General features: G+C 35.9%; 45 protein-coding genes (1 of these 45 cut by a window edge). 7 read left to right on the top strand and 38 right to left on the bottom strand.

What is annotated here, in order from left to right; all coding sequences use genetic code 11:
- Positions 1-164: 164 nt before the first annotated feature.
- The 5 genes from EKM60_RS04380 to EKM60_RS04360 form a co-directional block, all read right to left on the bottom strand.
- On the bottom strand, positions 165-611 hold the full coding sequence (locus EKM60_RS04380) for a hypothetical protein (protein ID WP_125712823.1): 447 nt from the start codon (positions 609-611) through the stop codon (positions 165-167).
- A gap of 97 nt (positions 612-708) precedes the next feature.
- On the bottom strand, positions 709-1416 hold the full coding sequence (locus tag EKM60_RS04375; RefSeq protein ID WP_125712821.1) for an MgtC/SapB family protein: 708 nt from the start codon (positions 1414-1416) through the stop codon (positions 709-711).
- A 43-nt stretch (positions 1417-1459) separates the two neighbouring features.
- A complete protein-coding gene (locus tag EKM60_RS04370; protein WP_125712819.1) occupies positions 1460-1915 on the bottom strand; it encodes a low molecular weight protein-tyrosine-phosphatase in 456 nt (151 codons plus the stop codon).
- A 14-nt stretch (positions 1916-1929) separates the two neighbouring features.
- Positions 1930-2202 (bottom strand): helix-turn-helix domain-containing protein, encoded by a 273-nt coding sequence (locus tag EKM60_RS04365; protein ID WP_125712817.1) that lies wholly within the window; start codon positions 2200-2202, stop codon positions 1930-1932.
- 605 nt (positions 2203-2807) lie between these two features.
- The gene (locus EKM60_RS04360) at positions 2808-3689 is read right to left on the bottom strand and encodes a LysR family transcriptional regulator (RefSeq protein WP_125712815.1); all 882 of its coding nucleotides are present in this window, start codon (positions 3687-3689) and stop codon (positions 2808-2810) included.
- Positions 3690-3791: 102 nt separating this feature from the next.
- On the opposite strand from EKM60_RS04360, the gene EKM60_RS04355 reads away from it, so the two are divergent.
- The 4 genes from EKM60_RS04355 to EKM60_RS04340 all read left to right on the top strand — a co-directional run bounded on the left by EKM60_RS04355 (position 3792) and on the right by EKM60_RS04340 (position 8139).
- Complete coding sequence (locus EKM60_RS04355; protein WP_125712813.1) at positions 3792-5414, top strand: malolactic enzyme; 1623 nt, start codon at positions 3792-3794, stop codon at positions 5412-5414.
- A 38-nt stretch (positions 5415-5452) separates the two neighbouring features.
- Positions 5453-6415, top strand: a complete 963-nt coding sequence (locus EKM60_RS04350) for an AEC family transporter (RefSeq protein WP_125712811.1) — start codon at positions 5453-5455, stop codon at positions 6413-6415.
- 183 nt (positions 6416-6598) lie between these two features.
- Positions 6599-7330 carry an alpha/beta hydrolase gene (locus EKM60_RS04345; RefSeq protein WP_125712809.1) on the top strand — a complete coding sequence of 244 codons (732 nt, stop codon included), beginning with the start codon at positions 6599-6601 and terminating at the stop codon, positions 7328-7330.
- 80 nt (positions 7331-7410) lie between these two features.
- Positions 7411-8139 (top strand): alpha/beta hydrolase, encoded by a 729-nt coding sequence (locus EKM60_RS04340; RefSeq protein ID WP_125712807.1) that lies wholly within the window; start codon positions 7411-7413, stop codon positions 8137-8139.
- Positions 8140-8177: 38 nt separating this feature from the next.
- On the opposite strand, the gene EKM60_RS04335 is transcribed toward EKM60_RS04340, so the two are convergent.
- From EKM60_RS04335 to EKM60_RS04325, 3 genes are all read right to left on the bottom strand, one after another.
- A complete protein-coding gene (locus EKM60_RS04335) occupies positions 8178-8678 on the bottom strand; it encodes a DoxX family protein (protein ID WP_125712805.1) in 501 nt (166 codons plus the stop codon).
- A gap of 154 nt (positions 8679-8832) precedes the next feature.
- Entirely contained in the window at positions 8833-10110 is a 1278-nt protein-coding gene (locus tag EKM60_RS04330) for an NCS2 family permease (protein ID WP_449720065.1), read from the bottom strand.
- Positions 10111-10217: 107 nt separating this feature from the next.
- On the bottom strand, positions 10218-11423 hold the full coding sequence (locus tag EKM60_RS04325; RefSeq protein ID WP_125712833.1) for a NupC/NupG family nucleoside CNT transporter: 1206 nt from the start codon (positions 11421-11423) through the stop codon (positions 10218-10220).
- A 695-nt stretch (positions 11424-12118) separates the two neighbouring features.
- Between EKM60_RS04325 and EKM60_RS04320 the strand changes: the two genes are divergently transcribed.
- A complete protein-coding gene (locus EKM60_RS04320) occupies positions 12119-13465 on the top strand; it encodes a uracil-xanthine permease family protein (RefSeq protein ID WP_125712803.1) in 1347 nt (448 codons plus the stop codon).
- Between the two features lie 152 nt (positions 13466-13617).
- Here EKM60_RS04320 and EKM60_RS04315 read toward each other — a convergent pair whose 3' ends face one another.
- The 15 genes from EKM60_RS04315 to tyrS all read right to left on the bottom strand — a co-directional run bounded on the left by EKM60_RS04315 (position 13618) and on the right by tyrS (position 30999).
- Positions 13618-14442 (bottom strand): Cof-type HAD-IIB family hydrolase, encoded by an 825-nt coding sequence (locus tag EKM60_RS04315; protein ID WP_125712801.1) that lies wholly within the window; start codon positions 14440-14442, stop codon positions 13618-13620.
- Between the two features lie 72 nt (positions 14443-14514).
- Positions 14515-15813 (bottom strand): 3-phosphoshikimate 1-carboxyvinyltransferase, encoded by a 1299-nt coding sequence (aroA, locus tag EKM60_RS04310; protein WP_125712799.1) that lies wholly within the window; start codon positions 15811-15813, stop codon positions 14515-14517.
- 165 nt (positions 15814-15978) lie between these two features.
- The gene (locus tag EKM60_RS04305; RefSeq protein ID WP_125712797.1) at positions 15979-17490 is read right to left on the bottom strand and encodes a YfcC family protein; all 1512 of its coding nucleotides are present in this window, start codon (positions 17488-17490) and stop codon (positions 15979-15981) included.
- A gap of 163 nt (positions 17491-17653) precedes the next feature.
- A complete protein-coding gene (locus EKM60_RS04300) occupies positions 17654-19036 on the bottom strand; it encodes a DUF4097 family beta strand repeat-containing protein (protein WP_125712795.1) in 1383 nt (460 codons plus the stop codon).
- A gap of 1 nt (position 19037) precedes the next feature.
- Entirely contained in the window at positions 19038-19379 is a 342-nt protein-coding gene (locus EKM60_RS04295) for a PadR family transcriptional regulator (RefSeq protein WP_125712794.1), read from the bottom strand.
- A 337-nt stretch (positions 19380-19716) separates the two neighbouring features.
- Positions 19717-21084: an NAD-dependent succinate-semialdehyde dehydrogenase gene (locus tag EKM60_RS04290; RefSeq protein ID WP_125712793.1), complete on the bottom strand. Its 1368-nt coding sequence runs from the start codon at positions 21082-21084 to the stop codon at positions 19717-19719.
- An 84-nt stretch (positions 21085-21168) separates the two neighbouring features.
- A complete protein-coding gene (locus EKM60_RS04285; protein WP_125712792.1) occupies positions 21169-21519 on the bottom strand; it encodes a metal-sulfur cluster assembly factor in 351 nt (116 codons plus the stop codon).
- 28 nt (positions 21520-21547) lie between these two features.
- Positions 21548-23254: a dihydroxy-acid dehydratase gene (ilvD, locus tag EKM60_RS04280; RefSeq protein WP_125712791.1), complete on the bottom strand. Its 1707-nt coding sequence runs from the start codon at positions 23252-23254 to the stop codon at positions 21548-21550.
- A 194-nt stretch (positions 23255-23448) separates the two neighbouring features.
- A complete protein-coding gene (locus EKM60_RS04275; RefSeq protein ID WP_125712790.1) occupies positions 23449-24465 on the bottom strand; it encodes a quinone-dependent dihydroorotate dehydrogenase in 1017 nt (338 codons plus the stop codon).
- Complete coding sequence (gene pyrE / locus EKM60_RS04270; protein WP_125712789.1) at positions 24465-25100, bottom strand: orotate phosphoribosyltransferase; 636 nt, start codon at positions 25098-25100, stop codon at positions 24465-24467. Before pyrE ends, EKM60_RS04275 begins: the two co-directional genes overlap by 1 nt.
- A complete protein-coding gene (gene pyrF / locus EKM60_RS04265) occupies positions 25100-25792 on the bottom strand; it encodes an orotidine-5'-phosphate decarboxylase (RefSeq protein ID WP_125712788.1) in 693 nt (230 codons plus the stop codon). The genes pyrE and pyrF overlap by 1 nt, the downstream gene beginning before the upstream one ends.
- Positions 25793-25801: 9 nt before the next feature.
- A complete protein-coding gene (locus EKM60_RS04260; RefSeq protein ID WP_125712786.1) occupies positions 25802-27070 on the bottom strand; it encodes a dihydroorotase in 1269 nt (422 codons plus the stop codon).
- A complete protein-coding gene (locus EKM60_RS04255; RefSeq protein ID WP_125712784.1) occupies positions 27027-27968 on the bottom strand; it encodes an aspartate carbamoyltransferase catalytic subunit in 942 nt (313 codons plus the stop codon). The genes EKM60_RS04260 and EKM60_RS04255 overlap by 44 nt, the downstream gene beginning before the upstream one ends.
- A 338-nt stretch (positions 27969-28306) precedes the next feature.
- Complete coding sequence (locus EKM60_RS04250; RefSeq protein ID WP_125712782.1) at positions 28307-29731, bottom strand: Na+/H+ antiporter NhaC family protein; 1425 nt, start codon at positions 29729-29731, stop codon at positions 28307-28309.
- Positions 29732-29754: 23 nt separating this feature from the next.
- Entirely contained in the window at positions 29755-30999 is a 1245-nt protein-coding gene (tyrS, locus tag EKM60_RS04245) for a tyrosine--tRNA ligase (RefSeq protein WP_125712780.1), read from the bottom strand.
- A gap of 405 nt (positions 31000-31404) precedes the next feature.
- Here tyrS and EKM60_RS04240 point away from each other — a divergent pair, with 405 nt between their 5' ends.
- Positions 31405-31992, top strand: a complete 588-nt coding sequence (locus tag EKM60_RS04240) for a histidine phosphatase family protein (protein ID WP_125712778.1) — start codon at positions 31405-31407, stop codon at positions 31990-31992.
- Between the two features lie 3 nt (positions 31993-31995).
- On the opposite strand, the gene EKM60_RS04235 is transcribed toward EKM60_RS04240, so the two are convergent.
- The 14 genes from EKM60_RS04235 to rpsO all read right to left on the bottom strand — a co-directional run bounded on the left by EKM60_RS04235 (position 31996) and on the right by rpsO (position 47769).
- Positions 31996-32901 (bottom strand): DNA-processing protein DprA, encoded by a 906-nt coding sequence (locus EKM60_RS04235; protein ID WP_164508312.1) that lies wholly within the window; start codon positions 32899-32901, stop codon positions 31996-31998.
- Between the two features lie 65 nt (positions 32902-32966).
- Complete coding sequence (locus tag EKM60_RS04230) at positions 32967-34208, bottom strand: DUF3883 domain-containing protein (protein WP_125712774.1); 1242 nt, start codon at positions 34206-34208, stop codon at positions 32967-32969.
- Between the two features lie 150 nt (positions 34209-34358).
- Positions 34359-35801 (bottom strand): Fe-S cluster assembly protein SufB, encoded by a 1443-nt coding sequence (sufB, locus tag EKM60_RS04225; protein WP_125712772.1) that lies wholly within the window; start codon positions 35799-35801, stop codon positions 34359-34361.
- A gap of 12 nt (positions 35802-35813) precedes the next feature.
- Entirely contained in the window at positions 35814-36248 is a 435-nt protein-coding gene (gene sufU, locus EKM60_RS04220) for a Fe-S cluster assembly sulfur transfer protein SufU (protein WP_125712770.1), read from the bottom strand.
- On the bottom strand, positions 36235-37470 hold the full coding sequence (locus EKM60_RS04215; protein WP_125712768.1) for a cysteine desulfurase: 1236 nt from the start codon (positions 37468-37470) through the stop codon (positions 36235-36237). Before EKM60_RS04215 ends, sufU begins: the two co-directional genes overlap by 14 nt.
- On the bottom strand, positions 37457-38740 hold the full coding sequence (gene sufD / locus EKM60_RS04210) for a Fe-S cluster assembly protein SufD (protein ID WP_125712766.1): 1284 nt from the start codon (positions 38738-38740) through the stop codon (positions 37457-37459). The genes EKM60_RS04215 and sufD overlap by 14 nt, the downstream gene beginning before the upstream one ends.
- Before the next feature lie 12 nt (positions 38741-38752).
- Positions 38753-39547, bottom strand: coding sequence for a Fe-S cluster assembly ATPase SufC (gene sufC, locus EKM60_RS04205; RefSeq protein ID WP_125712764.1), 795 nt, complete (start codon positions 39545-39547; stop codon positions 38753-38755).
- 143 nt (positions 39548-39690) lie between these two features.
- Complete coding sequence (gene yihA, locus EKM60_RS04200; protein WP_125712762.1) at positions 39691-40278, bottom strand: ribosome biogenesis GTP-binding protein YihA/YsxC; 588 nt, start codon at positions 40276-40278, stop codon at positions 39691-39693.
- A 66-nt stretch (positions 40279-40344) separates the two neighbouring features.
- Complete coding sequence (clpX, locus tag EKM60_RS04195; RefSeq protein ID WP_125712760.1) at positions 40345-41592, bottom strand: ATP-dependent Clp protease ATP-binding subunit ClpX; 1248 nt, start codon at positions 41590-41592, stop codon at positions 40345-40347.
- A 165-nt stretch (positions 41593-41757) separates the two neighbouring features.
- Positions 41758-43044: a trigger factor gene (gene tig, locus EKM60_RS04190; protein WP_125712758.1), complete on the bottom strand. Its 1287-nt coding sequence runs from the start codon at positions 43042-43044 to the stop codon at positions 41758-41760.
- Positions 43045-43247: 203 nt separating this feature from the next.
- Complete coding sequence (gene tuf, locus EKM60_RS04185; RefSeq protein WP_125712756.1) at positions 43248-44438, bottom strand: elongation factor Tu; 1191 nt, start codon at positions 44436-44438, stop codon at positions 43248-43250.
- Positions 44439-44643: 205 nt separating this feature from the next.
- Positions 44644-45594: a tetratricopeptide repeat protein gene (locus EKM60_RS04180; RefSeq protein ID WP_125712754.1), complete on the bottom strand. Its 951-nt coding sequence runs from the start codon at positions 45592-45594 to the stop codon at positions 44644-44646.
- A 31-nt stretch (positions 45595-45625) separates the two neighbouring features.
- A complete protein-coding gene (locus tag EKM60_RS04175) occupies positions 45626-47323 on the bottom strand; it encodes a ribonuclease J (RefSeq protein WP_125712752.1) in 1698 nt (565 codons plus the stop codon).
- A 176-nt stretch (positions 47324-47499) separates the two neighbouring features.
- Entirely contained in the window at positions 47500-47769 is a 270-nt protein-coding gene (rpsO, locus tag EKM60_RS04170; RefSeq protein WP_125712750.1) for a 30S ribosomal protein S15, read from the bottom strand.
- Between the two features lie 251 nt (positions 47770-48020).
- Here rpsO and rpsT point away from each other — a divergent pair, with 251 nt between their 5' ends.
- The gene (gene rpsT, locus EKM60_RS04165; RefSeq protein ID WP_125712748.1) at positions 48021-48269 is read left to right on the top strand and encodes a 30S ribosomal protein S20; all 249 of its coding nucleotides are present in this window, start codon (positions 48021-48023) and stop codon (positions 48267-48269) included.
- A 156-nt stretch (positions 48270-48425) separates the two neighbouring features.
- Here the strand turns inward: rpsT and holA are convergent, their stop codons facing one another.
- Positions 48426-48626, bottom strand: the end of a protein-coding gene (gene holA / locus EKM60_RS04160; RefSeq protein WP_125712746.1) for a DNA polymerase III subunit delta. The gene runs 813 nt beyond the window's last position; only the last 201 of its 1014 coding nucleotides appear in the window; its start codon lies beyond the right edge, outside the window; it ends in the stop codon at positions 48426-48428.

Genomic DNA, 48626 nt, shown 5'->3' with positions numbered 1-48626 from the left:
GTTGCGGTACCTTTTATCCCATATTTATCCATTACTTGTTTAACTTTAATTCCGGCATTAAGATCATTAATAGCTTTTAGTTTTACATCTTTTGAAAACATAGAAAAACCCTCCTGGTTGGATTACTCCAACTAGGAGGGTGCGGTTCAGTTTGGTGGGTTCTGTTATTTTTTTAGATCAACATATGCGGCTTCGATAACGGGACGAGATGTTTCTCGACCACGTCCGGTCTCATACTGTTCTGGCTTTGAAACTTTTCCATAAAATCTGACTTCTGTACCAACAGAGAATCTGTTTGCGTTGTCGGTCTTGCTGTAATCAAATTTGAGCTTGATGATATTTGATTGATCATTCCCGTTCAAAACCACCAGCATATAACTACTGTTACTATTAAAAACAACTTTATCGACTGTACCGTATTGATATACCTTAGTTCCTGTATATAATTGCGGATTTTCGTATAAATTTTGAAACGAAACATAATTATAATCCTTACGTTTAACTACACGATTAAAATTTACAGCATCAGTTGTATTGTATTTCATTGAAATAATAGAACCGCCACTAATAAGCGTTATGAGTGAAATGCCCAATACCACTCGCTTAAACATTTAATTCCCCCTGACCTGAAAACTTTATCAGATGTCGTTTTTTATTACAACCAAGAAAAAATTATCAAAATTACAAATCACTACATTGAATTTATAATTATCCCGCGGCAATTGCTCTAACTTTGATAACATTCTCATGATTGGATAAATCCTCTATAACTGTTACGTAATTAGACTTCCTAGGTAACTTGACCTCGTAAACATTAGTATATAGATATTCACCGTCAATTCTGCTTGCCCTAAAAACCACATTACTTATAGCAATATTTTTCTTTTGGAAATAATCTAGAATAAATTTCTTTGTTTCTACTTTATTTCGATATTCGATTTCAATACTTTTTACTGCACTAACTCGTACTATTTGTTTTAAGAAAGCTACAACACCGAATACTACAACAAAACTGGTAATGGCAATCACGTAGTCACCCATACCAACGGCGATACCCATACAAGCAACCACCCACAGACTGGCAGCTGTCGTTAGTCCTTTGATATAATGATGTTCAACAATGATCGTACCAGCACCAAGAAAGCCAATCCCACTGACTACTTGTGCAATAAGTCTAGCTTCATCAGCCCTTATCACTCCCCTATATTGAGGATATTGTGCGGCTACTCTTAAAGCGTTAAAACCAATTTCTTTTTGAATCAAGGCTACAATACAAGCACCTAAACAGACCAGAATATGGGTTCTAATACCCGCTGGTCTATTTTTGTGTTCACGATCCCAACCAATAACTCCTGATATGGCAGTGGCAATAATCAATCTAACTATTATAGTAATTGCACTTAACTGCACACTAATGCCCCCTCATAAAAAAAGAGCTTGAAACAATAGTTTCTGACTCTTATTTAGTACTATTCAAAAGAAAAGCTGCCCAATATGGAACTGCCTGACTTAACTGTGAATATGTTCGATCAAATTTATGATCGTACCACGGATCTTGAATCACTTGATTGCCCTTAAATTCTAAGGCCAAGTGAATCTTGTCTTGATGGCCGCTCGACATATCATTTAAATCAACTATATTCTGATGGTCCATCCCAATTATTAAATCAGCCTCGAAAAAGTCAGTTTTAGAAATTTTCTGTGAATGATGTTCAACAATTTTTACTTGATGTTTCTTCAATTCAGCGATAGCACCAGGATGAATTGGATTCCCAGCCTCATAGTCTTCAGTTGCTCTCGACGAAACTGTTAATTTATCTTCTAAACCATGTTCAGAAATGTACTCACGCATCATCATTTCTGCCATCGGCGAACGGCAAATATTTCCTAAACAAACAAAAACAATACTTTTCATTTATTCTTCCCCAATTAGTTTATCAAACCTAGACGACGTTTGACGTCTTCTAATTGTCGTTCCAAGACAGGATCACGACGACTCAAGATGTCTAACGTACTTGTTTTAGTAGGTTCATTTGAAGTCTTTTTTGGTTTATTAATAGAAGCCTTAGCTTCATATTTTCTGACCCAAGCTGCTACTTGTTGATAAGAGATATCATATTTAGCACCGGTTTCTTTATAACCATAATTGTTTTTGATCGCATACTTCGCAATTTCAATTTGTTGTTCTTTATTATATTTCATCGTATAACTGAATACTCCTAGTAACTTAGTAACAAAATTATACCATATTACAACCTATTTCCTGAAGTGGAGCCGCACATGGCGTCAAAACCAAAAAAAATGCATAAAAAAATGGCAGCTCAGGGAGGAACTACCATTCAGGGTAATAACAGATTATCAGACTGTTATAAACATGAAATTATCAAGGAAGAGGAAACAGGGATTTCCTCTCCAACGAGTAATATATCATAACGTATCTATATATATAAGTATAGATTCTATATATCGGTAAATAATCGCATTATTATATCCTCTAACACCGCGTCAGACTAGCGATTATGAACCTTTTCCAATATTTTGCTATATTTTATTATTTTCAATATTTTGTTGTAAAAAAAAAGCCGAATTGCTTCGACTTCCCCAGAAACAGCTGCTCTTAAGAACTATCCCAATAGATTGTCTGTTTCTGTAAAGATAATTTGTTGGATCAAAGTCGACTATTTGACACTAAATTATCTGTCACCGAATAGCCGGATTAATCCTTACTTACTATTGGCATCTATAATTATATATCACTCTCAATAGACACGTATACCACAAAAAATTCATAGCATTTTATTGAAATATTAATTTTTAGTTGAAGTAGCCTCGAAAATACTAATTAATTTTTCAAAAACTGAACCTTTAATCGTCCCACGACGATAAACCAACATTATATAAAAAGGCGGCAGTTCCAATTTATCGATTTTCAATTCTTGAATACCAGTTAAAGGTCTAATCGCAGTTTCAGTTATAAAACTGATTCCTTTATTTTCCTTAACTAAATCCAAAAGTAGTTTATAGTCGCTAGTCTGAAAGATTATTTTAGGTGAAACATTGTATTTATCAATGAAGTTATTAAAGACCTGTTGATGAACGGACTTTTCATCCAAAATAATAAAATCCTCATCTATCAGATCCGTTAATTTCAAATTTGCCTTAAACTTACGGTCTTCACTAGCGATTATTTTAAAATGATGTGTGTCCAACAATTTATAATCTAAATCTGGATCATCAGGTAAAGTTGTCGAGCCTAAGAGAGATAAATCAATATCTCCGTTTTTTAATTTAGCTAGTAATTCCTTAGAGCCATCTATCACAGGAACAATTCGATTCAAATAATCAAATCGCTTTAACTCATTAAAAATTTTGGGTACCAAATAATTGGTAATTATCGGGGGCAGACCCATTTTAATTTGTTTTTGCTTGATTCTTGAAAGATCTGTCTTAACTAAATGATCTTCACGCAATATCTTATTGATATGTTGTAATAATTGTTCACCGGCAAAAGTTAGAGACAACGAATTAGCATAACTTTTTCTTTCTACCAATTTGGTATCGTATTCTGTTTCCAATCTTTTCAAAGCATAAGTTATCGTTGGCTGACTGACTTTGAAATAATGAGCAGTCTCCGAAAAGCTCTTCATATTGCTTAATTTTTGAAAATATCTGAAATCATTTAAATTCATGATTATCACCTATAAATATTTTTTATCAATTGTAACATATTTGACTATATTTTTTATAAGGAATTATAGTACGTCACGAAAGTTATTTCAGGAGGCAAAGTTATGACATACACAGGTTTAGATTTACTAAATAATCCCTTTTTAAATAAGGGAACTGCTTTTACAAAAGAAGAAAGAAAGGCAAATAAAATCGAAGGTTTACTACCTCCATTCGTTCAGACTCTTGATCAGCAAGTCGCTCAAGCATACGAACAATATGGTGCAAAACCTACTCCATTGGCAAAGCGCATGTACTTGATGGATCTTTTCAATGAGAATCGTACATTGTTCTACAAACTATTCAGTGAACATGTTTATGATTTCATGCCCGTTGTTTACGATCCAACTATTGCTGATACAATCGAAAATTATAGCCACTTTTTCTTAGATCCACAAAACGCTGCGTTCTTATCAATTGATGATCAAGATGATATGGAAGCTACATTAAAGAACGCTGCCGGTGATCGTGATATTAAATTGATTGTTGTTACTGATGGCGAGGGAATCCTTGGTATTGGTGATTGGGGTCTACAAGGTGTAGATATTTCAGTTGGTAAACTTATGGTTTATACAGCTGCTGCCGGAGTTGATCCTAAGTCTGTTCTACCAGTTGTTCTTGATGCTGGTACAAACAACAAAGAATTATTAAATGATGATTTATATCTTGGTAATCATCATGAACGTGTTACAGGTGATAATTATTATGCATTCGTCGACAAATTTGTTGCTCTTGCAGAGGATTTATTCCCCGACATGTATCTTCATTTTGAAGACTTTGGTCGTGACAATGCTGCCAATATCTTGAATAAATATAAAGATCAAATTTTGACATTTAACGATGATATCCAAGGAACTGGTATTATCACTCTTGCTGGTATCTTGGGTGCTTTGAATATTTCTAAAGAAAAATTCACTGATCAAGTTTATATGTCATTTGGTGCTGGTACTGCCGGTGCTGGTATTGCCAAACGTATCTTTGATGCAATGGTCGAAGAAGGTTTATCTGAAGAAGAAGCTAAGAAACACTTCTATCTAGTTGATAAGCAAGGTCTATTGTTTGATGATACTGAAGGTCTAACACCTGAACAAAAGCCATTTACAAGAAGTCGCAGTGAATTTGCTAACGCAGATGAACTAATAACTCTTGAAGCTGCTGTTAAAGCCGTTCACCCTACTATTCTTGTTGGTACGTCAACACAACCTGGTACCTTTACAGAATCCATCATCAAAGAAATGGCTGCACATACAGCACGTCCCATCATCTTCCCACTATCAAATCCTACAAAACTTGCTGAAGCAAAAGCTGAAGATCTTTTGAAGTGGACTGATGGTAAAGCTCTAGTTGCAACTGGTATTCCAGTCGAACCAGTTGAAATGAATGGCGTTACATACGTTATTGGTCAAGCTAACAACGCTCTTGTATATCCTGGACTTGGTCTTGGTGCAATGGCCGTCAATGCTAAATTACTTAGTGACGGCATGATCAATAAAGCTGCTCATTCACTTGGTGGAATCGTTGATCCAACAGAAGCTGGTGCTGCTGTATTGCCTCCAGTTTCAAAGCTAGATGAATTTAGTATGACAGTTGCTATGGGCGTTGCTCAACAAGCAATTGAAGAGAAATTAACTGATGCCACGGATGCTAAAAAAGCTATCAATGACATCAAATGGGAACCAAAATATTAATTTTAGGAATTAAGTTATAAGAGAAGGGGAATTATCTCATGGAAGCATTCATTACCTCACTAGAAAGTGTTGCTGAAATCGTAATCGTTATCGCCCTTGGCTACTGGTTAAGAAGTTCAGGTCGTCTAGGTGACGAGTTTAAAGGAAATATCTCATTTATTATTATGAAGATCGCCCTACCAGCATCTATTTTCGTTTCAGTATTAAAATATTTAACACGTGACAAATTAGCTAGTCTTTCAGGTGGTTTAGTCTTTGCCTTTGCCAGTTTTGCCTGCAGTTATTTACTAGCCTGGATCCTTACTAAAGTGTTCCGTATTAGAAAAGGTCGTCGCGGTACATTCATCAACATGTTTGCCAATGCTAATACGATCTTCATTGGTCTACCACTAAACATGGCATTGTTTGGAACAAAGAGTTTGCCTTACTTCCTTGTTTACTATGTTATGAATACTATTTCAACTTGGGCCATCGGCGTCTTCTTTATCTCAAGTGATGATCCAACTGTTGAAAAAGGTGCTAAGAAAGACTTTAACTGGAAGAAACTATTACCTGCTCCACTTGTTGGCTTCTTAGTTTCACTAGTATTCTTACTACTGGCTATTCCTGTTCCACTATGGATCGATAAAACTTTAGACATGGTTGGTGGTATTGTTACACCAATGTCTCTTATCTACATTGGTATTATCTTGGCTGATGCCGGTCTTAAATCAATCGGCTTTGACCGTGATACAGTACTCGCCCTACTGGGAAGATTCGTCTTTGCTCCCGCAATTATGATCGGTTTCGTAATGCTCGGTAGCTCAATGGGTCATCCAATGCCTAGTTTGGAAAGCAGCACATTGATCATTCAAGCAGCTGCTCCTGGACTTGCTGTTCTACCTATCTTGGTTGGACAATCACATGGTGATGTTGAATACGCAACTAACGTAGTTACAACTTCAACTGTTTTATTCGTAGTCGTTGTTCCTATCTTGATGCAGATTGTTAATTTTATCTAATTAACCATTCAAAAGAATCCTCTCCGATTCATTCATATAAAAAAAGCTCATACAAAAATGTATGAGCTTTTTTGTTACTTCCATAAACATATCTTATGTAACTATAAATTTAGCTTGGCTTGACAACTTTTGATATAAGAACCAAACTTCTTAATGAAGTGACAACTATTTGGAGGTAAATTTATGACATTATTAAATACAAGTTTTAAAACAAATTATCTGCACACATATTTCAAAACGACTATCGTGATACCAGATTCTGGAAAGGCCAATTATAAAGCTGTCTGGTTATTACATGGCTATACTGCCGACGACACTACTTGGATACGAAACGTCAATATTGAGAAGCTTGCGGACAAATATGACCTAGCTATCGTCATGCCCGAAGGTAGAAATGCGTTTTATACCGACTCTAACTTTATTCCTTATTACAGTTTCTTCATTAAAGAACTGATTCCCAAAGTTCAAGACCTCCTACCCATCTCTTCAAAAGCTGAAGACAATTACGTTGCTGGTGTAAGCATGGGTGGCTACGGAGCTCTAAAATTTGGCTTAGAGAATCCCGGAAAATTCAGTCGTATTGCGGCTATGTCGCCAGTTGCTGATATTGAACACTTTAGAAATAATTCCAAGAGTCCGATGCCGATCAATACCTTTGATACCATCTTTGACTCACCTAAAAAGCTACATGACAATCAATTAGCAAATATTCTAAAAGATGTTGACACCACTGATCAAAAGATACTTCAATTATGTGGCGACGCTGACTTTATGCACGAAGATAATATCGTTCTAAAAGGCCAGTTAACTGATAAATTTAAGACCAACTACACTTGGATGCCAGTCTCAGGAGATCATTCTTGGACGACTTGGAGTGCAAACATCGATCAAGTTCTAAATTGGTTTACTAAATAATTTTTAAAAGTTGTGCGATTGGACTTTAAAATATAGATTTATTATCATTAATACTAGTTAAAATAATCGAGGTATAACGTATGACATTAATAAATCTCAGCTATCGCACAAATTATCTACATACTTATTTCAAGACGACTGCCGTTGTTCCAGATACTGGCAAGTCGACGTATAAAGCAGTTTGGTTATTACATGGATATACTGGTGATGATTCCGCTTGGATAAGACATGCAAATATTGAGGAAATTGCTCGTAAACACGATTGGGCCATAATTATGCCGGAAGCTAGAAATGCCTTTTACAGCGATTCTGACTTCATCCCCTACTACAGTTTCTTCATTAATGAATACATGCCTAAGATCCAATCTCTACTACCTATATCAACAGATGTTTCTGACAACTATATTGCTGGATCAAGCATGGGTGGTTACGGAGCTTTAAAGATTGCTTTTAAGAATCCTGATAAATTCAGCAAGGTAGCCGGTTTATCTCCAATAGTCGATATCGAAAAGTTCAGAAATAATCCCAAATCGCCAATGGAAAAGAAGACATTCGATACGATTTTCGATAGTCCGAAAAAGATTGCCGATAATCAGTTAGTCAATATCTTCAATCGCGAACACCCACAACTAAAAGTTCTAACTATTTGTGGGGATGACGACTATATGCACGAAGATAACGTCATGTTCAAAAACTTCTTGGGTGTTCATCTAAAAGATAGTTTTACTTATATGGCTGTTGATGGAGATCACTCATGGAATACCTGGGTTGGCAACATTAATAACGTAATGAATTGGTTTGAAAAATAAAAAATCAGCTCTGCATATTATGCAAGGCTGATTTTTTTTTACGATTTATTTACTTTTGACTGTTTAAAGATGTGTGTTCTGATCCAAGGAATTACCCAAAAATCCAAACCAATTTTACCAGCATTGAAGCCAGCAAAGATAATAAACATTTCTAAGAAAATATATTCAGGGTTAACTGAGATTGCTCCAGCTAACATGTATGAGAAGTTCATCAACATAGCGAAGAATGTAGCTGCTGTTGTTAAACAACCAAAGATAAGACCTAGACCAACTAGTAATTCACCCCAAGCAACCATAAAACTGATTGCACCAGAATTTGGAAGTACGATGTGTTGGATCATGCCATTAAACCATGGATACAATACATTTCCTTCTGGTCCCTTAACTGGATTCTTAATAACTCCCATCAACATCCCTGAAGCTGAAAAGCCGCTAGTAATCTTACCAAAACCAGCAATTGCCCACTCGAAACCTAAATAAATTCTGATAATGGCTAAGATAATAGAAGCATACTTATTATTACGTAAAAATTTTACCATTTGTTTCATCTCCCAATTTGATAACAAACTGTATAGTACTCCTTTGAATGTTTATTCACAAGCAATTTGTTTTAAATATGGAATATTTTTTATAACATGCTGACATATTACAATAGAACATAAAAAGTCAGTTGGAGAATATCCAAGCGACTTTTTAAATTACTGCTGATAATACTAAATTGATCAAAAATAAGGTTGAAACGGTCAAAATAACTGGATTAATATCTTCTCTCTTTTTAGCAAAAATTTTTACTAAGGGGTATGAAATAAACCCAAACTGTAATCCCGTTGAAATGCTTCCTGTTAAGGGAATCAAAGTGATAATTAAAAATGGCGGTATCCAGTCATCTAATTCCCGCATATCGATACTAGACAGATCCTTCATCATGAGGGCTCCAGTGATGATGATAACTGGTGAAATGGCGGCTTGTGGGATCATTGCTATAAATGGCGCAACCACTACCGAAACTCCAAATAAAATTCCTGTTACCAATGCTGTGATACCTGAGCGACCCCCGCTTTGAATACCTGAGGCACTCTCTGCTGCAGCAACAGTCGGACTTGTTGATAATCCTGCTGATAAAACAGCCGTGACTGAACTGGCCTGAAAGGCCTTCTTAAATTTCTTAGAATCTTCTAGTAAACCTTGTAATAATCCCATCGATTCAAAGATCAAAATCATCGACATTGAGAATATTGCGATGATAAATTTAGCACTGAAAAGGCTCGAAAAATCAAATTGGAATAATGATTGTGAAAACTTTCCGATATCATTTAACGAAACAGACGAGGTTGAAGAACCATGGACACCCAATAATTTAGCGATAATAGTGGTAATAATGATCCCAATCAGAAAATCACCAGGGATTTTTTTCATCATTAAAAATAAACAGATCAAAATACCCAAAAAAGCTACCAAAGTTGTCATATTAGCAATGGAACCAAAAGACAATAATGAACGATCACCGCCAGATTTGATAATTTCGGCCTTTTCCATCCCTAGTTCAACTAAAAATAATCCTATTCCGACAGTTATTCCTCGTTTCAAATTATCAGGGATATCATTTGATAAAATCTCACTCAAAGGTGTAAAAGCAACGATAACATAAACTATCCCACTAAACAAAGAGACAGTTAAAGCTTGTTGCCACGTCAGATGCATACTTCCAACCAAAGTATAGGTAAAAAAAGCATTAACTCCCATCCCTGGTGTTAAAGTGATCGGACTATCACCCCAAAATGCCATAATCAGACAACCAATCAGCGAAGAAAAAGCTGTGGCAAAGAATGTCACCTCAACTGACATTCCAGCATCTTTTAAAATCATCGGATTAACGATCAGAATATACGAAATTGCAAAGAAGCTAGTTATTCCCGCAATTATTTCTTTTTTTAAACTTATTCCATTCTTTATGTTTTGTAACAAATACAATTCCCCCAAATGTGTTAAATATAATTTTCACACATATTTCAGTATATCAAAAAGCGCAAACCTTTTTCAGATTTGCGCTTTTTAGTCTGGAGGATGTCAATTTCAATTTACCAAACGAACAAGCCGACAAATGCGGCTGATAATAGTGAAACGAGAATACCTGATAACAACATGTAACCTACATTTTTAGAAATTGTATCATTCTTTTCTTTGCTCACGATACCCTTAAAACAACCGATAATCATTCCTAGGGTCGAGAAATTAGCAAATGATGTGATAAAGACCGTTAAAACGGCTTTGAAATGCGGATCAAATTTACCAACGATCCCAGTTACTTTACCCATAACCACAAATTCATTAGTTACTAACTTTGTTCCCATATACTGAGCCATCTGAAATGAATCATGACCGTTAAGACCTAGTAACCAAGCAAAGGGATACATAATAATTCCTAAGATATGTTCCAGTGTTAACCATGGATTAACTAGCTGAAGAATTTTATCTATCAAAGCAGCTAGTGCAACAAAGGCAATAACATTTGCGGCAATGATCAAGATAAGTTTACCAGCACCAAGGATAGAATCACCTAAGAATGAGAAGAATGGTTCTTTCTTACCACTCTCGCTTTCTCCACTAAGTTTAGCAACAGTATCTTCTTCAGGCGTTACTGTAACCGGATTTAACAAACTAGTTACAATAATGGCATTAATTATATTGATCGGAATAGCTGTCAAAACAAATCTACCCGGCATCATTTGAATGTAGGCTCCAATAATTGAAGCCGTAACACAACTCATTGACATCATCGCCAAAGTTACATTACGTTGTGCTTTCATCTTTTTTAATTGCAAACTTGAAACGGCTAAAGCTTCTGTATTACCTAAGAACATCATTTCTACTGCGAAAAATGATTCAAACTTAGGTTGTCCAGTGATAAAGGATAAACCTTTGCCGATCCATTTGATAATAAATGGTAAAACACCAATATATGTCAAAATATCAAATAATGGCACAATTAGTAAAATTGGTAGCAGAGCACTTGTCACAAAGTCCATTTGCTTTACATGGACCCAACTTGGAAGTGCAAATTCAATTCCGACATATGCCACCTGAACCAACCAATTAAAACCGTCAGCAGCGCCAGAAACAATTGCACGACCAATCCCAAAACTTGTCAAAAACCAGGCCAATACTAAGTTCAGTACAACCATGATTGCAATTGACTTCCATTGAATTGCTTTTCTATCTTTAGAGAACAGGAAGCCAATGGCAAGAAAAATAACTAGACCTATAATATTAACTACTAGGTACATACCCATTTTTTTAACCCCTTTTTCTGTAGTAGATAACTCCAGCATATTTTATACAATATCATCATTTTTCAATGAAGATTCAAAATAACATCATATTAGCTTAAATATGTTGAAGTTAATCCATCCTCCAGACGGATAAGTAATTAAACTTCAAATCTATTTGAAATTTCTTATAATATATCTATTTAACTTATTAATGTAAAGAATTTTTTTAAATAAAAAACGACCAAACAATTAGTTGGTCCGATTGGTTGATTGTAGAAATGTTGATTTAACTTATAGATAGAACGAATTCTATATTAATTTTAATCTAATTATCATTTAATCTTTATTCAAAAGTATACGTATAGCTTATATTTATTGCATTAATATTATTAAAAAAATCAAAATGACAGTAATTTCCGAACATTTTACTCTTTATTATAGTTAACATACATGTTAGTCTATTAACTATTATCTTTTAAGGAAGTGTCAGATTATCACCTATCAAAACGTTTATGAGGAAAGTTCTTCAACGTTGTTTGACAAGGCGGATTTTACACCCAATGTTCTCACGTGTATTTTAATACCCGCGAATGAACCGGATTATAAATCGGTCAAGCAAACTGCGACTAGATCTTCTCGAGGTCAGACAATCGTCCAGTTTGTTCTGCCCGATTTTTTTAGTTCCAAGATCATTCAAAGGGGGATACATAATGGAAAATAAAAGTAGTCTTTTAGTGGGACCAGACGATAAAGTCGGTTTGGTTGAATCAGGATTTCTAGGCTTACAACACGTTTTAGCAATGGACATTTATGTTCCACCAATAATATTGGCTGGAATGATGGCTATGAGCTTACCCGATCAAATGGGATTGTTACAATCGACTTTTTTAGCTGCCGGTATTGGAACAATCTTACAAACATATTTCTTCATGAAAATGCCAGTATCGCAAGGTCCATCATTTGTACCACTTGGTGCTGCAGCTGGAGTAGTCCTAGCTTCTGGTGGAGTTAAAGGAAACGGTATGGGAAATTTGATCGGTGCTTTATTGATCGGATCAATTATTTTAATAATTATGGGTGCTACCGGGGTTTTCCAAAAAATCATTAGCAAATTAGTCCCTGCTTTGGTTGGAGGAACGATCATCACTTGTGTTGGATTATCTTTGATCCCTTCAGCATTGAATGACAATATTTTTAAAGCCTCTGGAAATATCAATAATAATATTATCTTAGCTTCCATTACTGCTCTTACCTTACTGATTGCTGTCGGTATTAGCATGCATTTCCCTGGTGTCCGTCGTTTCTTTAGAACTGGTTCAATTATTTTAGCGTTGGCAGTCGGTACGATCGTTTCTACTATGATGGGTATCTTTGATTGGAAAACCGTTTCTAATGCAGCCTGGTTCAGCCTTCCTCAACGGACCGTCTTCCACTACGGAATTCACTTTTCAGCTTCAGCAATTATCACTTTTATTATTATCTATGCAGTTATCACAACGGAAACAACTGGTACCTGGTTTGCTATGGGCGCAGTTACAAATCACGAGATCAGTAAGAAACAATGGAACATGGGAATTATTGGCGAAGGCTTTAGTTGCCTTATCGCCTCCCTATTAGGTACAACGCCCGTAACAGGATATTCAACTAATGCTGGTATTATTTCTATTACTGGTGTCGCTAGTAAAAGGGTTTTCTTATTCGCTGGAATTTGGTTCGCGGTTCTAGGTTTCTTCAGTAAATTATCGGCCTTTTTAGCTGCAATTCCTGCACCCGTTATTGGCGGTGTATTTGCTATTATCTGTGTAACGATCATGCTCAACGGTTTAAATGTTATTCGTAATCTTCACACAACTGACCGTGATCTCTATATAATCGGTTTACCAATCATTTTGACCTTAGCTTTAGTATTGTTGCCAGCTTCAGTTACTAAACAAGCACCACAGCTATTGCAATACTTATTGGGATCACCGATCGCAATTGCAGCAGTTTCCGCAATCTTGTTAAATCTATTAATGCCAAAAGTTAAAGAAGCCGTTTCTAAAACTGAAATTGCCTAAAAATTATTCTTGTCTTAAATATGCAGCATAAACGTGTAACAAAGCATAGTTTTTTCCGCTTAAAAAAAATGGCTCCAGTAATCCAAAATCAGATTACTGGGGCCATTTTTTTAATACTCAAAAGCTAACCATATTTTGTCACACTCTGTTTTCTATTCATCAAATTCACCATTTAAAACACGTTCGATCATAAAAGAAACACCATTATCATTATTATTCTTAGTAATGGTCCAAGATTCGTCCTTGATAAGATCAATAGCATTATCCATAGCAACTCCATAGCCAACATTTCTGATCATTTCTAAATCATTTCCGTAATCACCAAAACACATAAAATCAGTGATAGGAATATTCTCATATTCAGAAATCTTTTGTAATGCCACTAGTTTTGAAACATCCAGAGCGTTTACTTCAAAATAATCGCTACCTGATCGGCTAACGGTGACCGGCAATGCTACTAAAGATTCTATTTTCTTCTTCAATTCAGATAGACGTTTCGGTGTCGTACTGAAACAAACTTTATAAATCTCAAAATCATTATCTTTATTGACTTCACGTAATTTTGTAAAATCTTCAGCTCGTAAGTGATGTCGATCCATTCCCTCATAATAAGCTGAAAAGTTGTGATTAGGATCATAAATATACGAACTATTTAATCCATCCAAAACAACTTTAAAATTACTGAATTCTACCCTTTTAAAGATTTCTTCAACAACTTCTTTGTCCATTGGAGTATCGACAATTTTTTTACCATCAGGGTCAACGACCACTGCTCCATTTAAGACCACTCGATAACCTGGTACTTTTAAATCTTTGGAAAAAAATCCATTAACAGAGTGTAATGTTCTGCCGGAACAAATGGCATACTTTATCCCTGCTTTTACTGCCTTTTGGATAGTCGCAATATTTTCCTCTGAAATTTTGCTATAACTATTCAACAAAGTCCCATCCAAGTCGGTTCCGATAAATTTAATCATTAAGTAACCCCTTACATAATTTCACTACCGTTATCATACGATAACAGTCACAAAAAAAGAAGTTCTTAATGTCTAAAAACCTACTAATTTCTTCAAATCTGAAATAAAGTTAGGATATGATACGTCAATTGCTTCAATATTTTTAATTTGAAATGGAGTCTTAGTCAAATTAGATGCGATCACTAGCATCATCGCTATACGGTGATCTTTGTGACTGTCGACATCATCTTTAACATTAACTTTTTGACTTCCTTCAATAACGATCGAAGCGTCGTTTATCTGCATGACAATTCCCAATTTCGCCAATTCTGTACGCATATTTCTAACTCGTTCACTGTTTTGAAGATAGACATCTTGAACTTCTTCTATAACCGTTTTCCCGGTTGCCTGAGAAGCCATCAGAGCAATTAAAGGTATTTCATCAATAATAGTTGGTACTTGTTCAGCGGTGATCGTAGTTCCATGAAGTGACTGTGTTCCCACAGTAATATCACCATAAGGTTCAATATTGTTAACACGATTAGTAATCGTAATTTTTCCGCCCATTTGTTCAATCACATTTAAAAGTCCGATCCTAGTAGGATTAAGTCCAACTTTTCGCAAGGTTATTTGGCTATCTTTAGATAACATTGCTCCTACCAAATAAAATGAAGCTGAAGAAAAATCTCCGGGGATAGTTAAGTTTTTTCCCTTTAATTTTGTCTTTTTAGGATCAACAGTAATTACCTTAGAATTCATATCAATATTTGCTCCAAAGTAATTAGCTAGAACCTCGGTATGATTTCTAGTCGCTATTTTGCGAATGATCGTTGTCTTTGATTTAGCAAATAATCCAGCTAAGATCAACGCACTTTTAATTTGAGCACTGGATATTTCTTGTTGATAGGTAATACCATTTAAAGAATCACTACCGATAGTCTTTAGCGGCAGAGCTTCTTCAGAAGTCGAATCATAGCTAACTCCCATCTGCTTTAGAAGATCTAATAAACCATTTTGAGGACGTTTCTTTAAGAAATCTCCTCCATCAATAATATATTCTTGCGGTACTGAAGCCAAAACTCCCAATAATAAACTTTCCAATTCGCCAACGTTATGTATCTCTAATGGCTTATCAACTGGATTAAAACTATGATCGGTTCCTTTAATGATCATCCCTTTAGTACTTGGTTCAGAGTGAATCTTAGCGCCCAATTCTTTAAATATTCGGACAGTTGTAGCTAGATCTTCTGAGAAAGAAAAGTTGCTAAGCTGGGTGACACCCTTAGCTATGGAACCAAACATGATGGCCCTATGAGAAATACTTTTATCTCCAGGAACAGTTATTTCACCATTTAATGAATATTTTTTAGGTTGTGTATTAAAGTTAAACATTTTACCAAACTTTCAAGGAAACTAAGTCCTTTCCTTTCTTATATAATTTGATATATCAATATTCTTATTAACTCTAAACTAACCAATTTCCTGATATAAAACAAATTATTAGCACTTTTCTGAAAAAAAACACCGTAACCTAGAATTTGGGTTACGATGTTGTCATTATTGGAAATTAAAAATTGTACAAAATGCTAAAAACGCACAAGTGAAGACTATGAAGACTAACAATAGCTTCCAAATATATTTAAACCAAGTAACGATACTTACATGACCCAAGGCTAGTGACCCCATAACAATCGCTGAAGTTGGCGTAACGAGGTTAACTAAACCTGAAGCAATCTGATAAGCAGTAACGACAGTTGATCCCGGCACACCAGAGAATCTACCGATAGGTCCGATAATACCCATTGTCGAAACGGCCAACCCTGAACTTGATGGAATCAAGAATGACATAGGGATATAGAAAATATATGTCAAAATAATGAAAACTGATGATGATAATCCATGCAGTCCAACTTCACCAGCATGAAGAATAGTTGCTGAAATATAACCATTGTTCATAATAACTTGAATACCACGGGCAATGGCAACGATCATAGCAACTTCAACGAAATCTCTAACACCATCCATGAAAGCTTCAACAAAGTCAGCTTCCTTCATCCGATAAATAGCTTTGATAACTAAAGATGCAAAGAAAATCAAAGTAGTGATCTCAACAAAGCTCCATGTACCAAATGGCACCATATCACGCCCAACAAAGGCTCCGATAAATGGCATACTGTTAAGCCACTTCAAGAAATCTACGAAAAATGTCCACTTAGGATTTAAGGTAGCCCAAGGAACTAACCCAATGATCATGACTACAAAGGTCATAATGAAAGCAAATAGGACCCATTTTTGTCTCTTAGTTAATTCTGTTACTTCAACATCACTAGCTGCAACGAACTCTTTAAGATCTTTTTCATGACGTTCATATACTAACGATTGATCTGGATGATCCTTTACTTTAGCCGCATAACGCATGACATAAATAATTCCGATGATCAAAGATAATACTAAGAACACCACTCTAGGCAAAATCCCTTGGCCTAGTGAAATGTGGATCGTATCTGAAGCTACACCAGTTGCAAAGGGGTTGACTGTTGAACCCATACAACCGATCTGTGAACCGATCAAAGTTATCGAAATAGCCGTGATCGTATCGTAACCAACACTTAACATAATTGGAATAACGATCGGAACAAAGGCAATAGTTTCTTCACCCATTCCAAAAACGGTTCCACCTAAAGCAAATAAAGTCATTAAGAATGGAATCAAATATTTTTCTCTGCCTTTATATTTCTTAGCAGCTGAACCGATCCCGTCAGCAAAAGTATTTGTTTTATTAACAACTCCCAAAACACCACCAATGACCAAGATATATAGTGATACTGGAATTGCTCCATCTGTTGTTTTTGTACCTATCATTCCGTTTATGGGAGCTTCAAAAATATCCCATAGTCCCTGAGGACTGCTACTTCGGCTTCGGAAAGTCCCGGCAATTACGTTGCCCGCCTTAGTAGTAGCATATTCTCCGGCTGGAATGATCCAGGTTAAAATTGCTACAAGAATTATTAGGATAAACAATATGGTAAATGCCGAAGGCATATGCCATTTACTTTTTGTTTCCTGCATAAAATATCTCCCCTTATCTTGTAGAATGATACTAAGGATACGTTTATTTCTTACAAATTACAATATAAAATTAGATTTTTTTTAATTAATTTTAAGTTTACGTATATTTATCTAATGTTTTAGAGTCAAAAAAGCGTCCGACAATTTTATATCGGACGTTTTTTTAATACAATTTTACAGTTCCTGATAGTGCCTTACCTTTTATAACATATCGTGGATCATCTCCGACATGACCGTCTTTGAAGCTAAAAGTATCATGATCCATAATAGCATTTTCAGGACTCTTTACAGTCCCACTTTTTGATTGTAGATCAAAATAATAGTTAACTGGCAACATTGTTAATCTAACGGCCCCACTATTAGATTCGGCACTAATATCACCTGTTAATTCTTTAATACTTACTGAAACTGTTCCAGAATGACTGATCACAGAACCACTACCACTCAAACTTTCACCCCGAATAGATCCTGAATGTGCTTTAATTTCAAATTCACGTCCAAGCACATTATTTATCTTGATCGAACCACTATGAGCCAATAATTGTAAATTATCATCGGCTTTAATATTTTCCATCTTTACTCTTCCAGATTGAGCTTTTATTGAAAGATTATCCACCGAAACATTATTGAAGTATCCGTTGCCACTATTAATGGTAGCTTTGATTGTGCCTAGTCCTGAAATACCGTTTAGATACAGTTGACCGGCAGAATTTGAAATACGCATGTCCCCTGAAAAGTTACTTGGAATCAGAATTTGGGTTCTAACCTTCAAGCGTAAAAATTTGGGGAATCTTCCTTGCTTGATCCGTAAAGTATCTGATCCAAATGAAGTTCTAGCAAAATAATCTGGATTATCACGTGACATATATTCTCTTAAAATAATTTTATTACCTTCAGTTGGTAGTACACGAACGGTTGCGAAACTATATGAAATATCCAAACGTTCAACACCATCAACGGTAAATTCTTGCTCATTAACTAGATTCAAAGTTTCAACGTAAACTTCCGTATCAACATTAGTATCGAACTGCTCATCAAACTTTGAAAAAGTATCGCGTACTTTACTTGCGTTCTGTTCAAAATTGATGCCTCGACCATCAATAATCATATTTCCGAGCTTAACACCATTTTCATCGGCTCTGAAAACTCGTCCTTCACTGATAGAAACACCTGAACCATCAGCCTTGAATGACTTACCTTTATTGATAAACATTCCACTTTTATCGATTTTTAATTTATCACCACCATCGACTGTGATCCCCGACTGAGTAATATCAATATGATGACCTTCGTGATTTTCAGATTTCTCTTTATGATCACTTTCATGCATAACATCTTCAATCAAATCTCTAATATCACCAAATTTATTGAAAGCATCTTCAACGGCATATTCTGGAGACATACCTTCTTTAAGATTGTCCTCGGCTGAAGCAATTAAATCTGATTTTAATTCTTCTGCTAATTCATGAATATCGGCCGTGTGAGGATAGTCCTCGAATATTTCCGATAATTGTTGTTTTACTAATGCTATTATTTTTTCATTCATATTAATTTATCCTCCCAAGGATCAAATCATCGATAACGTGCTTGGCAAAATTCCATTCTTTGACATTATTCTTTAAAGTTTCTGTGCCTTGATCAGTGATCTGATAATATTTGCGTCTGCCGCCTTGGCTCTCATCGCCCCAATAGCTGGCAATATCACCATTTTTTTCTAAACGCCTAAACACTGTATAGAGTGTGGCTTCGTTAAGTTCGTAAGATTCATGGCTCAACTGTTTGATCATCTTAGCTATCTCATAACCGTAACTGTCGCCTTGACTGAGAATGTTCAAAACGATTGTAGTTGTATGGCCGCGAATTATATCTTTCGAAATTATTGGTTTCATAGTGTGTCTTCCTTTCGATAGGTATAATGTATCATCAACTACTGTGTGTGTCAAAGTAATTTATTCAAAACAGTAGTTTTAGTAGCCTGGTTGCCGTCTCCAAGTATGAAAATATTCACCTATTGTACGGACCACTGAGTCTTGGCCTCCATCCTCAGTTTGAAGCCTTACCACAAACCGGTAAGGCTCCAAGTACGCCCGATGGTCTAATGGCTTTCTCCATAACGCCACTCCTTAATAATAAATACAGCTATATCAAGGATTAACCTTGACTAAGGGTAGAAAAAAAGAGTCGTATCACACTATACTTCTAAAGTGTGATACAACTCACCAATATCTATTTATATAAAATTGTCTTTTGGTTAGTGAATTCTTTAATACCTAAATCACTTAATTCACGACCGTAACCGGATCTCTTCACACCACCAAATGGTACTTCGGCATGAGATAGCATTGTCTGATTGATGGCTACCATTCCCGTTTCAATATGGCTGGCCAAATTTTGAGCACGTTCAACATCTTTGGAATAGATCGCACCACCTAGACCATAATTTGAATTATTGGCCAATTGAACGGCCTCGACATCATCCTTTACTTTATAGACTTGAGCGACGGGTCCAAATAATTCTTGATCATACATAGGATTATCTGGTGTAATTCCCGAAATGATCAATGGATTAAACATTGCTCCCGATCCTTCAATTGGGGTATTGTCACCCCAAAGAAGCTCAGCTCCTCCAGAAATTGCATCGTTGACTTGTCCTTGTAATTTTTGTTGAGCAGATTTGGATGACATTGGAGCCAAGGTTGTTTTCGCATCTAACGGATCTCCTAGAGTCCTCTTAGCAAATTTAGCGCTAATTCCATCAACAAAGTCGTCATACAAATTTTGATTGACGATAAATCGTTTTGCTGAAGTACATGCTTGACCAGCATTTCCTAATCTACCTAGCACTGCATCATTAACTGCTTTTTTGAGATCAGCATCATCAAGAACCATGAAGACATCGGTCCCACCTAGCTCCATCGTTGATTTCTTGAGATTTTTACCTGCTTCAGACGCAATTTGACTACCGGCTCTTTCTGATCCCGTCAAAGCGACTCCTTGAACTCTTGAATCGGCGATCATCTTATTGACTTGGCCATAGTCGGCAAAAATATTTTTGAAGGCTCCGATTGGAATACCTGCCTTTAAAATTGCTTCTTCAAAAGCCTGTGCCGCCTCAGGGACGATACTAGCATGTTTTAAAATTGTGGGATTACCAACAATATAATTAGGTGCAAAAACTCTCATAACTTGCATATACGGAAAATTCCATGGTTCAACTGCCATGATGGCACCAATAGAATCATATTCAACATAGGCATAATTATTTGGTATCTCATATGGCTGATCTTTTAACAAACTACCACCATTTTTAGCATAGTATTCTGCAAATTCGACTGTTCTGACTACTTCTTGTTTCGCTTCATTAAATAATTTGCCCATGTTAAGGGACAAGATCTTAGCATAATAATCGATATTAGCGTTCATCTCATCTGCTACTTTTTTTAGCATCTTTTCCCGTTCTAAAATAGGTTGATGCTTTGCTTCTAAATAGAATTCATGCGCATTTTTTAATGTCGTTTCAACCTCAGCATCAATTGCATTAGGAAATTCTCTGATCAACTCTCCATTAAATGGATTAATTGCTTTATAGGCCATAAAATACCTCCTCGAATAGTAACCGATTTCAACATACTTTTTTTAGCGATTTTTGTCAATTTATAAGATATTTTATATTGCCTATTAGTGGACACCTCTGGGACTAATACCCAAAGTGATCCTTCCCAAACGACTGATTCGACTCATCTGCCAAGCTGGACTCCAAACGACATCCACCGAAACATCGTTTATTTCTTCAATTTCAACTAAAGATTGTTTGATTGCAACGGGAACTTCACCGATACAAGCACAACCTACTTCGGAAAATGTAATAATGACATTACAATGACCCTCTTTAGTCAAATTGATTTCATAAATAAAGCCTAAATTATAAATATCCAATCCAATTTCAGGTTCAATTATCTTTTCAAATCGTTCAATCATTTGATCACTTACTGTGGCGGCACGATCATTTAACTTGATATCTTCCCGCATCTAATCATCACCCTTACTAAGAATATATTTATTTATCATCGCGATTCCAAAAGTCGGTTATAGCTCCTTTAGCTGAACTGGATACTAGATGAGCATATTTACCCAAAACACCTCTTGAATAAAGTGATGGAATGGTAGTTTCGGCTTTACGTTTTTCTAATTCTGCATCGGAAACTTTCATTGTTATCTCTCGTGTATCCTGATCGATCACAACTATATCTCCATCTTGCAGATATGCGATTGCCCCACCATCTTGGGCTTCTGGAGCTATATGTCCAACAACAAAACCATGTGAACCACCAGAAAAACGTCCATCTGTTAACAGGGCAACCGATTCATCTTGACCTTTACCTACTAAGATTCCAGACAATGACAGCATTTCTGGCATACCTGGTCCTCCTTTAGGACCGACATAGCGCACAACTAAAACATCCCCATCAACAACCTTATCTGCTAAAACAGCTTCAATAGCATCTTCTTCATTATTGAAAACTTTAGCTGGTCCAACATGACGTCTAGTCTTTAATCCTGAAACTTTAGCTACTGCCCCTTCAGTTGCAAGATTACCGTGAAGAATAATCAATGGTCCATCTTTTCGCTTAGGATGATCAAGCGGCATAATAACTTTCTGACCTGGTTTTAAATCTCCAACTTCGGCCAAGTTTTCTGCCACAGTTTTTCCCGTAACGGTTAAACAATCTCCATGCAGATAACCATTTTCATATAATAACTTCATAACTGCAGAAACACCGCCAGCATTGTATAGATCCTGGAAAACGTATTGACCACTTGGCTTTAGGTCAGCAATATGAGGAACTTTTTTCTGAATAGTATTAAAATCATCAATCGTTAATTCAACATTGGCTGCATGTGCCATGGCCAACAAATGTAATACTGAATTAGTCGAACCACCTAAAGCCATAACTACAGTGATTGCATTTTCAAAAGCATCACGGGTCATGATATCTTTAGGATAAATACCCTTTTCCAGTAATTTCAAAACAGCTTCACCAGCTTCTTCAACATCCTTTTTCTTAGCCTCAGTAGTAGCAGGATGTGACGCTGAACCGGGCAAACTCATCCCCATAGCTTCAATGGCAGATGCCATAGTATTAGCTGTATACATGCCACCACATCCACCAGGTCCGGGACAAGCATTACATTCAATTCTTTTAACTTCTTCTTTACTAACATCGCCATGATTCCACTGACCAACAGCCTCAAAAACTGAAACAAGGTCAATATCTTTACCATCCAGTTTACCTGGTGAAATAGTTCCGCCATAAACAAAAATGGCTGGGATCTCAGAATTAGCAATAGCAATCATACTTCCTGGCATATTCTTATCACAACCACCAACGGTAACTAAAGCATCACAGTTATGACCACGAACAGCGGCTTCAACTGAATCTGCAATAATATCTCTAGATGGTAAAGAATAACTCATACCGGGTGTCCCCATCGAAATACCATCAGAAACAGTAATCGTCCCAAATTGTACTGGCCAGCCTCCAGCCTTGATAACACCTTGTTTGGCTAAGTCACCTAAACCTCTCAGATGAATATTACAAGGGGTATTCTCAGCCCAAGTGCTAATGACACCCACAATCGGTTTTTCAAAATCCTCATCTTTCATACCAGTAGCTCGCATCAAAGCACGATTTGGCGATTTAACCATGCCATCATAGACATGACTTCTGATTCTAAGATCTTTTTTCGATCGTTCATCTGTCAAAATGAAACACTCCCTTCACGATTAAATTAAATTACATTAGATTAATATAATTATAATTTGATGATATTTTAACATATCAAATATCATTTAAAATAAGACTCAACAAATTTTTTAAAACTTAGTATATTCCCTTACTGCACTTCTAATAAAGGCTGTCTTAAATTAGAACAAAAAAAATACCGACAATGTCGGCATTAAATTTTTTCTAATAATTTCTGTTCTGAAAGGTAACGATTGATCTTTTCAATCAATTCTGGACCGTTATAGATAAATCCAGAATAAACCTCAACTAAGGTAGCCCCTGTATCGAGTGCTAATTTAGCATCTTCCGGTGTGAAAATTCCACCAGAATAAATTATTGGCATATCTGGAAACTCATTATGCAATGTCTTGGTCAAAAACATTGATTGAGCAAAAATCGGCTTACCGCTCAAGCCACCTTTTTCAACTTGATTATGTGAAATGAGATTATCACGTTTGACCGAACAATTAGATAGAATAATTCCATCTAGCAAACCATCTAATTCATGTAAGTTATAAATTAACTCATCTGTATCAATGTCATTGCTGAATTTTCCAAAAATAGGCTCATCGATCCCTAAAGCGGCGATCCCTTCAAGCAGCGGCTTCAAAATATCTAGTTGTTGAAGAACAGTCACACCAACTTGATTAGGACAGCTGAGATTCAATGCAATGTAATCAGCATATTCGTGGATTTCTTTAACATCATCGATCATTTCAGCGATCATCTGGTCACTCTCTAAATCATGACCTGGTGCAATACTGATCCCTAGTTTAATTTGAGCAGGATGATTTTTAAGTCGGCGTTTTGTTTCTTCAATTCCGACATTGTTCAATCCCATACGGTTGATGATTCCTTGATCTTCAGTCAATCTGAAAACACGCTTCTTAGGATTACCTTCTTGGGGATGTTTCGTTACACTGCCAATTTCAACAAACCCGGCACCCAAGCCACCTAAACTATTATAAAACTCAGCTTTTTTATCAAATCCAGCTGCAATACCGATTGGTGAATCAAACGTTAAATTTTTGATCTTAACTTGAAGATTTTCTCGTTTACGAGTATAGAATAATTTCTTTAAAATTTGGGGATGGTCATTAAAGATCTTCAAACCAGTTCCAACTAGTTTGTGGTCTACTTCGGGGTCGATCGCAAAAATTGCTGGACGAGCTAATTGATACCAATCCATTATTTGCACCATCCTTCTGGGTCTTGATACCATTTCTTTAGTAGTTCCATATCTTCTTCTTTAACGTAATCTTTATCATTAGCAACTTCGATCATCGTTGGGTAATTTGTCAGGGTAACTAGTTTAGTATGGGCATTTTCAAAGTTAGTCTTACTTTCTGGTAAATTATACGAAAAAATTGCGACCGTTCCAATAACTTCGGCTCCAGCTTCACGTACCGCTTTTACAGCCTTTAAGATACTGCCACCAGTGGAAATAAGGTCATCGATCAAAACTACTTTATCTCCAGCTTCACAGCGACCTTCGATTTGGCTATTTTTACCATGATCTTTAGGTTTTGAACGGACATAATTCAATGGTAGATTCAAAATATTAGCTACTCCGGATGCATGAGGAATGCCTGCTGTAGCAACTCCACCGATAACTTGTACGTCAGGGTAATTATCTTTGATCAATGCGGCTAAATCTTTAGCGATCTGCTGTCTAAAATCTGGATAGGCGATCGTCAAACGATTATCAGTATAAATTGGTGCCTTGATACCGCTAGCCCAGACAAAGGGTGTCTTAGCATTTAAAGTTATCGCTTTGATTTCTAGTAATTTACTGGCTGTTTGATATGCTACTGAATTTTCCATTATTTACTCCACTCCTGACAAATATTTTGATATGCAACAAAGCCATTATCAGCTTGTGTGATCGGTCTTCCGACTACAATTGCATCACTGCCGAGTTTTCTAGCTTCCCTAGGTGTTGCAACACGTTTTTGATCACCAACTTGAGCTGTCTTTGGTCTGATACCTGGTGTAACACAGAGAAAATTGTCATCAGTTATATCTTTGATCATTGGAACTTCTAAGGCTGATGAAATAACCCCGTCAGCTCCATTATCAAAGGCTAGTCTTGCTAAATGAGTTACATAGTCCTGTGACTTTTGAGGGATCATCAATTCTTCAGCTAATTCTTTTTGTCCTAAAGAAGTCAGTTGCGTAACAGCTAACAACTTCGTATCTGATCCTTCTAGTCCTTTTTTGGCAGCGGAAATCATTTCTGCACCACCACTTCCGTGAACGGTCAACATCTGTACATCCCACTTAGCAATCATTTCGCAAGTTCTTTTAACAGTATTAGGAATATCGTGTAATTTTAGATCCAAAAATATCTTGTATCCCCGATTACGTAAACTTCGTACAAAAGGATAACCGAATTGACAAAACATCTCTAATCCTATCTTCAAAAATAAATCAGTATCCTTAGGAAACTGACTTAAGAATTCAATACACTCAAAATCATCTGCAAAATCTAACGCTACAATAACTGGTTTTGACATTTTTTCCTCCTAAAATGAATAAACTTCTTGACCCTTGACGAAGGTCTTTTGAACTTGGCCATAAACTTCTTGACCTATAAACGGACTATTCTTCCCTTTAGAAATAAAATCCTCTTTTTTAATTTCAAAAGGCTTCTTTAAATCAATGATAGTTAAATCAGCATCTCCACCGACTTTTATTTCACCAGCAAGTAAATTAAATATCTGGGCTGGTTTATTAGTCATCAATTCCAATAATTGTTCTAAACTCATCAAACTTGTTTTGACAAAACGGCTATACATCAATGGAAATGATGTTTCTATTCCTGTAATGCCGAATGCACTCTTCAGAAATCCTTGATTCTTTTCATTTTCTGCATGTGGTGCATGATCTGTTGCAATCATATCGATTGTTCCATCTAAGAGACCGTCTATCAAAGCTCTGCGGTCAATTTCACTTCTTAACGGTGGGTTCATCTTATAGTTAGCATCATCTTCAAGTATATTCTGGTCACTAAGTAACAAGTGGTGCGGTGTTACCTCACAGGTGACATTGATACCAGCATCCTTGGCAATTCTGATCAGCTTAACTCCATCAGCTGTTGAAAGATGACAAACATGATAATGAACACCAGTTTCTTTTGCCAAAATCAAATCTCTAGCTAGTTGTGAAGTTTCGGCTACACGTTCGATTGCTGGTAGTCCGAGTTCTTCTGCTACAGGTCCAGCGTTAATGACCCCTTTATTGAAGAGATTCTGATCTTCAACGTGAGCCGCCAGATGACTGTTAACAGATTTGATCCGCGACATTGCATCAAACATTGTTTTTGCATTATTGATCCCATGACCATCATTTGAAAAGGCCATTGCCCCAAGTTTTGCTAAATCTTCAATTGGACTCAATCCATCTTCAGTTTCATTCATGGTTACCGGTGCATATTGTAAAGTCTTGATTACTGACTGTTTATTTAATTCCAACTGGTTTTTGAAATCATCGACATTGTCCGGTACTGGAATGACATTGGGCATTGCTCCAACAGTCGTAAAACCACCATGGGCGGCAGCTTTAGAACCAGTTAAAATGGTCTCTTTATGTACTTGACCAGGTTCTCTAAAATGCACATGAACATCGACTAATCCTGGTGCTACTAAATTATTATCAGCATCGATAACTTTATCAGCTGGTTCATTTATTTCATCAGCAATCTGGATGATTTTTTCATCCTCAATTAAAAGGTCACTCTTAATTAATTGTTTAGCGTAAAACAAATTCGCGTTCTTGATCAGGATCGTTGTCAAATTGTGTTCCTCCTAGTAAGGACTCGATCATTGCCATTCTCATATAGACGCCGTTTTCCATCTGTTTAAAAATATATGATTTCTCACATTCAACGACGTCGTCAGCAATTTCTACTCCTCGATTGATCGGTGCTGGGTGCATGATCATTGTGTCTGCCTTCATCATTTCTACTCGACGCATATCTATACCGAATTTTTTAAAATATGCTTCCTTAGAAAAGTTTTGATTCTCACTATCTGCCAAACGTTCATGTTGAACTCTTAACAACATAACGATATCCATTTCTTGGCAAAGTTCATCGACTTCCATATGTGGTCCGATAGCTTTGAATTCATCACTGTACCAGTCATTCAATCCACCAAAGTTAACCTCTGCTCCGAGGTTAGTCAGGGCCTGTGCATCAGAATGTGCCACACGTGAATGTTTCAGGTCACCGATAATTCCAACTTTCAATCCTTCAAAATATCCAAATCTTTCATAGATTGTCATTAGATCCAAAAGTGATTGTGAAGGATGTTGTCCAGTACCATCACCAGCATTGATCAAATGGATCTTCAAATTTTTACCTAGTAATTCTTCATAAAACTTATCTTGTTTATGACGGATAACAGCCAAATTTACACCCATGCTCTCGACTGTCTTAACTGTATCATATAATGATTCGCCTTTATTGACGGATGAGTGACGTGCGTCAAAATCAATTTGCTTCATGCCTAATTTGGCTTCGGCAACCTGAAAACTAGTATTAGTTCTCGTACTGTCTTCAAAAAATAAATTCATTGCAAATTTATCGCCGTTGTTAGACTTGATCCTTCCTGACTTGTAATCCATAGCTAAGTGGATCAGGTCAAAAATCTCTTCGTTTGATAATTGTGACATAGAAAGTATGTTTTTCATTGTTTTCCTCCAATAAAAAAAGACACCGACAGATGCGGTGTCCCAAAGGCAGAAAATGCCACTCAACCTTTGAGACCTCGCTGGATCTGATTAAAAGTTCTTTTTATTTTTTTTAGTAAACAAAAAACTTCCTACCCACAAGGAGAGGAAGTTTACGCGTGACGTGTTTAACCTTCCAAGCCTCACAGGACTTGTTTAAAAGTTTTCGTTGGAAATAATATAAATTAATTTACCAATAACGTCAAGTTTTTTCAGATTTTATATTCCAATTATTAAGACCCGAAGTTGACTATACCAAGCTGTATGACGATAAATAATATCTTTTTAATAATTGAATATTATTTAGCATCTAAAACAAGATTTTTAGGAGCAACTGTCTTTTTGGAATCAGTTGATTTTAAGTAACTCTTGCCAAAAACAAAAGCAAAAATAACTGTTAGAAGTGGATTTAACCATACGTAGAAAGCGAATGGAATGAAATGAACGGGACTAACTCCCAGAATTCCGGAAATAAAGATACCACTGACACCCCAAGGTACTAAGGCATTAATATCAGCACCACCACTAGCTAAAACACGTGATAAGTATTGTGGTTCGATACCTAGATCCTCAAAATTCTTACGGAATGTTGTTCCGGGAAGAATAATAGAAATGTATTGTTCACCAACTAAGAAGTTAACACCGATAGCACTGAGCATTGATGCAGCAATGACTTTTCCAGGTGTATTAACACGACTTCTAAGTTTGCTGATCAAATTATCAACGACACCAAGTTTTAACAAAACACCACCAAGTGTCAATGCAACTAAGATCAATGAAATACTGTCAAGCATGCTTGAAACACCACCACCACTGACAATTGCATTGATATGTTTATCTGATGATTTCAAAACGAAACCTTTCATAATAACATTACTGATGGTGCTAAATGATGTGTGATTAATGAAGACATCCATAATAATGGCTGTCAATGAACCACTCAAAAGTGTTGGGATAGCAGGCACTTGTAAGAAAGCACATGTGATCAAAACAACAATTGGTAACAACATAATTGGTGAAACGAAAAAGTTAGCTTGCAGTGCATTGATAATATGATGTACTGAACCCATATCTACTTGGGCACTAGTGTGTCCAACAAATAGGAAAATAATTCCTGTAACTACGGCCGAGATCAATGCTGTATGTGAAATAGTTCTGATATGTTTAAAGACATTATCAACACCGGCAATACCTGTTGAAAGATTGGTTGTTCCAGAAAGTGGTGACATATTATTTCCGAATAAAGAACCAGAAACAATTGAGCCTGCAGTTAGAACAGCGTCAATACCCATAACTTGACCAATACCCATGAAAACAATTCCTAATGTAGAAATAGTTGTAAATGAACTACCAACAATAACTCCAACTAAACAACAACTCACAAATACTGTAAATAAGAAGAAACTAGGATTTAGAATCTCAAGTCCATAAACCATGATTGTTGGAATAACTCCTGAAATCAACCAAGAAGCAACCAAAACACCGATCATAACGAAGATGATCATAGGGATAATACCAGGTTTAACACCATTGATAATTCCCTCTTGTAACTCATTCCAACTGAACCCACGAAACTTTCCATAAAACAGTAACAAAGTAAATGTTAATAAAATTGGAACTTGTGGAGTCATTTTAAATTTGATCATCATAGTTCCTAACATGCCAAACATCACTAACATGATAATGATACTTTCTACAAAGTTGAGTCTATTTTTCTTTTCCATTTCATTCATCGCCTTAATTAATTTTATTTAATTTTGGCTAAGAAGTACTTTTTCTTTCCGCGACGGATAACGATGTATTTGCCATCAAACGAGTCTTTAGGATCGACCATAGTTGTTGTATCAGTTAGTCTTTCCCCGTTAATTCTAATAGCCCCATTTTGAATGTCTTCACGTGCTTGACGTTTTGATTTGTCGACATTTGCGGCAATCAATAGGTCAACCAAGTTGATCTCATCTGAAGAGATCTCTTCACTTGGTACACCATGGAAGGCTTGTGCAACTTCATCTGTCGTTAGAGCTTGAATTTCACCTGAGAAGAGTACGTCAGTAATTTTTTCTGCTGTTTTAAGTGCTTCTTCTCCGTGAACAAACTTAGTAACTTCTTCTGCCAAAGTTCTTTGTGCTTCACGTTTTTCAGGTGCTGTTTTAACTTTTTCTGCTAAAGCTGCGATTTCATCTTGTGTTAAGAAAGTAAATTTCTTAAGCAGATTGACAACGTCTTTGTCATCTTGGTTGAACCAGAATTGATAGAACTCATAAGGAGATGTCTTTTCAGCATCTAACCAAACGGCTCCACCAGCTGTTTTACCAAATTTAGTACCATCAGCTTTAAGTAATAATGGAATTGTCAAAGCATAAACTTTGGCTTCTTGTCCTTCAGCTTTATGAATAAGATCCAATCCGGCTGTAAGGTTACCCCATTGATCACCACCACCAACTTGTAACTGAATATCGTGTTGACGATAAAGTGTTAGGAAGTCCAATGATTGTAGGATTTGATAGGTAAATTCTGTGAAGGAAATACCTGCTTCCAAACGACTTGAAATAATTTCCTTATTAAGCATGGTATTTACATTAAATAACTTCCCGTAATCGCGAAGAAAATCTAAAATACCAATAGGTTCTGTCCAGTCATAGTTGTTAACCATTGTGAAGTCTTTGAAAATCTTCTTAGCTTGGTTGCTAAGTGCTTCAACGTTGTGATTAACTTGGTCCATTGTTTGCATTGGTCGTTCGGCCTTTTTACCACTTGGATCACCGATCGAACCAGTTGCTCCACCAATAACGATATAAGGATGATGTCCTGCATCACCAAAGCGTTTCAAAGTCATGAATGGTAACAAATGACCGATATGCATTGAGTCTCCTGTTGGATCCATACCACAATAAAGTGAAATGTCCTTCTCGTCGACTAACTTTCTTAAGCCCTCTTCATCAGATTGTTGGTTGATCAGACCACGCCACGAAAGTTCATCAATAATGTTCATTTAAATATCCTCCTATTATTTTGTCCGGATCACTGGGAAAAAAAAAAGCGCCCCTGCAATTAATATGCAGGGACGCTATTTGCGCGGTACCACCCAAAATTCAAATAGAATAATCTATTTGCTCTTTACTCCTGTAACGTCGGACACGAAATTTCAGCTAGGTATTTTATCAATTTATCCTGCATGACTCGCACCAACCGTCAATTCTCTGAACACCCAGATAAATGATTACTTCTTGTGAAGCTGAAATTTAATTTATGTATATGATACTAGCAGACAATATAATTTTTGCAAGTAGTTTTCTTAAAAAAATTGTAAATAAATTAAAATAGTCCTTGCTACTTTTATTAATCACTCAAATCCTTTACAATCTTTAAGGTATAAAAAATCATGAGGAAGTTATGTATGAAAAAGACTCTATATTTAATGCGACACGGTCAAACCATTTTTAATGAACGAGGAAAAATGCAAGGATGGTCTGATGCTCCACTAACAGAACTTGGTTATAACCAAGCTAAAGTGGCCAAAAAATATTATGAAGATAACAACATCACTTTCGATGCTGCCTACTCTTCAACTTCAGAGCGTGCAAGTGACACTTTGGAATTGATCACTGACATGCCCTACGAACGCCGTAAAGGATTAAAAGAAATGTATTTTGGACTATTTGAGGGTGAAAATACCAAATTAAATCCAATAAAATCACATTATGAGCTCTTCAATGACGCTTTTGTTCAATATGGCGGTGAGGATATGATAAATGTTCAAAAACGTGTGACAAAAGAATTAAACGACATCATGAACCAAGATGTTGAAAATGTTCTTGTCGTTAGTCACTACGTTTCGATATTATCCTTCAATAATCAATGGAATGACTCAATCGATGTATTAAGAAGCGGATTTACTAACTGCAGCATCTTGAAATATACTTTTGAAGATAACAAATACAACCTTGAAGAAGTCATCAATCACGATTACTCACATCTCAAATAACAATTAACCACGTCGAATTTCTTCGATGTGGTTTTTTTCTTGCTTAAAAATATCGGAACAATCTTTTATGGGTTTAATTCTAGTATCATTTAGAAAAAATTGATTTCCTGATAATTCTAAATCATCGTACATCATCAATAACTTTTCTTGTTGAAATGCAAAGTTGATAGTATTAGTCGTACCCCCACGCATCCCCGTTTCAGCAACAATTACACCATCACTTAAAGCACTTTGCCACTCGTCTCTAGCGGCCAGATTATGGGAATATACCTTGGTTCCATTAGGATATGTAGAAACAAGAAGACCATTATTATTCAATATTTCTGCAGCCAGATCTTCATTCTCAAAAGGATAGATTGGCATATCTAATCCACTTCCCAAAACAGCAATTGTCTGTTTATGACAATCAACTACTTGTCGTTGAACAACAGTATCAATTCCTTTAGCTAGACCACTGACAATAACATAATTATTGGCTAATTCATTAGTTATATTAAATACCCATGTTTGACTACTTTTCCTAGGAGTTCTCGTACCAACGATTGCTAAGATTTTATCTTCATTTAGCAATCGAAGATTGCCTTTTAGATATAACAAAACCGGACGATTTGCCATATTTTGCAATCTTTTTGGATAACTATCTTCAAAGCAATTTATAATTTGGATATTTTCTTGTAAACTGATTTGTAATCGTTTTAAGGTTACTTCATTGGCTGTTTGCCAAGTTTTATTAGAAATAATCTCCTCATCCAGTAATTTTCTAATTTTAGAAACTTTTGTCGTGCTCAATTCAGCAAAATCAAAGTTTTTTAAATGCTGCTTTGATTCATTTAAATATCCTAAAACAGATTGGTTACCGATTCCTTTAAAAGACAATAAACTCATGATTAAGACAGTTAATTGATCCATATTCAGCTCCATTTTTAGTTTGTTATAGTAAATTTCGCTAAACCCACTTTATTTACCCTAAAAATCTATTTTAAATTCAAACTAACTATATAGTCCTTAGGAATTATATCTACTTTGTCGCTCAAAGATTCATCCAACAGATTCTTAAAAACCGATATTTTAGGACTTTTATCAACATCTGAAATGATATACACCCAATAATTATCGAGTCTTTTAGCAGTATCCAACTCATTTTTAGTTAAATTGAATTTTAACGATTTACCCAAATTCATCGAAGTAGTTTTTACTTCGATATATCTGCGATCACCATTTGTATCACTGGATTGAATATCGAAACCCAAACTATCATCTACATTGGAAACATGCTTAATTTTATTTATTAGTTCCGGATAATTTTTAAGCCTATTTTTCTCATAGTCCATTGCAATTTGCTCACCCGTCAAACCTTTGACACTATTTCTAATCTCCTCAGCTACATAATCAATCTTATACTGCCCGTTCGACTTATCAATTGACGCTTTGTCTATTATTTTTTCCAACTTGTAATTTTTAATTTCATACTTACTAGTTAGTTCAGTATTTTCAAAAGAGGTTTTATTTAAAATTCCTCCGTCGATCCAAAATTCAGAAGAATTATCTTCACTTCTTCTGGGAGTTCCAAAAAGATAATATAAAAATCTTGCATATTCATACATAGGGAGCAAATTTAGAGTGTCGTTACTTTTCTTTATTTCTAACAACAGGTGCTGTTTCTCTCCTAAAGTTTTGAAATCACTAGTTTTAAGTCCAAAAGATTTTATGAAGTGATCATAATGCAAATTAGAAAAAACAGGAAAGTAATAATCAGGATAATACATATAGAGTGTTTTATACTTAACAGTATTAGATAACTTATTAGCTTCAATTGTTTCAAAATCTTGTTGATATCCAAATTTTACTAAAGATACTAACTCACTACGTAATAAATCCATGGATTTTTCCTCGGTTGATCCAGCAAACTTAGCAACGGTATGAATAGATCCATCTTTTTTAGATCTCCAAATACCGTGTTTCAAAGCCGAACCACCTTGTATAGAACCAACAACTTTTGTTTTGAATTCCAGCCAATATGAATAGGAATCCTTATTATTTCCTAAGACATAATCATCAATACTAAGCTTATCCAATGTATCTTTAGGAAATTTAACTTGAAATCCATTTATTAAATCATTTACTTCATTATTCAAATTAACCATGGATAAATCATTCAAGTTTGGTTCATTCATGAAAGGTACCAAATAAGGAATGATTTTTTCAATTTCAATCATATTGCATCTCCCTCTACATATAAAAATTTTACTTCCATTTTCGATTTTGATTATATACCTAAAAGGAGCTATATCACGCTAAAGTATAAAGCGCGACACAGCTCCTATTTTTTATTTATGTAATTACAAGTCGGAAAGACTGAGAAAAAACTATCCGACTGTACCTTCCATCTCATAACTGATCAGACGGTTCAATTCAACAGCATACTCCATTGGCAACTCTTTAGTAAATGGTTCAACGAATCCCATAATGATCATTTCAGTGGCTTTTTCTTCACTCAAGCCACGACTCATTAGGTAATAAAGTTGTTCCTCTGAAACCTTAGAGACCTTAGCCTCATGCTCCATTGAAACATTACCATTGAGGATTTGATTATATGGAATCGTATCAGAACTAGAATCTTCATCCATGATGATCGTGTCACACTCAACGTGAGCCTTTGATCCATCAGAATTTCTTTCAAAACGAACTGTACCACGATAATCTACCGCACCACCGTCTTTTGAAATTGACTTTGAAACGATCGAAGATGAAGTATTTTTAGCCGCATGGATCATTCTGGCACCAGCATCTTGGTCAACATTGTGTCCGGCAACAGCAATCGACAACATAGTACCTCTGGCACCTTCACCATCAAGATAAACACTAGGATACTTCATAGTGATCTTAGAACCAAGATTACCATCGACCCACTCCATTGTGGCATTTTCCATGGCCTGAGCACGTTTTGTCTCAAGACTGTAAACATTATTCGACCAGTTTTGAATGGTTGTATAACGTACATATGCGTCTTTCTCGGCAAATACTTCAACGACCGCAGCATGCAAACTGTCGGTTGAGTAATTAGGTGCAGTACATCCCTCAACGTATTGGATACTTGATCCTTCATCAGCAATGATCAAAGTTCTTTCAAATTGACCACTATTCTCCGCATTCAAACGGAAATATGACTGAATAGGTGTATCTAACTTTACACCTTTTGGTACGTAGATGAACGATCCACCAGACCAAACGGCACCATTTAAAGCCGCAAATTTGTTATCTTCTGGGTGGACTAATTTACCGAACCATTTTTTAAATAGTTCTGGGTATTCACGTAAAGCTGTATCAGTATCAGTAAAGATGATCCCAAACTTAGCAAATTCATCACGCATATTGTGATAAACAACTTCTGACTCATATTGAGCAGATGATCCAGCTAGATACTTTCTTTCTGCTTCTGGAACACCTAAACGATCAAAAGTATCTTTCAACTCAGTTGGAACGTCGTCCCAATCACGATACTTCTTGTCAGTTGCTTTTTGATAATAACGCATATGTTCCAAATCAAGTCCGGATAAATCAGGACCAAATTTAGGCATTGGCATCTTTTTGTACATTGCATAACATTTTAATCTAAAATCAAGCATCCACTTTGGTTCGCCTTTTTCTTTAGAAATAGCACGGACAACGTCTTCTGTTAGTCCTCTACCAGTAGAGAAAACAGGTTTGACATCATCATGAAAACCAAAGTCATAGTCATCTTTTAGATCCAATGATTTTACAGAAGAAACAGCTTCTTCATTATTTTTTGTATTTTCAGTTTCTGGCATATTATTCACTTCCTATTTGCTTTGATTAGTCAATGATTTATGTAATGCTTTCCAAGCTAGCGTTGCACATTTGATTCGAGCTGGGAATTTAGAAACTCCTTGCAAGACGGCAGCATCTTCCAAAACATGAGTATCGACATCTTCACCAATGATCATATCGGAAAATACCTGTACCATATTGTCAGCATCTTCAACTTTTTTATTGATCACGGCATCTGTCATCATGCTGGCTGATGCTTGACTGATAGTACAACCATAGCCACTAAATGCAGCATCTTTAATAATTCCATCTTCTACTTCAAGTTGTAATTTTAATACATCACCGCAAGTAGGATTTTTTAATTCAATTTCATTAGTAGATTGAGGTAATTCCCCATGATGGTGAGGATTCTCAGAATGATCCAAAATCACTTGACGATAAAGGTTGTCCATTTTAGATAGTGACATTTTTAAAGAACTCCTTTGTTGCTTTAATTGCTTCAACTAGTCTGTCAGCATCGTCAATAGTGTTGTACAAGTAAAAACTAGCTCTAGCAGTAGCTTTAAGTCCTAAGTATGTCATCAATGGTTGGGCACAATGATGTCCTGCACGAACAGCAACACCTTCCATATCCAAACCAGTTGCAAGATCATGTGGATGTAATCCCTTCAAATTGAATGAAATAACACCTGTATGATCAACGGGATCTTGTGGTCCATAAACTATCAAATCATCAATGGCAAGTAACTTAGGCAATACATGATCGACAATTGTTTGCGTATTTTTTTGAATATTATCTAAACCAACTGACTCTAAATAATCAATTGCGTATCCTAAGGAAATAGCACCAGCAATATTAGGTGTACCAGCTTCAAATTTCCATGGTAGTTCATTCCAAGAACTGTCGAATTTATTTACAAATTCGATCATTTCACCACCAAATTCAACTGGAGGCATTTGTTCTAGAAGTTCTTGTTTACCATACAAAACACCAATTCCACTTTCAGCCATCATCTTGTGACCAGAAAAGGCTAGAAAATCACAATCTAAGTCATTTACATCAACTGGCATATTAGGAATCGACTGTGCACCATCAACTACCATAACCGCATGATGTGCATGTGCCATTTTAGCTAATTGCTTCACAGGATTGATCACACCTAAAACATTTGATGCTTGAGTGATCGAGACGATTTTTGTTTTATCGGTAATTTTCTTTTCGGCATCTTCCATATCAAGTCGACCATCTTTAGTCAATTCAATATATTTTAAGGTAGCTTTCTTTTCGAGAGCCAATTGTTGCCATGGAACTAAGTTACTGTGATGTTCCATGTAGGAAATGACAATTTCATCACCTTCATGAATATTCTCTTCACCATAACTTTGAGCAACAAGGTTCAATGAGTTAGTTGCACCTTTAGTAAAAATAATTTCTTTAGCAGAATTAGCATTAATAAATTTTCTTACCTTTTCACGTGCGGCTTCAAATTGTTCAGTCGAACGTTCAGCTAAAGTATGAACACCACGATGCACATTAGCATAGTCGCTGTAATAGAAGTTAACTACTTTGGACATGACTTCTTTAGGCTTTTGCGTTGTGGCAGCATTATCCAAATAAACTAGATCTTCGTCGTTAACTTTTTGATCAAGAATGGGGAAATCTTTTCTCCAGATATTATTTTTGTCCATAGACTAATTTCCTCTCGATCATCTGAGTTAGACTAGCACGTACATCTTTTTCAGGGATCTCAGAAATAACACTACTTAGGAATCCACGAATAACTAATCTTTGAGCAGTTTTTTCGTCAATACCACGACTCATCAAATAATACATTTGATCTTCATTAACACGACCAACACTAGCAGCATGTCCAGCCGTAACATCGTTTTCATCAATCAAAAGAATTGGGTTAGCATCCCCACGGGCTTTTCTAGAAAGCATCAAGACACGACTCTCTTGTTGTGCATCTGATCCTCTAGCACCCTTGACGATATGACCAACACCATTAAATGTCAGAGTTGATTTTTGCAAAATAACCCCGTGTTGAAGGATATGTCCAATCGTATGCTTACCGTAATTAGTAACTTTAGTATCGATCCCTTGAACTTGTTCACCAGTGGTAATAGCTACAACTTTAGCCTCCGTGTGTGAACCTTCGCCCAATAGATCAGTTCCAAAGTCACCAATAACATCACCATCATTCATAAATCCAATAGCCCAGTCGAGACGAGCATTATTACCTGTAATACCGCGACGATTCAAATAAGTTGTCGTATCTTTTGACAATTGGTCAAGTGCTGAAAAATGTACTCGCGAATTGTCGGCTGCAATCACTTCGACAACAATATTGGCCTTATTTTTATGACCAGAACCTTCAGAGACTAAGTTTTCCAGATAAGTTACTTCAGTATCGGCTTCAGCAACGATCAAAACGTGATGTACAAAATCACGATCAATGGAATTATCTTGGACAAACATGGCTTGAATAGATTTAGTTAGATGTACACCCCTAGGAACGTACAAGAAAGCACCACTATTTAAAAATGCAGCATTCAAAGCCGTTAATTTATTATCAGTTGTTTTAGTAACCTTAGTCATGAAATATTTTTGCATCAATTCAGGGTAATCTTTCATAGCTGAAAAAATATCAGTTAGAATAACGCCCTTCTTTGATAATTCATCTTCCAAATTCATTGAGATCGTTTGATCTCCAGCTTGGTAGATATAATTATTTGCTTGAGGTTTTCTATCAAATTCATTGGCACTGGAATTATCGATTGAACCGGGACGGTCTAATCTCCAACTACGGTAATTGATTTTTTCATATTTAGGAAGAGATAATTCGTCGGCTTTTTCCAAACTGTCAAGACGCACTTTTTTATACCAATCTGGTTCACCTTTAGATTGAGAAAAAGAAGTCACGTCGTCTTTATATTTATCTATTAAATTAGCTCGCATAAACTCCTCCTCCTAAATTTCATCCGTTAGTTTAACATCAAGATGTAAGTCGTCACGTAGACCAGCATAACCCTCGTCTTCTAGTTTCTTAGCCAATTCTGGGCCGCCACTCTTAACAATTCTTCCATCCATCATAACGTGCACTTGATCTGGAACAATATAATTCAAAAGTCTTTGATAGTGAGTAATGATCAATGAACCAAAGTTATCACCACGCATTGAGTTGACACCACGTGAGACAACCTTTAGAGCATCAATATCAAGACCCGAATCAATTTCATCCAAAATAGCAAATTTTGGTTCGATCATTAGTAATTGCAGAATTTCATTACGTTTCTTTTCACCACCGGAAAAGCCTTCATTAAGATATCTTTCTGACATTTCATCAGTCATATCCAAAATATCTTGTTTGGATTCAAGTTTCTTAATGAAATCCATAACGGGAATTTGATCATCTTTGTCACGACGTGAATTGATCGCAGCACGCATGAACTCAACATTTGTAACACCAGGAATTTCAGCTGGGTATTGCATTGCCAAAAATAGTCCTAAGCGAGCACGTTCATCAACTGGTAATTCCAAGATACTTTTACCATCAAGTAAAATATCACCTTGAGTTACCTTATATGCTGAATTACCCATAATTGCTTGTGATAAAGTCGACTTACCCGTTCCGTTAGGTCCCATAATCGCATGGATCTCACCTGTACTCATTGTTAAATTAACGCCCTTTAAGATCTCTTGTCCTTCACCGTTCTCATCATCAGTTACTGAAACATGTAGATCTTTAATCTCTAAAGTAGACATTCAAATCCCTCCATTACTGTTAATGCTTTCATTATAGTATTGTTTCAATTCGAAACCAATATAATTTAATATATTCGATAGTAATAAATTAAATTCCTCACAAATGTGGGTAGCAAAAAAGGCCACAACTAATTCCTGTGACCTTAATTTGCCATTTTTGACTCGATCCAATCCCAAACTTGTTCTTTACCATATTTAGTTTCAGCACTAAACATTTGTAAATCATCAGTTTGATTGATCTGCATTGTCTTCATAATTTGACTACTACTCTTATTCCACTGATTTTTCTTTACTTTATCCATCTTAGTAGAAACGATCAGTGTGGGAATATGGAAATAACTAACGTATTGGTACATGGATACATCATCTTCACTTGGTGCATGACGACCGTCAGTTAAAATAATTACACCTTTTAAAACTTCTCTAGTTGTTAAATATTCTTCGATCATAGTACCAAATTCTTCACGTTGCTTTTTGGATACTTTGGCAAATCCATATCCTGGAACATCAACCAAATAGAGTTGCTCTTCTATATTATAGAAGTTAAGTGTTTGCGTCTTACCTGGTGTACTTGACGTTCTGGCAAAACTTTTACGATTTATAAGTGTGTTGATCAAAGAAGACTTACCCACGTTAGAACGTCCTAATAGCGCGATCTCTGGGTAACCATCATCTGGATACTGCTTAGAACTAACGGCACTTAAATTCATTGAAACATTATTTACCTGCATAATTCACCTCAATGTTCTTATTTTAACATATGACATACTATCAAGAATATAAAAAAAGATTGCCTACTAGGCAACCTCTCCATCTTTTAGAATTAATTCTGGTTCTTTAACTTTGCGAACAGCATCTTTAGTTACTTTAACCATCTTGACGTCTTTTCTTTCTGGAATATCGAACATTGTATCCAGCATTGTTTCTTCAACAATTGAACGCAATCCACGAGCACCAGTATTTCTTTCAATTGACATCTTGGCAATTTCACTCAAAGCTCCATCAGTAAATTTCAACTCAACACCATCAAGTGACATGAGTTCTTGATATTGCTTAATAAGAGCGTTCTTAGGCTTTGTAAGAATCTGAACCAAATCATTCTCAGTAAGCTTTTCAAGAGCTGTAACGATAGGAATACGACCGATAAATTCTGGAATAATACCAAATTTCATCAAATCTTCTGGAATGATCTGTTGCATCAAACTCTTTTCCTCGTCGAGGTTAATGTCATGTTCGGCACCGAAACCAATTGTCTTATCACCTAAACGGTTTTTAACAATTTGTTCGATACCATCAAAGGCACCACCAACAATAAATAGAATGTTAGTCGTATCAATTTGAATAAGCTCTTGTTGAGGATGCTTTCTTCCACCCTGTGGTGGCACACTAGCAATTGTTCCTTCAAGAATCTTAAGTAATGCTTGTTGAACACCCTCGCCTGAAACATCACGTGTAATAGAAACATTTTCACTTTTCTTGGAAATTTTATCAATTTCATCAATATACACGATTCCATGTTCAGCTTTTTCAACATCAAAGTCAGCATTTTGCAATAACTTCAATAAGATATTCTCAACGTCTTCACCAACATAGCCGGCTTCAGTTAAAGTTGTTGCATCAGCGATTGCAAAAGGTACCTTCAAAATACGGGCCAGAGTTTGAGCAAGGAAAGTTTTACCTGAACCTGTTGGTCCAATTAAAGCAATATTACTCTTTTGTAACTCTGTATCGCCATCTTTTGAGTTTTCCATCTTATTGATTCTCTTATAGTGATTGTAAACGGCAACTGATAAAGCACGCTTAGCATCACTTTGACCAATGACATAATCATCAAGGATATTTTTAATTGCTACTGGTGTAGGGATATTTTCAAGATCTAATGGTTTGTTTTCACTTAATTCCTCATCAATGATCTCTTTACAAAGATCGATACATTCATTACAAATATATACGCCTGGTCCTGCAACAATTTTTTGAACTTGATCTTGTGTCTTTCCGCAGAAAGAACAACTGATTGTGCCTGTAGTTTCTGTACTATCAAACATATGCGATTTCTCCTTCAATAGTTCCAATACTTTGAAAGTCTAGCATTGAAGCTGTTAAGAGTAAAGTAATTAGTTTTAAACAGATTTTACCTTAAACTCATATCAATTAATTACCTAAAAAAAAGAAGCCGATAGGCTTCTTTTATTCAATAATCAATTAAATAATTATTTTTCTACTGATGAATCAACGATAAGTTCGATAGCTTTCTTAGCTGAAATATCATGGGCCAACATATCGTCTGTAAGAGCATTTCTAACAGCCTTTTCGTCCATGTTGTATTCATCAGCAAGTGACTTAACTTCATCTTTGATTTCGTCTTCTGTAGGTTTGATGCCTTCTTTAGCAACAATTGCTTCGATAACAAGATCAGTCTTAACACGTTCTTCAGCGTCAGTTGAGAATTGCTTCTTCATATCGTCTTCTGTTGTACCTGTCATTTGATAGTACAACTTAGGATCGATTCCTTGACGACGTAAGTTTGATAGGTATTGGTTCATTTGGTTAGAAACCTCTGTATCGATCATAGCTTGTGGTACTTCGTCAATCTTGGCATTCTTTACAGCAGCTGAGATAGCTTCTTCTTGAATGTTTTCTTCAGCAGTTTGCTTCTTTTGATCCTTCAATTCATCATGAATCTTCTTCTTAAGATCATCTAAAGTATCAACGTCTTCATCAACGTCCTTAGCAAAGTCATCATCAAGTTCTGGTAATTCCTTTGTCTTAACTTCATGGATCTTAGTCTTAAAGATAGCTTTCTTACCAGCTAAATCTTTTGCTTGGTAGTCTTCTGGGAATGTTACGTTTACGTCAACATCCTCATCAGCACTGTGACCAATCAATTCGTCTTCAAATCCAGGAATAAATGAACCTGAACCTAATTCAAGTGAGTAGTTTTGAGCACTACCACCATCGAATTCTTTACCATCAACTGAGCCAGCATAGTCAATAACAACTGTGTCGCCCTTTTCAGCTTTACCGTCTTTAAGAACAAGTTCAGCTTGTTGTTTTTGTAATTCTGCAAGACGAGCTTCAACGTCTGTCTTCATAACATTACGTTTTTGCTTCTTAACTTCAAGACCAGTATAGTCACCAAGTTCAACATCTGGTTTAACAGTAATAGTTGCACTGATAGCCCATGGTTGGTCTTTTTCCATTGAATCAACACTAATTTGTGGTTGGTCAACGGGTTCAACTGCAGCTTCGCTAACAGCCTTGTCATATGCTTCTGGTAAAACAGCGTTCAAAGCATCTTCGTACAAAGCTTCTTCTCCGTACATACGGTTGAAGATTTGACGAGGTACTCTACCCTTTCTAAAACCAGGAACGTTTAAGTTTTTCTTTACACGATCAAAAGCAGTATCTAAACCTTTTTTGATAGTATCTTGGTCAATTTCAAATTTTAATTCACCAGTATTTTTTTCTTTTTTTGTAAATTCAGCCTTAGCAGACATTTTATCCCTCCGGTATTTCACGATCTCATACTTTGTAATATTACCTTAAATCAATAATATTGTAAATATTTCACGCTAAATATAGGCTTTTAAGCCATTAGTTCACTATTATAAGATACCTTAAAGCGTTTTCTTAATCAAATATGATAATAAAAAAAGAGCTGAGACGTAGTCTCAACTCTTTTTAGATAGAATCAAAGAGATTAGTCTAAGATATCTGTAACAACACCAGCACCAACAGTACGTCCACCTTCACGAACAGTGAAACGTGTACCTTCTTCAACGGCAACTGGAGCAATCAAGTCAACTTCAAAAGTTACTTGGTCTCCAGGCATTACCATTTCAACGCCTTCTGGCAATTCAATAACACCAGTAACGTCAGTAGTATGGAAGTAGAATTGAGGACGGTAGTTTGAGAAGAATGGAGTATGACGTCCACCTTCTTCTTTTGTCATGATATAAACTTCACCCTTGAACTTTGTGTGAGTTTGGATTGAACCTGGTTTAGCAAGAACTTGTCCACGTTCAACTTGGTCACGGTTAATACCACGAAGAAGTACACCAACGTTATCTCCGGCTTCACCAAGATCCAATGTCTTACGGAACATTTCTAGACCAGTAACAGTTGACTTGATAACGTCTTCTTTCAAACCAACGATTTCAACTTCATCACCGACTTTAACTTCACCACGGTCGATACGACCAGAAGCAACAGTACCACGTCCAGTGATTGTAAATACGTCTTCAACAGGCATCATAAATGGTTTGTCTGTTTCACGAACTGGTGTTGGGATATATTCATCAACAACATCAAGTAGTTCTTCAACGTGTTTGATTTCCTCTGGGTCACCTTCAAGTGCTTTCAAGGCTGATCCACGAACGATAGGTGTATCGTCCCCAGGATAATCGTATTCTGAAAGTAATTCACGTACTTCCATCTCAACTAAGTCAACAAGTTCGTCATCATCAACAAGGTCTGTCTTGTTTAGGAATACAACGATGTATTCAACACCAACTTGGCGAGCCAAAAGGATGTGTTCACGAGTTTGTGGCATAGGACCATCAGTTGCAGCAACAACAAGGATGGCACCATCCATTTGTGCAGCACCTGTGATCATGTTCTTAACGTAATCAGCATGTCCTGGAGCATCAATATGTGCATAGTGACGCTTTTCAGTTTCATACTCAACGTGAGCAGTGTTGATAGTAATCCCACGTTCTTTTTCTTCTGGAGCTTTATCAATATCAGCGTAATCTTCAGCTTTAGCTAAACCTTTGTCAGCCAAAACCTTTGTAATTGCGGCTGTTAATGTTGTCTTACCGTGGTCAACGTGACCAATTGTCCCAATATTTACATGGGGCTTTGTTCTCTCATAATGTTCTTTTTCTGCCATTACAAAGAATCCTCCTAAAATTTCATTTCATAAGATTAATCCAAAGAAAATGTTCTTTAGATGACTCTTTACTGAAAAATTATACTACTTTCAGGGGCGAAAGCAAAGCAATTCAACGCAAATCGCCTACTAAAAATATACTCTTTGGATTATACGGGGCACAATCCAAATTGTAAATACTAATAACGAAAAAAATGCATTATTTTCATTGCTGAAACATATTTATTAAAGAATCGAACCTATCGATCCAACTCTTCACCTCTGAAAAGTGTGAATTGTCTTTAACATCAGACTCATCTATAAGACCATACCGCAAAAGGAAAAGGTTTGTCCAGAGACTTGGGCTTTTTATTATATTTTCTCCAAATGGATAGACCATCGCAGCATATAATGATAATTCTCCACGCAAATTCTCAACCTGCGTCTCATTTTTACTGTCAGCCAAAACCTTATCCAGTTCATCACACATCTTTAAGTAAATATCAGTTGCCATGATTGGTTTTAACTTAGATGGATTACATGACTTTGTTTCACCGTAAAATGAAATGTCAATTTCTTCATCCACACCTAACTTATATAAATTTTCAACTAATTCACTCTTCAACAACGGATGCAAAAGTGGATTTCCCAATAATAGTCTGGAACCAGCAATATAATCCTTTTTGTCAAACTCTCTCATACTACGTATAAGCTGAATTTGAGTGACCATAGGTTTAGTCACTATTGAACGTAAATGAGTTAATATTGTTGTCATATGAGGCCTAAATGAGCGCAAATGACGCTCTTCAGCCAAATTTACACGATGTTTAAAATCAAGAATAAATTCTTCATCAATAGTTGAAAAATTGTTGTTCTTATAATAATTAATAATCTGATTTGCTAATAGGAAATCATTGTTTTCTAGCACAATATCAGTCGCAAGCTTAGCTGCATCAGCATCACTGAGATAATAATTGAAATAATCTAAAATAACGGCTTCAGCATCATCAGCTTTTTTTAGGTTCAACAAAGAAGCAGCCAGTCCTTGATTTATTAAAAAGGATGGCTGCATAGTGTATGCTTCGGTATAAAGTTCAGTGGCTTCATCCCAATCACCTTTATTGAATGCATCGTCAGCTGCGTCTAGTATTTTCTTTAGGTTATCTGAGTCGTCCATAAAATACCTCTTGATAAAAGATCAATTGATCTTACTTTTTAGATTTTCGATGTCTGTTTTGGTTAACTTCCATAATAACTGGCAAGATAACTGGATGGCGATTTGTTTGCTCATATAAGAAATGATTTAACTTATCTCTAACACCTTGTTTAAGATCTGACCAGTCAAAATCTTTACTATTTTGAAGATAATCAACAATAGTATCAACGATCAAATCAGAACTTTCACTTAATAAATCACGACTGGCACGCATATAGACAAATCCACGAGCTGTGATTTTAGGCTTAGCAACGACTTTCTTCTTTTTACGGTCAATCGTAGCAACGGCAATGAAAACACCATCTTCGGCTAGTAATTCACGGTCACGAAGAACAATACTTCCTATATCGCCAACACCAATTCCATCGATCATTGTATCTCCAGCTTCTACGCCCTTACCCAAATAGAATTGATCGTTTTCATAATTCAAAACGTCACCTTTTTTAGTAAGGAAGATATTTTGATATGGAATACCAGTTTCATGAGCAATTCTAGCGTGAGCATCCAATAGTCTGTACTCACCTTGTACAGGAATAATATTCTCAGGTTGTAACAAATTGATCATTAATTGTAAGTCACTCTTGTTAGCATGGCCTGACGAATGAAGATCATCACCTAATGATTTAACTTCTGCACCAGTTCTATAAATAGCATCACGTGTTTTAGCAAAGCTTGTATCCATTGCATGAGATGGAGTCGTAGCAATAAATACTAAGTCTCCCTCTTCAATTTGGAATTTAGTTTTTGAGGATGGATTAGCCATTTTTTGCAATAACTTAATAGGTTCACCCATTCTTCCTGTTTCAATAACTACCAACTTATTAGGGTCGACATCATCCAATTCTTTGCCTTTAACAATAAGTTTTTTGTTACTGATCTTTAAATAACCTAACTTCATAGCAGTTTTTAAGATTCTTTCGGCATCAGTACCAGACAAAAAGACTTGGCGTCCTGTATTATCTGCTGCATCAAGAACTTGTTGCATTCTTTGAATATTTGAAGCAACTTGCGCTACAACAATCCTACCATTGTGATAATTGAACATATCAAGGATATATTCATAAATGTCACGTTCATTAGAGTTCTCATATGGCGATTCTGCATTGGCTGAATCACTTAATAATGCAAGGACACGTTCGCTACCAATCTTGGCAATACGTCCAAAGTCAGTTCTATATGTTGGTACAGCGGCTTGGTCAAATTTGAAATCGCCTGTATAAACAATTTGTCCTTCACTAGTTTTAATATCAATACCTAAAGAACCAGGAATTGAATGAGTTGTCTTAAAGAAAGCCACTGTTGCTTCTTCAAAATCAATGGCGGTATTTTCATCAATAATATGGAAATCATCAAATTTTTTACTGCGACGATCATTTGAACAAACTATTTTAGCTAATTCAATTGTCATTTCTGAACCAAAAACAGGAATATCATAGTCACCAATTAAATATGGTAAAGCACCAATAGCATCAGCATGACCATGTGACAAGAAAATACCAACTACTTTGCTAATATTTTCCTTAATGTATGTCATATCTGGAACAACTACATCAATTCCATATAAGTCATTATCAGGATATTGTAAACCGATATCCAAAATGTAAATCTCGTTGTTAATTTCTACCGCATACATATTCTTTCCATTTTCGCGTACTCCGCTTAATAGAATGATTTTTATTTTTTTGCTCATTATTTCATCTCTCATTTCTTAAATATAAATAGATAACAATATCTAATTGTCGTTTTGAGTCCATCTACTTAAGACTACTTGATATGTACCTGATTGTTATTCTATCACACCGTTCAGCAAATTGAAATTTAGCAAAAAAAATAGGAAATTCCGAATGGAATTCCCTAAAATAAATATTAACGACGTAGACCAAGTGATTGGATCAAATCACGGTAACGTTGTACATCATTATCTCTAAGATACTTAAGCAAGTTACGACGGTGACCAATCTTCTTCAACAAACCAACATATGAATGGTGGTCCTTCTTGTTAACTTTCAAGTGATCGTTCAATGAGTTAATATCGTATGTTAAAACAGCAATTTGTACTTCTGGAGAACCTGTGTCTCCTTCTTTACGAGCATATTGCTTGATAACTTCTGTTTTCTTTTCTTTTGAAATAGCCATTTCATTCACCTTTTCCTATTAATTTGGCCAAACTATGCAAAACGACGGTGAATCGTCAAACAGAGCATGGTTAGTACGGTTAATTAGTTTACTATATATACAGACCACTTTCAATATAAAAAACCAATTCAAATTCATAAAACCATGCAAATCATTAAATTAATTACAAATAATTTATTGCATTGAAAGTATCAATTATGTATAATTCTATGTATTGAGTTTAAGTCACTAGGTAATCGGAGGTGAAATTGATGCCACAAATTAAATCAGCTATCAAGCGTGTGAAGTCTGCAGAAAAGGCTAGCCTTCGCAATAGCTCACAACGCAATGCTATGCGTTCAGCTATTAAGAACTTTGAAACTTCAGCTTCAAATAACGCTGACAACAAAGATGAATTATTTAGATCAGCAGTACGCGCTATCGACATGGCTAAGTCAAAAGGCCTAATCAAAGCAAACAAAGCTGCTCGCGATAAGTCAAGACTTGCTAAAATGAATTAAGACATAAGCAACTATAGGTTGCTTATTTTTTTTGCTCAAATTTCAACAATAAAAATCCGTCGATGAAGTTTTTACCTCATTCGACGGATTTTTTTGTAAATATTCTTGTTTAATTAAGAGAAATACTTGTAACTTGCCAAGATATCCGAAAACATCCTAGGCAAACTTAGCAATGAATAAATCAAAAAGTAATTCCTTATCACCTTGTCCAGATTTAATTTGATAATCTAAATCAACAATGGAATGAAACATCAAAATCAACTGCTGGATCTCTAGATTTCTAGCCTGCTTTAATGACATCTTGACACGATAAGGATGTAATTTTAAATTTTTTGAAATAGTCGATTCTGACAATCC

This window comes from Companilactobacillus kedongensis (assembly GCF_003946625.1).
Taxonomy (GTDB): Bacteria; Bacillota; Bacilli; order Lactobacillales; family Lactobacillaceae; genus Companilactobacillus; species Companilactobacillus kedongensis.
Note: the sequence above shows the minus strand (reverse complement) of the source record. Positions and strands in the feature narration are given on the sequence as shown.

Coding starts and splice junctions, on each gene's coding strand:
- EKM60_RS04380 (WP_125712823.1), bottom strand. CDS start 611: ATGTTTAAGCGAGTGGTATTGGGCATTTCACTCATAACGCTTATTAGT.
- EKM60_RS04370 (WP_125712819.1), bottom strand. CDS start 1,915: ATGAAAAGTATTGTTTTTGTTTGTTTAGGAAATATTTGCCGTTCGCCG.
- EKM60_RS04365 (WP_125712817.1), bottom strand. CDS start 2,202: ATGAAATATAATAAAGAACAACAAATTGAAATTGCGAAGTATGCGATC.
- EKM60_RS04360 (WP_125712815.1), bottom strand. CDS start 3,689: ATGAATTTAAATGATTTCAGATATTTTCAAAAATTAAGCAATATGAAG.
- EKM60_RS04355 (WP_125712813.1), top strand. CDS start 3,792: ATGACATACACAGGTTTAGATTTACTAAATAATCCCTTTTTAAATAAG.
- EKM60_RS04350 (WP_125712811.1), top strand. CDS start 5,453: ATGGAAGCATTCATTACCTCACTAGAAAGTGTTGCTGAAATCGTAATC.
- EKM60_RS04345 (WP_125712809.1), top strand. CDS start 6,599: ATGACATTATTAAATACAAGTTTTAAAACAAATTATCTGCACACATAT.
- EKM60_RS04340 (WP_125712807.1), top strand. CDS start 7,411: ATGACATTAATAAATCTCAGCTATCGCACAAATTATCTACATACTTAT.
- EKM60_RS04335 (WP_125712805.1), bottom strand. CDS start 8,678: ATGGTAAAATTTTTACGTAATAATAAGTATGCTTCTATTATCTTAGCC.
- EKM60_RS04325 (WP_125712833.1), bottom strand. CDS start 11,423: ATGTACCTAGTAGTTAATATTATAGGTCTAGTTATTTTTCTTGCCATT.
- EKM60_RS04320 (WP_125712803.1), top strand. CDS start 12,119: ATGGAAAATAAAAGTAGTCTTTTAGTGGGACCAGACGATAAAGTCGGT.
- EKM60_RS04315 (WP_125712801.1), bottom strand. CDS start 14,442: ATGATTAAATTTATCGGAACCGACTTGGATGGGACTTTGTTGAATAGT.
- aroA (WP_125712799.1), bottom strand. CDS start 15,813: ATGTTTAACTTTAATACACAACCTAAAAAATATTCATTAAATGGTGAA.
- EKM60_RS04305 (WP_125712797.1), bottom strand. CDS start 17,490: ATGCAGGAAACAAAAAGTAAATGGCATATGCCTTCGGCATTTACCATA.
- EKM60_RS04300 (WP_125712795.1), bottom strand. CDS start 19,036: ATGAATGAAAAAATAATAGCATTAGTAAAACAACAATTATCGGAAATA.
- EKM60_RS04295 (WP_125712794.1), bottom strand. CDS start 19,379: ATGAAACCAATAATTTCGAAAGATATAATTCGCGGCCATACAACTACA.
- EKM60_RS04290 (WP_125712793.1), bottom strand. CDS start 21,084: ATGGCCTATAAAGCAATTAATCCATTTAATGGAGAGTTGATCAGAGAA.
- EKM60_RS04285 (WP_125712792.1), bottom strand. CDS start 21,519: ATGCGGGAAGATATCAAGTTAAATGATCGTGCCGCCACAGTAAGTGAT.
- EKM60_RS04275 (WP_125712790.1), bottom strand. CDS start 24,465: ATGGATTGGTATCAATTAGCTCGTCCAGCAATTTTTGCGATCGACCCC.
- pyrE (WP_125712789.1), bottom strand. CDS start 25,100: ATGGAAAATTCAGTAGCATATCAAACAGCCAGTAAATTACTAGAAATC.
- pyrF (WP_125712788.1), bottom strand. CDS start 25,792: ATGTCAAAACCAGTTATTGTAGCGTTAGATTTTGCAGATGATTTTGAG.
- EKM60_RS04255 (WP_125712784.1), bottom strand. CDS start 27,968: ATGAAAAACATACTTTCTATGTCACAATTATCAAACGAAGAGATTTTT.
- EKM60_RS04250 (WP_125712782.1), bottom strand. CDS start 29,731: ATGGAAAAGAAAAATAGACTCAACTTTGTAGAAAGTATCATTATCATG.
- tyrS (WP_125712780.1), bottom strand. CDS start 30,999: ATGAACATTATTGATGAACTTTCGTGGCGTGGTCTGATCAACCAACAA.
- EKM60_RS04240 (WP_125712778.1), top strand. CDS start 31,405: ATGAAAAAGACTCTATATTTAATGCGACACGGTCAAACCATTTTTAAT.
- EKM60_RS04235 (WP_164508312.1), bottom strand. CDS start 32,901: ATGGATCAATTAACTGTCTTAATCATGAGTTTATTGTCTTTTAAAGGA.
- EKM60_RS04230 (WP_125712774.1), bottom strand. CDS start 34,208: ATGATTGAAATTGAAAAAATCATTCCTTATTTGGTACCTTTCATGAAT.
- sufB (WP_125712772.1), bottom strand. CDS start 35,801: ATGCCAGAAACTGAAAATACAAAAAATAATGAAGAAGCTGTTTCTTCT.
- sufU (WP_125712770.1), bottom strand. CDS start 36,248: ATGTCACTATCTAAAATGGACAACCTTTATCGTCAAGTGATTTTGGAT.
- EKM60_RS04215 (WP_125712768.1), bottom strand. CDS start 37,470: ATGGACAAAAATAATATCTGGAGAAAAGATTTCCCCATTCTTGATCAA.
- sufD (WP_125712766.1), bottom strand. CDS start 38,740: ATGCGAGCTAATTTAATAGATAAATATAAAGACGACGTGACTTCTTTT.
- sufC (WP_125712764.1), bottom strand. CDS start 39,547: ATGTCTACTTTAGAGATTAAAGATCTACATGTTTCAGTAACTGATGAT.
- yihA (WP_125712762.1), bottom strand. CDS start 40,278: ATGCAGGTAAATAATGTTTCAATGAATTTAAGTGCCGTTAGTTCTAAG.
- clpX (WP_125712760.1), bottom strand. CDS start 41,592: ATGTTTGATAGTACAGAAACTACAGGCACAATCAGTTGTTCTTTCTGC.
- tig (WP_125712758.1), bottom strand. CDS start 43,044: ATGTCTGCTAAGGCTGAATTTACAAAAAAAGAAAAAAATACTGGTGAA.
- tuf (WP_125712756.1), bottom strand. CDS start 44,438: ATGGCAGAAAAAGAACATTATGAGAGAACAAAGCCCCATGTAAATATT.
- EKM60_RS04180 (WP_125712754.1), bottom strand. CDS start 45,594: ATGGACGACTCAGATAACCTAAAGAAAATACTAGACGCAGCTGACGAT.
- EKM60_RS04175 (WP_125712752.1), bottom strand. CDS start 47,323: ATGAGCAAAAAAATAAAAATCATTCTATTAAGCGGAGTACGCGAAAAT.
- rpsO (WP_125712750.1), bottom strand. CDS start 47,769: ATGGCTATTTCAAAAGAAAAGAAAACAGAAGTTATCAAGCAATATGCT.
- rpsT (WP_125712748.1), top strand. CDS start 48,021: ATGCCACAAATTAAATCAGCTATCAAGCGTGTGAAGTCTGCAGAAAAG.